The following is a 55,765-nucleotide window of genomic DNA, read 5'->3' as shown; positions in this document are numbered from 1 at the left end:
CTTCAATCTGGCGGGGCAGGCCGGCGGCAGCGTCGAGCGGCAATTGATCGAGATCGCCGCATCGCGCTTCACGCCGACCGACGACACGTCGATTCCGACCGGGCAACTGGCGAGTGTCGCGGGCACGCCGATGGATCTGCGCCAGTTGACGCCGATCGGCGCGCATCTGCGCGATGCGTATCCGCAGCTCGCGCTCGCGCATGGCTACGACCAGAACTGGGTGCTGGACCAGGGTGGCCAGTCGGCGCCGGCGTTTGCCGCGCGCGCTTACGACCCGGCGTCGGGGCGTTTTCTCGAGTTGTACACGACGCAGCCGGGGCTGCAGTTCTACACGGCCAACGGGTTGAACGGCAGCGTCGCGGGCAAGGGCGGAACGGTCTACCGGCAGACCGATGCGTTCGCGCTGGAAGCCGAGCATTTTCCCGATTCGCCGAATCGTCCGGCCTTCCCGTCGACGGTGCTCAAGCCGGGCGAGACGCTGCACGAAGTGACGGTGTGGCGGGTGGGTGCGCGATGAGCGGCAGCATCGGCGAGCGCACGTCGATCACACGTTGATTACGCCGCGCCCGATTTCGATCACGCGGCCGCCGACGCCGATTTCGCCCGCTGCATCGACCGACAAGTGCAGCAGGCAAGGCCGGCCGACGGCTTCGCCTTGCTCGACCCGAAACGCGGCCGGCATATCGTGCCTGGCGGCAAGCAGCCAGCCGCCCAGGTTCGCACAGGCTGAACCGGTACCCGGGTCTTCCGTCACGCCGCCGCCTTGCTTCACGAAGAAGTAGCGGGACACGACCGTCCCCGGGCGCGCGTCGTCGAACGCGAATACGTATGCGGTCCGGCGGCCGAGACTGCTTCGAGGCCAGATGTCGACGCGCGCGCCGTCGGGGCGCGCGCGCCGCACGGCGGCGGGGTCCTTGAGCGCGACCAGCAACTGGTCGGCACCGGTGTCGACCCACAGCGGCGGCGCGAGCAGATCGTCCTCCGCGAGCCCGAGCAGGGCCGCGGCCTGCGCATCGGGCAACGTGCACGGCGCCGTGTTCGGTCTGCCGGTGTGCGGTGCGATGAAGGTCCACACATCGTCGCGCGCGGTGACGTCGACGACGCCGGCCTTGAATTCGAGCGAGAGCGCGTCGCCGGCGTTCATGCGCTCGCGCACGACGTGCGCGGTGCCGAGCGTTGGATGGCCTGCAAAAGCCATCTCGTAGCCGGGCGTGAAGATGCGCACGCGTGCATGCGCGCGATCGGACGGCAGCACGAAGGTCGTCTCCGACAGGTTGAACTGCACGGCCAGCGCCTGCATGGTGGCGTCGTCCATGCCGCGTGCATCGTCGAACACGCAAAGCGGGTTGCCGCCGAACGTCGATTCGGCAAAGACGTTCAACAGGCGAAAGGTGTATTGGGTCATGAGACAGCTCGTATGAATCGCAGCCGTGAAGGGCATGTCGCCCGCCATTGTGCCTGCAGGACTCGACGAAGGGTACGGCACACGTGGCGTTGTTTTCATGCATGATCGTGGTGCGCCGGTTCGTTGACGGCCAGCCGGCCGCAGCAGCGGGTTTTCGTCACCGATGGCGGCTATTTTTGCGCCTGAACGGGCGATCGCGTTCGAGCGGGGGCGACGGGCAATCGCATGCGAACCCGGTTTGCAGGCATGCAGGAGGAAGACATGACATCCGATGAAGGCGTCCTGAATCCTGGCGACGCGCATACCGATTTACCACAGGCCGCGCTGGACACGATCGTACGCGGTGTGGAAAGCCTCCAGATTCCCGCCGACACGGACTGGCCCACGGCGCGGCTGTACCTCGCGGACAACGACGGCAAGTGGAAATTCTCCGCTGTCCTGATCGCGATCGTCGCGCGGTGCGAGCCGGCGATCCTGCTCACCAAACGCGCGTCGGGGCTCAGCGAATACTCGTCGCACGTGAGTTTTCCGGGCGGACGTCCAGCCGAATCCGACGCGAGCATCGGCGCGACCGCCCTGCGCGAGGCATTCGAGGAAATCGGCCTCGATCCCGCTGCGGTGCGCGTGATCGGCAGCCTGCCGATTCACAAGACCCGCAAGCGGAATCACGCGATCTTTCCGGTGGTCGGCATCGTGCCGGAAGCCGCCGCGTGGGCAGCCGCGCCGGCCGAAGTCGAGGAGATTTTCGAATTCCCGTTCTCCGCGCTGCTGAATCCGGATCTGCCGCGGCGATACGCGGACGGCGAACGGGCCGGCGGGTGGTACTGGGCGGACCAGCCGCAGGACATCTGGGGCGTGACTGCATTCATCCTGAAGTCGCTGGCCGGCCTGGCGCTCGACGCCGAGCGATGAACGCGCGTGTCGCGGCCACCTTCGGCGCCGCTCAATGCGACGACACGAACACCGCATCGTCGAACGCTTCGGGAATCGCGAAGCTCGCGCGCATGCGCTGCGTCTCCTTCGCCGGCGTCAAGCCGAACAGGCGCTTGAATTCGCGGCTGAACTGCGACGGGCTCGTGTAGCCGACCGCGTAGCCGGCCGCCTCCGCCGTCAGGTCCTGGCGCACCATCAATAATCGCGCCTGATGCAGGCGCGTCGACTTCAGGTACTGCATCGGCGACACCTGCGTGATCGCCTTGAAATGGCTGTGAAAGCTCGGCACGCTCATGCCGGCCGCGTCGGCCAGTTGCGACACGTCGAGCGGCCGCGCGTAGTCGGTGTGGATTACGCGCAATGCGCGCCCGATCCGGCCGAACTGCCCGCGCATCGCCAGTGCGCTGCGCATCGCATCGCCCTGCGCGCCGGTCAGCACGCGGAAATACAGCTCGCGAAGCAGCGCCGGGCCGAGCACCGCGGCGTCGAGCGGCCGCTGCATCGCCTCGACGAAACGCAGCACCGACGCGTGCATCGCTTCATCCATCGGCGTCGACATCATGCTCTTCGGCGCCTGCACGGGTTGTGCGAGGCCGGCGCGATCGATCTGCGCGGCGAGTTCGGCCGCCAGCGTGAAATCGAGGTGCAGGTACAGCGCGAGCAGCGGGCGCGCGGGCGTGGCGTCGGTTTCCATGCTGAACGGGACGGGTACGGAGACGGCCAGGTAATGGTGCTCGTCGTACAGATAGCGCTCGCCGCCGAAGTAGCCGCGCTTCGATCCCTGGCACACGATCACGATGCCCGGGTCGTACAGCACCGGCGTGCGCGACAGCGCGCGGTTCGAGCGCAGGATGCGCACGCTCGGCAGCGCCGTCAGGTTGTAGCCTTCGTCGGGCGCGAGCGCGTGCAGCAGCGTCACCAGGCGCTTCCGGTCGCGCGGGGACAGCGCCGGAGATCGGGCGGAGATGGGCGAGGTGCTCATATTTTTATGCAAGAAAATCAGCGGAATCGGGCTTATTCGGCGCAGTGCGTCAGACTAGTATGCATGCTTCGATCGACATTCGGGAGAAGCTCACATGGCATCCGGCAACATCATGCTCATTACCGGCGTCAGCAGCGGTTTCGGTCGCGCGCTCGCGCGGGAGGCGCTGGCCGCCGGCCACACGGTGGTCGGTACGGTGCGCAGCGCGCAGGCGGCGCGCGATTTCGAGGCGCTGTCCGCGCAGGCGGCCGTCGCGCGCGTGCTCGATGTGACCGACTTCGACCGCATCGACGGCGTCGTCGCGGACATCGAGGCGAACGTCGGGCCCATCGACGCGCTGGTGAACAACGCGGGTTACGGGCACGAAGGGATCATGGAGGAGGCGCCGCTCGACGAGATGCGCCGGCAGTTCGACGTGAACGTGTTCGGCGCGGTCGCGATGATGAAGGCCGTCGTGCCGTTCATGCGCGAGCGCCGGCGCGGCCGCATCCTGAACATCACGTCGATGGGCGGGCACATCACGATGCCGGGCATCGCGTACTACTGCGGCAGCAAGTTCGCGCTGGAAGGCATTTCCGAAACCCTCGGCAAGGAGCTCGAGCCGTTCGGCATCGCGGTGACGGCCGTGGCGCCGGGTTCGTTCCGCACCGACTGGGCCGGCCGCTCGATGGTGCGCACGCCGCGCTCGATTGCCGACTACGATGCGCTGTTCGATCCGATCCGCCGCGCGCGCGAGGAGAAAAGCGGCAAGCAGCCGGGCGACCCCGCGAAGGCCGCGCGGGCGATGCTCGCCGTGATCGCGGCGGACCGTCCGCCCGCGCATCTGCTGCTCGGCAGCGATGCGCTGCGGCTCGTGCGGAGCAAACTGTCGGCGCTGGACGACGAAATCCGCGCGTGGGAAGCCGTGACGGTGTCGACGGACGGCTGACGCGCGCGGCATCGTTCATTTCCTGCCGGTGGATGATCGGCCGTCGCTGCGCGCGATGGCGTCGAGGTTTCACAATAATGGCCGATAATGGCAACCGGCCCGCTCGCCACGTTCATCCACCTCACCGGAGCATCGCGATGCCATACGTCACCACGAAGGACAACGTCGATATTTTCTACAAGGATTGGGGTCCGAAAGATGCACAGCCCGTCATGTTCCACCACGGCTGGCCGCTGTCCAGCGACGACTGGGATGCGCAGCTGCTGTTCTTCGTCCAGAACGGCTATCGCGTGATCGCGCACGACCGGCGCGGCCATGGCCGCTCGGCGCAGGTCTGGGATGGTCACGACATGGATCATTACGCGGCGGATGCGTTCGCGGTGGTCGAAGCGCTCGACCTGCGCAATGCGGTGCATATCGGGCACTCGACGGGCGGCGGGGAAGTGGCGCGCTACGTCGCGAAGCACGGCGAGCCGGCCGGCCGCGTCGCGAAGGCGGTGCTGGTCAGCGCGGTGCCGCCGCTGATGCTCAAGACCGACTCGAACCCCGAGGGCTTGCCGCTCGACGTGTTCGACGGCTTCCGCAAAGCGCTCGCCGACAATCGCGCGCAGTTCTTCCTCGACGTGCCGAGCGGCCCGTTCTACGGGTTCAACCGCGAGGGCGCGACCGTGCACCAGGGCGTGATCCGCAACTGGTGGCGGCAGGGGATGGCAGGCAGCGCGAAGGCGCATTACGACGGCATCAAGGCGTTTTCGGAAACGGACCAGACCGACGACCTGAAGTCGATCTCCGTCCCGACGCTCGTGCTGCATGGCGAAGACGACCAGATCGTGCCGATCGCGGACTCCGCGCTGAAGTCGGTCAAGCTGCTGAAGAACGGCACGCTGAAGACCTATCCGGGCTATTCGCACGGGATGCTGACGGTCAACGCGGACGTGCTCAACGCCGACCTGCTCGCGTTCGTGCGGGCATGACGGTGTCGGCGCCAGCCCGCTGCGGCGGGCGGCGCCGCGATCGAAGGGAGGCGATCCGGCCGCGTGGGAAAGGGCGGATCGCCCGCCGGGTGCTTCACCCCAAATCGACGAAGCGCACGCCCGGATGCGCGAGGCGCGGCAGCCGGCTGCTCGGCAGCACGATCGCGAGCGCCGCGTAGCGCATCGTCGATCGGCGTGACGCTTCGTTTGCGCCGCGCTGGCGCCCGCTAGCCATTGCGCAGGAACACGACGTAGCCGCGGAACCACGGATTCGACGCGAGATACGGCGGCGCGTCCCACTCGCCGCCCTGGATCACGCCGATGCGAAACGGCAGTTGCAGCCGCGCGACGCGCGGCAGATAGGCCGCATAGTCGGGAATCGTGCTGCGGCCCTGGTAGGTCTGCACGACCACTTCGTCGACGATCCCCTTGAGCTGGTTGACCTGGTCGGTATCGATGCGGCTGCTCCAGTCGAGCAGCCCCGTGATGCTCAGCCGGCAATCGGCGGGCAAGGTCTCGCGCAGCGTGCGCAGGAACGCGAGGTAATCCTGCAGGTGGCGCGTACCGGCATCGAAGTCGATCTGGATGCCGGCGATCGTGCGGCCCGACGCACGCCAGCGTGCGAGCTGCGCGAGCATGATCTGCGTGACGCGCGGCGTCCAGCGCAGCGTATGCGCGCGATAGACGAGCCACACGCGCGCGTCGGGCGCGGGCGGCAGCGCGACGCCCTGCGCGATCACGCGCACCTGCGACTCGTCCCGCGGCGACGCCTCGATCTGACCTTGCAGCACGTAGACGGCGCGCGCGCCGCGCACGACCGCCTGCGGCTTCACGCCCGCCCACAGCCAGAACGCGTCGTACCGTGCGGCGTCGACGGTGCCGGCCAGCGCGCCGCGCGCGGCCAGCAGCAGCGCGATGCACGCGATGCGTTTCATGTGGCGCTTACCAGTAGTAGCGAAGCTTCCGCGCCCACGGGCTGCCCGCATAGGCGGTCTTCAGCGTGTCGAACCAGCGCTTGCGCGTGCTCTTCGACACTTCCTTGCCGCCGCACTCGTTGGAGCCGCTCGGCTCGTAGCACTTGATCGCGCGATAGAACGCGTACGCGCGGTCGTTCGGGTCCGCCTGCGTATCCGCCATCACCGTCACGTAGCTCGACATCCGCTCGTACGGCTTGCCCGCGAACTGCGACGGCGCGTCGCCGAGCGTCGGCGGCACGCGCGTGGTGGCCGTGCTCGACGCATTGCGGACCCACGACGGCACCGGATCGATTTCGAGGCCGGGCACCGGCGGATGAAGCCGCACGAAATCGGCCAGGCAGTTCAGTCCTTTCGGATCGGCGGGATTCTGCTGCAGCGTCGCGGCGATGTCGCGCGCCGAGGGGCACGTGTAGCCGTCTGCGTTTTTCGCACCGGCTGCGACGAACGGCTTCAACGGATCGGCGGGCGTGCCGGACACCAGCGCCGTGTCGGCGATGAAATCCGCGTAGTGCGAACGCGTGAGCTCCTTGTACAGCAGCGTGTACAGCGCGGTGTCGCGCAGCGCGCTGCCGGTCGCGCGATTCCGCGCCTGCGCGCGCAGCAGGTCGGCATTGGCCGCGCGCTGCAGCAGCACCGCGCGGATCGCGGCGTTCTGCACGGGTGAATCGTCGGCGAATGCGTCGTTGACGAGCCCGGCCTGCTCCAGGTTGATCGCGAGCGCGAGTTCCAGCATTTCGCGCTGGAAGCGGAATGCCGCGAGCGGGATCAGGTCGCGCCACAACTGGCGGGCCTTGTCGTTCTGGCCGCTATCCTCCAGCGCGAACCCGCGCAGCGCCTGCTGGCTCAGACCGAAGTAGTCGAGCGGCGCGGCGGGCGTTTGCGGCAGCAGGTCGAGGGCGGCATCCGGCTTGTGCCCGATCTGCACGTACCACGTTGCGAGCAGGTAGTCGTACAGCGCGGGCGCGTTCGCGAAGCGCGGCTTCTGCGCCTGCAACTCGTCGAGCGTCATCGGCTTGCGGCTCGGATCGCTGCTGTCCGACGCACGCATGCGCAGCAGGTCGACGGTGGCGAGCACGGTCGGCGACTGGATCTGGCTCGCGTCGAATGCCGAGCCGAACAGCAGCTTGCTGTCGAATTCGTTCGCCAGCTGCATCAGCGGCACGTTCGACGTCGCCGGCGACCAGCGCGCGAGCGCATGGCCGTACAGGTCGGCCTGCTGCGTGACGTTGCCGTCGAGCCACGCGACACGCCGCAACAGCCCGCTCGCGGACACCGCGTAGCGCCCCTTCGGATACACCTTCAGGTAGGTCCGGAACACCGTGTTCGCCGCGTCGAGCGACACCTTCGACACGCGCGCGCGCGTCGGCGTCGGGCTGTCGTTGTCGAATACGTTGGCCTGCGCCGCGTTCAACTGCGCGCGCCCGGCCATGTAGAGGCCGGTTTCCTTCAGCCACGGGTCCGCGCTGTGCGACGCGTTCGCGAAGGCGCGGGTCGCGGTGAGGAAGTCGGCGCGGTAGAACGCGTTCGTGCCGTCGAGGTACGCGGCGAACTGCTGGCCGAGCGGCGACTTGACCGGCGGCTTCGTCCACGCGGCGCTCGCGCCGCCCGCGGCACAGGTCTTCTGCGCGATGTCGGCGCGTGCCGCGCGCAGGCGCGCTGCTTCGTCGGCGGGCAGGCCGCCGGCGCCGGCCAGTGCGTCGTTGAACGCTTCCGCGCCCGCGCTCATGCTGCGGCAGATGCTGCCTTCGCCGTCCGCGTACCGGTTCGACGACGCACCTGCATCTGCTGCGCCGCCGGTCTGGTCGGGCTCCTTCTGGCCGATATAGATCCATCCGGAGAAATCCATCGGGAACGGCACGACGATCCGGTCGACCCGCTCTTTCGCCGGGATGGTCTTCGGGTCCGGAAACACCTGCGCGACCTTGCCGCTGTCGACCATCATCAGCATCGCGTTGATGCGCGTGTCGTTGGCGGGCGTCAGCATCGGCACGTTGCCGCATGAGTATGAAGTTTGCCGGAGCGTGTTCGGCACGTAGCAGCCATCGTCTCCACTGGCATGGGCGGCCGGCATCCAGAGCAGGCCGGCCGCCAGCGCGGCGAACAGGTTTCGGTGCAGCATCGGGTTTCTTCGCATTTTTCTTGTGTCGGGTAGGGGCCGCGACGGCCGGTTCTCTCAGGGGGCGCGGTCGGCCCCGGCGCGTATCGTACCTGACGAGGCGTGATGGCTCACGCGATGAATGCTGCCGTTCGAGGTGCTCGCCAACTGGGCCGGCCGTGCGTGAGCGTCGTACGGCGACCGCGCTCGCGCATCACGCGTACACGCTGGTGGCGATGCCTCCGTCGTCCATCTCGTCGAGCGCGGCCCGCAAGTCGTCGATGGCCACCATCAGCTCGCGGACCTGCCGCAACGACGGGTATTGATGCAGCACGGCTTGCCACTGCGGCAGGGTCAGCAGCGCGTGCCAGATGACGCCGAGGCCGTCCGGATCGGCATCCGGTTGCCGCGCGAGCGCGCTCGCGTATTCGAGGCTGGCCTGTGCCGACAGCAACTGCATCCGGCTCGTGGCGCCCAGCAGGCGCGGTGTCGCGTCCGCGGACGCGTCGCAGCAATACAGCACCTCGCGTGGCAGCGCCGTTTCGTCGGTCGTCAACGCGTGCAGCGATGCGCCATGCACGCGCACCGTGCCCTGGTGCGTCTCGAATGCATAGACCGTGTCGGGCGCTGCCTGCGCGAGCAGGTTCAGGCCGCGCAGCAGCCGCGGCAGGTCGGTGGTCGCGGCATCCGCGGATGCCTTCGCTTCGACGAGAAAGCGCACGTTCCACGCGAGCGCCGGGTCGCCGCCGCGCGCGCGTTCGAGCAGGATCGCATCCCATTCGGTTTTCGCGCGCTCGTGCCGGCCCGGGATCGACGACGGCACGCGCATCGACGTGACCACGCGGTAGGTGCGCTGCTCGTCCACCGCGTCGAGCCTGCGCGCCAGCGCGTCGAGCGCCTGCGCGGCCAGCGCTTCGACGGCCGCGCCGCGCTGCTGGGACGCCGCGCCTTGCGCGACGGCGGCCGTGCTGCCGACGAGCGGGCCTTGACGGACCCACAGCGCGCGGTAGCGACGCACGTCTTCTTCCGCGGCCAGCGCATCGAGTCGCAGCGTGCGTTCGAGCGCGGGGCTGTCCTTGAGTTTGACGATGTCCTGCTCGAATGCCGCATCGGTCGCCATCTCGGGCAGCGCGAGCAATTGCGCGAGTGCGGCACGCAGCTCGACCCACGCCGCCGAGGTCGCGGCCGCATGCAGGCGCGCGAGGCCGTCGCGTTGCCAGGCCTGCGCGCTGCGCTCGAGCTTGGCCGGGTGCGCGATCGCATTGACGGCCGCGTGGAGCGCGCGCCGGTCCTGCTCGGCGTGCGCGGACAACGACGCGTATTCGCGTACGTTCGGCGCATCGTGGCGCAGCACCGATGCCTGAAACGACGGATCGCCGGATGACGGATCCATCGCATCGCGGATCATCCGTGCGAGCGCATCGATGAAGCGCTGCCGCAGGTCCGCGCCGGGCGCGTGGCCGTCCGCCTGCATCCTGCGCGCTTCCTCGATCACGACCGCCAGCGCGGTGGCCGGGTTCGTCGCGTCGGTCAGCGACGACGCGCGGTCGAGCGGCGGCAGCCGATAACGGCGCGCGACGGTGCGCAGGGTGGCATCGAGCAGGGCGGGCAGCGGTGTCAGCGACATGGCGGATCGGGCGTGAAAGCGACGTGACCCGTCACGCGGTCAACGTCACCGACAGGCTGCCGAGCTCGCCGAAGCGGACCGTCAGCGCATCGCCGAGCGGCACCTCGATCGCACCCGCGTACGAGCCGGTCGTCACGATCTGGCCGGCGCGCACCGCATCGCCGCGCGACGCGAGGAAGTTGACGAGCCACACCAGCGGCTTCAGCGGATCGCCGTCCGGATGGAGGCCGTCGATCGTACGGTTCAGCGCGCCTTCGAACGACAGCGCCAGCGTCGCGAGCGGCGCGTTCAAGCCGTCGGGCACGGCCGGGCCGACGCACAGTCCCTGGTTGAATTGCCCGTCGGCCAGCAGCTCGAACTTCGACGCGCGCGCCGGCTTCGCATAGCGGCAGCCGAGTATCTCGAGCACGACGCGCACTTCCCGGATCGCCGCCCGCACGTCGCCTTCGGCGTACGGTTGCTCGCGCGCGGGCAGGTCGCGGTCGAGCACGAACGCGATTTCCGGTTCGATCCGCACGATCGGCCCGCCGACGACGCGGTACGGTGCATCGGCTTCGCGGATCGTCGACGCGAAGATCGGCGCGAGGATCACGCGATCGGGCGGCGGCAGCGCGCATTTCCATCCGCCGACGGGTTCGCCGAGCAGAACGGCCACGCGCTGCTGGATCGCGAGCGCGGTGTCGATGTCGTCGGGGCGCAGTGCATCGGGCAACAGCGGGCCGGGCGCGCCGGCATGGCGGGCGGCGACGAGATGCTGGGCGGCGCCGTCCACGCGTTCGGTAGTCGTTGTCATGTCGGTTGAGCGAGTCGAAAGTGGGGCCGGAAAAAAGGGCCGGACGAAAGTCGCACATCCGATGATAGCGCCTTCGGCGCGATGGCCGCTCGATAGCGCGTCGGCGCACGCATGGCCGGCCCGGTTCGCGGCCTGGCCGGCAACGCAAGCTTCTCCCTTCCCGTCGCGCCGTTTCGCCGCATGCGCGGTCGCCGCCGGACTTGATCGCCGTCAATATTCGAACCCGCCGTCGGCCGATGATGGAGACATGGCCGGGCGCGACGGCGCGCGCGGCAACTCACCCCAGCGAGGTTCGCATGTACGAGAAGATCATGGTGGCCGTCGACGGCAGCGCTTCGTCGAAGCGGGCGCTGGCCGAGGCCGTGAAGGTGGCGCTGGCGGGCGATACGCACGTCAGCGTCGTATACGTGGTCGACAAGTCGGCGCTGTTCACGTATGCCGGCCGTCTCGATCCGCACGCGCTCGTCGAGGAAATTCGCGACGACGGGCGCAAGGTGCTGCGCGAAGCCGAACGGATCGTCGCGCTGGCCGGCGCGAAAGGCGAAGCCGAACTCGTCGAGACCGAGAGCATCGGCGAGGACGTCGCGGAACGCCTGCAACGTTACGTGAAGGAGCGCGGGATCGATCTCGCGGTGGTCGGCACGCACGGGCGGCGCGGCATCCGGCGCGTGCTGCTCGGCAGCGTCGCCGAGCGTTTCGTGCGCGGCTCGAAGTGCCCGGTGCTGTTGATTCGTGGCGACGACGCCGACGAGCCGGCGGCCGCGGCCGCGGCATGACGCGGCGCGCACGATGATACGCCGCCAGTACCGGATCGTCGTCGCGGCGATCGCCGTGTTCGTGTCGCTCGCCGGCATGATGGCCGTCGTGACGGGCCTGCTGTTCGATGCGACGACGGCGCTGCGCGGCGGCGCCGTTGCGTTGATCGTCGGCGTGGCCGGCTTCGTCGTGATGCTGAACCCGGGGCCGAAAGACGAGGCGTGACCCGCATGGAGGAGGGGCGGCGCATGTCCGGCCTCGGTTTTGCGACGACCGGCGACAGCCGTTGCTCCGCCCCGGGTTCGCCCGATTCGAGGGCTTCACCGCGCTGTCGCCGTGGATTACGCAGTACCTGAAGAGCGAATACGGGATGTCGCTTGTGATGGCGTCCGCGTCCGCGACCGGCCTCTCGCTGCCGGGCTCCGTGTGGCGCACACCCGTCGTCACGGGCTGACGTTTTTCGACCGATCCGATGTGCTGGCGCGCTGCCCGCAGGGTTCGCGGCCGCGCACGCGCATCTTCCCGTTCGGGAGGGGGCGGGCGGCGTATCCGGCCGCGCGCGCTTCTGTCAAACTGGCGCCCATGAAACCGCGCCTCGCTTCACCGCTTTCCCCCGATTCCGCGCCTGCGCCCGCAGGTTTTCCCGACGCCGACGAACTGGCCGCACTGCGCGCGTGGTACGCGGGCATGACCGTGCGCCAGGCCGTCGAGCGCTACCTGCCCGACCGGCTCGGCGACGGACGGTCGGCGCGCGGCGTGATCGGCGCCATTCGCCGGCGCCTCGTGCGCGTCGCGCGGCAGGTGGGCCGTGCCGATCTCGCGGAACGGCTCGGTCATCCGGACGGTGAGCGTTTGCGGGAGGCGAAGGCGGCAACCGACGCGATCGGCCTGCTGCGTCATGCGCGCGCGCCGGTCCCGCAGATCGGCGACGACGTCGGCCTGTGGTTGCCGGCGCGCGCGGTCGCGGCGTTGCGTGCGCACGGGATCGCGACGCTCGCCGACCTGACCGTGCGGATTCCGCGCCGGCGTCAGTGGTGGCGTGCGATCGCGGGGCTCGGCATGGCCAGCGCGCGGCGCATCGAGGCGTTCTTCGCCGCGCATCCGGAGCTGACTGAACGCGCGCGTGCGCTGATCGCCGCGACGCCGCGCGGCAGCATCGTGCCGTGGGAGCAATTGAAGCTGCCGCACGAAGTCGACGGCTCGGCCGGCACGTTCCGCGCGCCGCGCGCGAGCAGCACGCTCGATGCGGACAACGATTACGCGGCCGTGCATGCGTGGCTATCGCTGCACGAATCGGCCGCGACGCGGCGTGCATACCGGAAGGAGGCCGAGCGGCTGATCCTGTGGGCGATCGTCGAGCGCGGCCGCGCGCTGTCGTCGCTGACGACCGAGGATGCGCTCGCGTATCGCGCGTTCATCCGGCGGCCGACGCCGCACGAACGCTGGGTCGGCCCCGTGCGGCCGCGCGGCGCGCCCGACTGGCGACCGTTTTCGGGCGCGTTGTCCGCGCGGTCCGCGGCGTACACGCTGTCGGTGCTCGGCGCGCTGTTCCGCTGGCTGATCGAGCAGCGCTACCTGCTCGCGAATCCGTTCGCCGGCGTGAAGGTGCGCGACACGCGCGGCGCGACCGCACTCGATACGTCGCACGCGTTTACCGAAGGCGAGTGGCTGCTGGTTCGCACGATCGCCGACGGGCTCGAATTCCGCAAGCGCACGGGCGACGCTGCGCCGCAGTCGGGCTGGACGCCGGCCGCCGCGCAACGGCTGCGCTTCATTCTCGATTTCGGCTATGCGACCGGGCTGCGCGCGAGCGAACTGGTCGGCGCGACGCTCGGCGACATCGGGACGGACGCGCATGGCGACGCGTGGCTGAAGGTGATCGGCAAGGGCCGCAAGGCCGCCCGCGTCGCGCTGCCGCCGCTGGCGCGCACGGCGCTCGATCGCTATCTGGTCGCGCGCCGGTTGCCGGTCACGCCGGTGCGCTGGCGGCCCGATACGCCGCTGATTCCGAGCCTCGCGGAAGACGACGCGGCCGCGATCACGAGCGTGCGGCTGTGGAAGGTGATGCAGCGTTTCTTCGTGCAGACGGCCGATAGCATCGAGGCCGACCACCCGGCGCTCGCGCACAAGCTGCGCCAGGCGAGCCCGCATTGGATGCGGCATACGCATGCGACGCACGCGCTGGCGCGCGGCGCGGAGCTGACGACGGTGCGCGACAACCTGCGGCATGCGTCGATCTCGACGACGTCGATCTATCTGCATGGCGACGACGTGAAGCGGGCGCGGCAGATGTCGAGTGCGTTCGGCGTGGACAAGTAGGCGAGTCGGAAGCTGCCGGCCGGCACCGCGCACACGACGGCAGCGGTCGATGCCTGGGCGCGTTTCGCGTCCGCGAATGAATGACGCACCGCAGCGTATCGGCAGACAAGGCGGAACGGTCCGGCGCGCACGACGGTCATAAACTTTTTCATCGGGAGCGGCGGATGGCATCGAGCCAGCGCACGGTCGATTTCATCGTCGAGCAGATCGCGGCGGCCGGTACGGTATCGGCGCGCAAGATGTTCGGCGAATACGGCATCTATTGCGACGGCAGGATGGTCGCGCTCGTCTGCGACGACCGGCTGTTCGTCAAGCCGACGCCCGAAGGCCGCGCGTATCTCGGCGCGTGCGACGAAGCCCCGCCGTATCCGGCCGCGAAGCCGCATCTCGTCATCGCCGGCGATCGCTGGGACGATCGCGAATGGCTGTCGACGCTGATCCGGATCACCGCCGCGCAATTGCCGCTGCCGGTGAAGCGCGGCCGATGACGATCGAGTCGGATGCCGCGCCGCGCAGCCGGCAGGCGTATTCTGTGACACATGCGCGCGACCATCGTGCGCCAGGGAGTACCAACATGGAGACATCCGGACCGTCGCGCGGCACGCGGCTGGCGCGCCGCGCCTGGCGCGCGCTCGTCGTGACCCTGTGCGTAGGCTGGAGCGCGCTGTCGTTCGGCGCGGAGGGCGCGAACGGCGCGGCCGCGCTGCTCGACCGCTACCGCAGCCTCGGCCCGCAACTGAAGGACAATGCGTTTCACCGGCCCCTGGTGCTTGAATCGTCGGAAGCGTCGTCGTCGCTGAAGGGCGACATCTATGCGGTCGTCGATTATCCGTTCGCGGTGGTGAACGGCCAGCTCAACGATCCCGCACGAGGCCCCGAGAACTGGTGCGCGGTGCTGATCCTGCACCTGAACACGAAGTACTGTCACGCATCGAGCGGCGCCAACGGCGCGGTGCTCGACGTGAACCTCGGCCGCAAGATCGAGCAAAAGCTGTCGGACACCTATCGCGTGCAGTTCCGCTACCGCGTGGCGGCCGCGACGCCCGATTATTTCCAGGTCGACCTGACCGCCGACAGCGGCCCGATGGGCACGAAGGATTACCGGATCGCGCTCGAGGCCGTGCCGGTCGGCGCGTCGCGCACGTTTCTGCACCTCACGTATTCGTATGGCTTCGGCACGGTCGGCCGGATGGCGATGAAGACCTATCTCGCGACCGTCGGCAGCGACAAGGTCGGGTTCACGACCGTCGGCGCCGCGTCGGCCGCGCAGCCGCGGTACGTCGGCGGCGTGCGCGGGCTGCTGGAGCGCAACACGATGCGCTACTACCTCGCGATCGACACGTATCTCGCGACGCTCGACAAGCCGCTCGATGCGCGCCTCGCGCGCTGGTTCGACGCGACCGAGCAGTACCCGCAGCAACTGCACGAAGTGGAGCGCGGCGCGTATCTGCAGATGAAAGCGCAGGAGGTGCAGCGGCAGCAGACGGCGAAGTAGGCGCCGCCCGCCGCTCAATCGAGCAACCCCGCGACGACGTCGACGATCCGCTGCAGCAGCGCTTCGTCGTAAGGCAGCCAAGGCACCGCGCGCAGTGGCGACGGCGGCGGGGCGGTCGTCGCATCGACGGGTTCGCCGTCGCGCGTCACGCGGCCCGTCGCGCAATGCACCGACCATGCGCCGACGCGCACATGACGTTCGTCGATCGTCATTCTTCCTTGCGCGAGCGCATCGGCGAACACGAGCGACAGCACGTGCTTGCGATGCCGCGCCATCACGCCCAGCGGTAGATCCGACAATCGGTTCAGGCGGTCCCGGCGTTCCGTCTCGATATCGCGCTGGCGGACCGGGTCCGTCGTGCGTGCGGCGACTGCCGCATGCGTCGCGTCGTCGTCGAGCGCGAACGCGGACACGCTCACGAGCAGGTCGACCGCACGCGCCACTTCGGAGAACACCACACGATCGATTTCGCCGATCGGCACCGGCAGCCACCGTGCGCCGTGTCGGCGTTCGAAGTGCAGCCGGCGCGACGTACCGTGGCTTTCCGAGCCGGGATAAAGCCGCGCATCGACGACGAAGGTCGCGCGCACGTCGCCGAATTCGCGGACGAGCGCGTCGTCGTACGCGCGGATCGACCAGCCTTCGCGGCGCGCGACGCCGAGCAGCGGCCGGCTCGACAGCACGTGGCCTTCGAACATTGCGGAATCGCTGGCCGATGCGTCGCCATCGCTCGCCACGTAGTACTCGCGGAACGCCTGCCTGACCGGTTGTCGCAGCGAACGGCCGACGAACGTACGCTGCCACGCGAGCCGCTCGTCCGCGTCGGCCAGCAACGGGTGCCATAGCCGGATCTCGCAGTCGTCGGCGATCTCGCACGCCTGGCCGGCCGCATCGCGCAGCACGACCTTGCCTTTGGCGATGTCGGGGATGAACGATTGCGTCGAACCGTCGCCGTTGTTTTGTGCCAGCCAGATCATCCGCGCCGAGAACGCGGCGCCGGCCGGCGCGTCGACGAGCCGCTCGCGCCATTCGGCGTGGCCGAGCGTCATCGGCTGCCAGAAGCCGGCCTCCATGCACGTGGCGAGCATCGCGAGCTGCTTCTTGTCGGGCTTCGCGTCGAGCGTCATCCGCAGCGCGGTGCGCGGCCGCTCGCCCAGTGCGCGTTCGGCCGGCTTCAGGTTGCGCGCGAGTTTCTTCTGCACGCCCGCGTGACGGACGACGGCCAGCGCGTCGCGCAGCGCGCGCACGCTCTCGGGTGTCGGGATCGTCTCGATCGCATGGCCGAGCGCGATGGCGAGCGATTGCGACGGCGCGGTTTTCGCGGCCGTCGGCGCGACGCATACGCCCGTCAGCAGCGGCCCGATCAGCGGCCGCAACCATGCCTCGTCGCGATAGGCGGCCACGCGCGCGGCGCGTGACAGAACTTGCGCGTCCTCGGTCGTGAACGCGCGATCGGCTTCGTAAGGCACGGTGCCGGCATGCAGCGCGGCGACCTGTCGCGCGGCTTCGGTCAGCGCGTCGCGCGCGAACGCGACGTACGCGGCCTCTTCCGCGAGCGTCACGGCCGGATCGCTGAGGTCGAGCCACAGCCGCTTCGGCGCGAAATAGCCGTCGTTCGTCGCAGCCAGTGCGAGCAGCGCGGCCGGGCCGAGTTCGGGCAACACGTCGAGTTCGCGCACGCGAAACGGCGAATCGGCCAGCGCCTGCGCATAGGCTTCGTGCCGTGCCGAGAAGTCGCGGCGGCCGGCGAACCGGTCGAGCGCATACGCGGCATAGGCGGATGCCGCGCGCAATCCACCTTCTTCCGGTTCGCCGGCGATCCGCGCGAGTTCGGCCTGCAGCGCGGCCGACGGCAGCGCGTCGAGACTCGGCAGATCCTCCAGCGCGCGTTTCCATCCGCCGGCCGGAATGGCGCGGAACAGTTCGAGCGCCGCGTCGGCATCGATGAGCGGCACGAGGCCGAGCGCGTCGATCTGCCGACGCAGCCAGCACGCGAATACAGCACGCGGATCGTCGAACGCTTGGTCGCGCACGAGGAGCTCGTGCTCGACGCGCCGGAAAGCCGGCCACACGGCGCCGAGCGCAGGCGCGTCGAGCGTCGACAGGTCGATCGGCTCGTCGACGGAGCCCGAGGGGGCGGTCGGGTCGGTCAGGCGCGCGACCAGCAGTGCAACGAGGGCGTGGTCAGTCATGCACGCGCTCCCGGCCGGCTGCGGCGTTCCGGCACGATTTCTTCCATACCGGTCGCGCGACGCGTATCGCGCCGCCGAAGCGGGCTACGTGTTCGATCGTGTACTGCATGGTCTCGCTCTCGCAGTGAAAAACCCGGTGGGGCGCACAGTATCGCACCCTGATTGATCCGATCGCGCGGAGGCCCATGCGCCGGCCCTCCCGGGCCGGTTCGGCCGCTCCGAGCCGGCCGACCGACCGTCCGGCCATTTCATAAGACGTACAGTTTTCCCGCGATACGCGACTCGCGCCGAACTGTACTCTTGTCCGCGCGTTCGATGTGTGTACTCGCCGCCAACTGTTCTTCTCTTAAGATTCGCTAATCAAGTGCACAGTGCCGCGGATCCAGCTGGTTCGGAACCCTGCCGGCGCATCTTCAAGAGAGAGCCAGTGCGATGGAAAAGGCAAAACCGGAGGGAAAGATCAGGAATCACGACGGCCCGGTCGGCGGGCAAAACGCGTGCGTGTCGGATGCACATGGCGTGGCGGCGCGGCTGCGCCCGCCCGCGGGAGACGCACGATGAAACTCTATGAAAAACTCGCGGACGACATCGAGCGCCTGATTCGCCAGGGCGTGTACCGGCACGGCGACCGGATTCCGTCGGTGCGGCAGGCGAGCCAGCAGCACCGGATCAGCATCACGACCGTGCTGCATGCGTATCTGTTGCTGGAAAGCCGCGGGCTGCTCGAAAGCCGGCCGCAGTCGGGCTATTTCGTGAACCTGCGTCGCGACGACGGTCACGCGCCGGTGCGCGAGCTGAGGCCGTCGAAGCCGATCGCGATCTCGTCGTCGGTCGACGTGAGCCGGCTCGTACTGTCGACGCTGCGCTCGATCGGCACGGACGACGCGGTGCCGCTCGGTTCGCCGTATCCGGACCCGAGCCCGTTTCCGTTCGAGAAGCTCAATCGCTACGCATACGCGGCGGGCCGCGACAAATCGCTGTGGGGCGTGACCGACGGGTTGCCGCCGGGCCACCCGCGGCTGATCCGGCAGATCGCGCGCCGCTACCTGGAAAACGGGATGTCGGTGGATCCGAACGAGATCATCGTGACGGTCGGCGCGACGGAGGCGATCAACCTGTGCCTGCAGGCGGTCGCGAAGCCGGGCGACACGATAGCGGTGGAGTCGCCGACGTTCTACGCGATGCTGCATGCGATCGAGCGGATGGGGATGAAGGCGATCGAGGTCGCCACGCATCCGGAATACGGAATCGACATCGCGGCGCTGGCTGCGATCGCGAAGTCGCAGCCGATCGCCGCGTGCATGGTGATGCCGAACTTCCAGAACCCGCTGGGCTTCCAGATGCCGGACGAGCGCAAGCGCGAACTGGTTGAGTTTGCAACGAAAGCCGGGATGCCGATCATCGAGAACGGCGTGTACAACGAACTGTATTTCGGCGACACGCATCCGAGCTCGCTGAAGTCGTACGACCGTAGCGGGATCGTGCTGCATTGTTCGTCGTTCTCGAAGAGCCTGACGGCCGCGTACCGGATCGGCTGGGCGCTGCCGGGCCGCTATCGCGAACAGGTCGAGAAACTGAAGTTCCTGAATACGCTCGCGACGCCGTCGTTGCCGCAACTGGCGATCGCGGAGTTTCTGGAACGGGACGGCTACGAGCATCACCTGCGGCGCTTGCGCAAGGCGTATGCGCAGCAGGCGAACCTGATGCGCGCGATGGTGTCGCGGTTCTTTCCGGAAGGCACGCGCATGTCGAGCCCGGCAGGCGGTTACGTGCTGTGGGTCGAGTTGCCCGCGCAGGTCGACGCGATGCGGTTGTATCAGCTCGCGCTGGAGCAGGGGATCACGATCGGGCCGGGCTACATGTTCTCGATCACCGACAACTACCGGAACTTCATCCGCCTGAACTACAGCAGCCCGTGGTCGCCGGAGATCGAGCAGGCGGTGATTGCGGTCGGGAAGTTGGCTGCGGCGTGCATGCGGTGAACGGGCGGACGACGTGGATCGCGGGCGTCGGGACACGCCGCGTGCGATTCATGTCGTTCAACCCCAACCGGCTGCCGAAAACGACCGTGCGGCCGATCGCAGCCAACTGCAGAAGGCGTCGATTGGCGGCCGCGCGGTGGCCGCACGTGTCGTCAGCAGGTGGTAGCTGTAGGGCCCCCGCACCGGGTTGCCCGGCGCAATGGCCAACAGCCCCTGCCTGACCGCATCGGCGGCGAGGACGTCCGACGCCACGGCCACGCCCTGGCCCGCGATCGCGGCATCGAGCGTCAGATAGGTATGCGAAAAGCTCGGCCCCTGTCGCAAACGCGCCGTGCTCGCGTGCACGTCCTGCATCCGGCACCAGCGCACCCAGTCCACCTGCTCCGGAATGCGGGCCTCGTATTCGTCGTGCAGCAGGGTTGCACGCAGCACGTCGTCCACGGTGCGCAACGGCTTGCATAGCGACGGTTGGCCGACCGCGAGGAACGTCTCCGACATCAGCGTATCCGCGACGAGCCCCGGATAGGGGCCCAGACCCAGGCGGATCGCCACGTCCACGCGCTCGCGGCTGAAGTCGACGGCGGGTACCGAAGCCAGCAGGCGCACCTCGATATCGGGATGCAGTCGCCGGAACTCGCCCAGGCGCGGCATCAGCCAACGCGTGACGAACGACGGCATCGCGGTGACCGTGACCTCCGGCGAATCCGCGGCTTGCCGGATGCCGAGCGACGCGCGCTCGAGCTCGTCCATCAAGCGCTCGATTTCGACGAAGTACCGCCGTCCGATCTCCGTCAACTGGACGGACCGGGCGCCACGCATGAACAGCGGCGTGCCCAGCCACTCCTCCAGCAGCCGCACCTGATGTCCCACTGCACCGGAAGTGACGCATAGCTCGTCACCCGCACGGGCGAAGCCGCCATGGCGCGCAGCGGCCTCGAATGCGCGCACGGAGAGCAGGGGCGGAAGTTGTCGTGGCATGACTCAATCAAATTGCGGCTCAGTGTGGAAACGTTTGATTTGTTGCGCGGGAAATGCGTGCTTAATCTGGAAGCCTTCTGTCACGAGGCTCAGAAATAGTGGGCCATGCCATTTCCGGAGTCAACATGGATCTCAGCATTCACGGCGAGTCGAATCCCGCGCTCGCGTCGTCGTTTCGAAAGGTGCTCGTGCCCTGGGCGGTCCAGGGCGGGCTCAATCCGCCGGTCATCACGCATGCGCACGGATGCTACTTCTACGATACGAACGGCAAGCGTTACCTGGACCTCACCAGCGGCTATGTCGCGGTGTCGTTGGGTCATGGCCATCCGAAGGTGGTGCAGGCGATCCAGGCGCAGGCCGCGCGCATGTGCTCGGTCGCGCCCAGCTACTTCAACGACGTGCGCGCCGAATATGCGGAACTTCTGAACAGCGTTTCGCCGTGGCCGGAGGGGCTGCGCGTGCACTTCACCAGCGGCGGCGCCGAAGCGAACGACGACGCGGTGAAGATCGCGCGGCTGGTGACACGCCGGCCCAAGGTGCTGACCGCCTATCGGTCGTATCACGGCGGCACCCTCGGCGCGAGCGCGATGACAGGCGTGGACCGCTGGCGCGATCCGTTCCCGGCGCTGCCGGGCATGGTGAAATTTTTTGCGCCGTACCCGTACCGCAGCCCGTTCCATACGTCGGAGCCGGCCGAGGAGACCCGCCGCGCCCTCGATCATCTGGCACGCATCCTTTCGCATGAAGGCGCGCAAAACGTGGCCGCGATCCTGATGGAGCCGATGACCGGATCCAGCGGTGTCGTCGTCTACCCGCCGGGCTATCTCGAAGGCGTTCGCGACCTGTGCGACCGGCACGGCATCCTGCTGATCTTCGACGAGATCATGACGGGCTTCGGGCGCACGGGGGCATCGTTCTGCGCCGAGCGCGTCGGCGTATTGCCGGACCTGATTTCGTTCGCCAAGGGGGCCAGCGCTTCGTACACGCCGCTCGGCGGTGTCCTGGTGCGCGAGCGCGTGGCCCGCCACTTCGATACGGAACTCTTCGACGTGGGCCACACGCATGCGGGCCACGTGCTGGCCGTCGCCGGCGGCCTCGCGGCGCTGAAGGTCTATCTTGAGGAGGGCTTGTTCGAGCGGGCGCGCGAGATCGAGGGCTGGCTGCGCGACGGTCTCGGCGAGCTGGCTGAGCGTCATCCGTCGGTCGGCGACGTGCGGGGCATGGGCGCCCAGTTCGGCATCGAGCTGGTGCGCGATCGCGAAACCCGGGAGCCGTTCGTCGAATGGCACCACCCGGCGGGAGCGGCGCCGATGCGCGCGTTCTATGGTGAGTTGCTGAAGCGTGGCGTCCACGCGTACGGGCGCTACAACGTGGTGATCGTGACGCCGCCGTTCGTCATCTCGCGCACGGAACTGGACGAGGGGCTCGACGCGCTCGATGCGGCGCTGACGGTGTTGGAGACTGCGCGATGACCTGCGAGGACATTCCGTATCGCGAAGCGGATGGCGTGGCGACGCGGGGTGCCGCGTGGTGAGGCATGAAGGATCGACATCGAAGCCGGCGTCGCGCGACGTGACTTCATCCCCCCGTCACCGGCGGAAAGAACGCGACCTCGCTGTCCTCCCGTACGACGAATTCCCCGGTCACCATTTCGAGGTTCACGGCCGCGCGCACGGGGCGGTCCATCCGAAGCGCGTCGGCGCTGCGCGCGTCGCGCGCGGCCAGCGTGCCGCGCAGCGCGTCGACGGTGAGTTCGCGCGCATCGATCTCGACGGTTTCCTCGTCGAGATCGAGTCGTTCGCGAATGCTTGCGAAATATTTGATCGTCAGTTTCATTGCGATGTCTCTATCAGGAGCGGCGGAATCGGAAAACGCGAAGCGAACGCGATCAGCCCCAGCGCCGCATCGCCTGGTCGTCGTGCGCCTTCGCCTCGACCCAGCCGGATTCGCCGTCGTGCCGGATCTCCTTCTTCCAGAACGGCGCATGGGTCTTCAGGAAGTCCATCAGGAATTCGCACGCATCGAACGCGGATGCGCGATGCGCGGCGGCGACCACGACGAGCACGACGGGCTGGCCGAGCGGAATGCGGCCGACGCGGTGCACGATCCTGACCGCTTCGAGCCGCCAGCGCGCAGTCGCTTCCTCGACGATGCTCCACAGTGCCTGTTCTGTCATCGTCGGGTAGTGCTCGACTTCCAGTGCGACGACGTCGTCGACGTCGCCTTCCTTGCGCACGACCCCAAGAAAATTCACGACCGCACCGACATTCGGATTGCGAACGATCGGCGCAAGCTCCGCGCCCGCGTCGATCGGCGCATGCTGCACGCGCACTTCGAATCCGGCGGCAATGGCGGGCGCCGATTCGGGATGCGGCGCGGCTGCATCGACGGGCGGCGCGCTGCCGGCACGCAGCGGATCGTCCAGCAGCCCGGCGCGGGATTCGGTGAAGGTCGTCATGACAGGTTCTCCAGTGGGCGGCGCATCCTGTGTCGCGCGGCGGCCCGTCAGCCGCCGACGAGCGACATGCGCACGGTCGGATAGGTCTTGCCCGGCGCGCGGGCCGGCCGTGCGGCCCGGCGCTCGGAATAGCGGTCGTCGCGCTGCGTCCAGCATGTGCGCACGGCGGCGGCGAGATCGCCGGCCGACACCGCATTGCCGAGCCACGGTCGCAGGTCGGTGCCTTGCATTGCGAACAGGCACGTATACAACTGGCCGTCGGCCGACACGCGGGCGCGCGAGCAGGTACCGCAAAACGGATGCGACACGCTCGCGATGAAGCCGACTTCGCCTGCGCCGTCGATGTGCGCGCAACGGATCGCGGTGGCGTCGTGCCCCGGTTCGCCGACCAGCACGAGCGGGTAGTGTGCGTCGATCAGCTCGCGCATCCGCGCGGCCGGCACGACTTTGTCGCCGGACCAGAAGCTTGCGCCGCCGACATCCATGTATTCGATGAAACGCACGGCCACGCCCGTGTGCCGGAAGTGCCGCACGAGCGGCAGGATCTGGTCGTCGTTGACGCCGCGCTCGATCACCGCGTTGACCTTCACAGGCGCGAGCCCGGCTGCATGCGCGGCCTCGATGCCGGCCAGCACGCGCGACACCGGCACGTCGGCGTCGCTCATCCGGCGGAACACCGCATCGTCGAGCGCATCGAGGCTCACGGTCACGCGCGACAGACCCGCATCGCGCAACGCGCGTGCCTTCGCGGCGAGCAGCGAGCCGTTGGTCGTCAGCGCGATTTCGACGGGCTTGCCGTCGACGGTCGTCAGCGCGGCAAGCCGTTCGATCAGCGCTTCGAGATGGCGGCGCAGCAGCGGCTCGCCGCCCGTGATGCGGATCTTCTCGACGCCGAGCGACGTGAAGGCGCGCGCGATCTTTTCCAGTTGCGCGAACGACAATCGTTCGGACGACGGCATGAAAGCGTAGTCCGCGCCGAAACTTTCGCGCGGCATGCAGTAGCCGCAGCGGAAATTGCACTGGTCGATGACGGACAGGCGCAGGTCGCGCAACGGACGGCCGAGCGTGTCGGACGGCCGGGAGAAAGCGCCGGGCGATGCGCCGCCGGACGAAGCGGCGGCGGCCGGCGCGGCGGAAACGATGGCATTCACGATCGGGTCGTCGGCCTGCATGAAGTAAGCGGAGAGGCATCGCCACCCGGCCGTGCGGGTGCCGACGTGTCGGCGCACAGGTCGTGACGAGCCTCATCGTGAGCATAGTCCGGCGGATTTTTCCGGCAGAGACACAATCGTGCCCGAATTGCAGGAATACAGTTCGCCGCGCGGGACGCGCGACAGGCGCGGCGAATGGCGCGAATGCGTTGCGCCGGGCGGGTAGTCGGCGTCGTGCTCATGCGAGCCAGTGCGCGAATTCGTAGTACGGAACCGCGTCGCCGCGCGCGACGGTGCGCCCGGCCGGCAGCCGCGCGAGCCCGCTGGCCAGCACGAGCGACTGCAGCGTGCCGGCGCCTTGCTGGCGCAACGTATCGAGTACGGGCGCGCCATCGGCACCCACCGTACGGCGCACGCGCACGAAGCGCTCGCGCTGCGCATCCGGCTCGAAACCGGTGTCGATCGGCAGCGACGGCACGATCGGCAGGCACGCGTCGCGCCCCTGCAGGCGGCGGATCAGCGGCGCGACGAACAGCGCGAACGTCGTCATCGCGGCGCCCGGATTGCCGGGCAGCAGCACCACCGGCCGCGTATCGAACCGCGCGAGCGCGACCGGCTTGCCGGGCTTCATGCGCACGCCGGCGACGATGAACGACGCGCCGAGCGCGGCCAGCGCGGGGCGCAGCAGGTCCTTGTCGCCGACCGACGCGCCGCCGACGCAGATCACGAGGTCGCAGTGCGCGTGCAGGTCGCGCAGTGCCCGATCGACGGCGGCCGCCGTATCGGCCGAATGCATGCACATCGCGACGTCGGCGCCGGTGCTCGCGACCAGCGCAGCGAGCATTGGTGCGTTGCTGTTGTAGATCTGCTGTGGCGCACGCGACTGGCCGCATGCGACCAGTTCATCGCCGGTCGTCAGGATGCCGACGCGCAGTGCCGCGCGGACGTCGATCCGTGCCAACCCTTGCGCGGCGGCCACGCCGACGTGCATCGCGCCCATCCGCACGCCGGCCGGCACGAGCCGATCGCCGGCGCGCACTTCCTCGCCGCGGCGGCGGATGTGCGACCCGCTGCGTTGGGGCGCGTCGAACGTGACGCCGCCGTCCCGTTCGTGCGCATGCTCCTGCATCACGACGGTGTCGGCGCCGGGCGGAATCAGGCTGCCGGTGAAGATGCGTGCGGCCGTGCGTGGCGCCAGCGGCGCCGGCATGTCGCCGGCATAGCAGCGCTGCGCGACGCGCAGCGGCTCGCCGTGTGCGAGGTCGGCGTACCGCACGGCGTAGCCGTCCATCGCGCTCTGGTCGGCCGGCGGCTGGTCGAGCACCGCGGTCAGCGGCGCGGCCAGCACATGGCCGGCCGCTTGCGCGACGGGCACGGACGCGGCGGCCTCGAGCGGCGCGAATGCGCCGGCGAATTGCTGCTGCGCGGCATCGAAATCGAACAGGTGTTTCAGTTTCATGACGAGTGGGCCGGGTGCGCCGGTGGGTCGAGGTGAACGGCGGCGGGCGACACGTATTCGACGAAGCCATCGTTGCGGCAGAAACCGAGTAATCGCACGCCGGCTTCGCGGGCGACGTCGATCGCGAGCGACGTCGGCGCCGAGATCGTCGCGAGCATCGGAATGCCGACCCGCGCGGCCTTGCGCACCAATTCGTAGCTCGCGCGGCTCGACAGGAACACGAAACCGGCGCACAGGTCGGCGCGGCGGCGCGCGAGCCGCCCGATCAGCTTGTCGAGCGCGTTGTGGCGGCCGACGTCCTCGAACACGTCGAGTACGGCGCCGTCGCGGTCGCACCACGCGGCCGCGTGGATGCCGCCCGTCTCGCGCATCAGCGTCTGCCGGGCCGGCAACGCACGCGCGGCGCGCGCGATCGCGTCGGCGCCGATGCCCGCGGCCGTGCCGGCGGCCGCGATCCGCGGCGGCTGCAGGTCGAGCTGCGCGATGCTTTCGATGCCGCACACGCCGCAGCCCGTGCGGCCGGCCAGCGCGCGGCGGTGCGCCTTCAGCGCCATGAACGCCTGCTGCGACACGGTGAGCCGCACTTCGGCGCTGCCGGGCCGGCATTCGCTTTCGACGTCGAAGACGTCCGACGCGCGCTCGACGATGCCTTCGCTCAACGCGAAGCCGAGGCCGAACGCGTCGAGGTCGATCGGCGTCGCCATCATGACAGTGTGCGCGATGCCGTTGAACACGAGTGCAACCGGGGTTTCGTCGACGACGCGATCGACGGTGTCGCACGCGTCGCCGGCGCGATGGCGCGTCACCTGACACGCGGTGCTGCCGGTCGGATCGTCGCGGTGGGTCATGCAGGTTTCTCCAGGCGGGGCGGCCGGCGGGCCGGCCGGGTACGGCGCATGCGCCGAACGACGGGAATCGATGCCGCCGGGCGGGCGCCGAAGGGCGCGCGACCGCCGTGGGCGGGCGTTGCATGACATGTTAAGCGGGGTGAACAGTGCGTCGCAGGCACAGCGCCGCCACGCGGAAAGCAGTACAGCTGACCGTCCCGTGGGCACGGAATATGTTTTCCGTGCACACATCTTCGGCGGCGCCAGCAGCACAGTTTCAGCGCACGTTCGAGTGATTGCGAGTATCGTTGCAAACGCGATATCGTCATTCACGCTTCGATGCCATGCGAGTGACAGCTTGTGTTCGCATGTGTTGTCGCCAAGTCGTCGCGCGATTTCCTGCTTCGGGCGTACGTCCTCACAACCACGAGCAAATTACGGTCATGGAAATCTTCGATGCGTTCCATCTCGCCCGATTGCAATTCGCATTCACGGTGTCGTTCCACATCGTGTTCCCCGCGATCAGCATCGGCATGGCGAGCTTCCTGGCGGTGCTGGAATGGCGCTATCTCGTCACCGGCGACGCCGCCTACAAATCCATGTTCCAGTTCTGGTCGAAGATCTTCGCGATCGGCTTCGGCATGGGGGTGGTCTCCGGCGTCGTGATGGCGTACGAGTTCGGCACCAACTGGGCCGGCTTCTCGCGCGTCGCGGGCAACATCACGGGGCCGCTGCTCACGTACGAAGTCCTGACGGCGTTCTTCCTCGAAGCCGGCTTCCTCGGTGTGATGCTGTTCGGCTGGCAGCGCGTCAGCCCCCGCGCGCACTTCTTCGCGACGCTGATGGTCGCGGTCGGCACGCTGATCTCGACGTTCTGGATTCTCGCGTCGAACAGCTTCATGCAGACGCCGCAAGGCTACAAGATCGAGAACGGCCTCGTCGTGCCGGTCGACTGGTTCAAGATCATCTTCAACCCGTCGTTCCCTTACCGTCTCGTGCACATGACGATCGCGGCGTTCATCGTGGCGGGCTTCATCGTCGCCGCGTGCGGCGCGTGGCACCTGTTGAAGGGGCGCCGCGACGAGCCGGTGAAGCGCAGTTTCTCGATGGCGCTGTGGATGCTGCTGGTGCTCGCGCCGATCCAGATCGTCGTCGGCGACGCGCACGGGCTGAACACGCGCGAATACCAGCCGGCGAAGATCGCGGCGATCGAGGGGCTGTGGGAAACCGAGAAGGGCGGCACCGCGCTGAACCTCGTCGGGCTGCCCGACATGCAGGCTGAAACCACGCGCTATGCGATCCAGGTGCCGCACCTCGGCAGCCTGATCCTCACGCACAGCTGGGACGGCGAGATTCGCGGGCTGAAGGAATTCCCGCCCCAGGACCGCCCGTATTCGCCGATCGTCTTCTGGACGTTCCGGATCATGGCCGGCCTCGGGATGCTGATGCTGCTGACCGCGCTGCTCGGGCTGCTGCTGAGAAAGGGCGGGCGCCTGTACGAGACACGCTGGTTCCAGTGGTTCGTGGTGGCGATGGGGCCGTCGGGCATCGTCGCGTTGCTCGCCGGCTGGATCACGACCGAGGTCGGGCGCCAGCCGTGGACCGTCTACGGCGTGCTGCGCACCGTCGATTCGGTCGCGCCGCTCAGTGCGCAACAGGTCGGCGTGTCGCTGCTGATCTTCGTGGTCGTGTACTTCCTGGTATTCGGAACGGGGATTTACTACATGATGAAACTGATGAAGCGCGGGCCGGCTGCCCAGGCCGGTTACATCGAGCTGCACCGGCATCCGGGGCTGCGCAAGAGCGCGCTGTCCACGCCGCTGAACGTCACCGAGGCGGAGTAACCATGCACATCGATCTTCCTGTCGTCTGGGCCGCGATCATCGGCCTCGGCGTATTCATCTACGTGATGCTGGACGGCTTCGATCTCGGCATCGGGCTCATGTTTCCGTTCTTCGACGCGAAGGCCGAGCGCCAGGTGATGCTCGACACCGTCGCGCCGGTGTGGGACGGCAACGAGACGTTCCTCGTGCTCGGCGGTGCGGGCCTCTACGGTGCATTCCCGGTCGTGTATTCGACGCTGCTGCCGGCCAACTACCTGCCGCTGGTGCTGATGCTGGTCGGGCTGATCTTCCGGGGCGCCGCGTTCGAACTGCGCGCGAAAGCCACCCGCACGCAGCACATGTGGGACCTTGCGTTCATCGGCGGCTCGGCGCTTGCGGCGTTCTGCCAGGGGATCGTGCTCGGTTCGCTGCTGCAGGGCATCAGGATCGAGAACAACCGGTTCGCGGGCGGGCCGTTCGACTGGCTGTCGCCGTTCAGCATGCTGTGCGGGATCGGCGTGCTCGTCACCTATGCGACGCTCGGCTGCGGCTGGCTGATCCTGAAGGTCGACGGCGAACTGCAGCGCAAGATGCGGTTGCTGATGAAGCCGCTCACGGGCGTGCTGCTCGCGGTGATGGGCGTGGTCAGCCTGTGGACCGTGATCGGGCTGCCGGCCGTCGCGCACCGCTGGTTCGGCAGCGGCAACCTCGGCTGGTTCCTGCCGGTGCCGATCCTCGTCGTCGCATGCGTGTGGGGCATCTTCCACTCGGTGAAGCGTGCGCACGAGGCCACGCCGTTCCTGTTGACGCTCGCGCTCGTGTTCCTCGGCTACACGGGGCTCGTGATCAGCATCTGGCCGAACATCGTGCCGCCGTCGCTGACGATCTGGGACGCGTCGTCGAGCCATTCGAGCCAGTTGTTCGCGCTCGTCGGCACCGTGATCGTGCTGCCGATCATCCTCGTGTACAACGCGATGCAGTACCGCGTGTTCCGCGGCAAGGTGCGCGAGGGCGACATCGGCTATCACTGAGCGGCAAGCGATGTGACGGGTGCGGCGCGGGCTGGCGTATCATCGCGCGCAGCGCGGCGCCCGACCCGGCACCCGACCGAACAGCGGCCCGCCACGCGCGGGCCGTTGCGCATCGGGTGCGGGCGCAACGGGTTGCGTATTCCTTTGGCAGTCGAGAAAACATCATGATCGTCAGACCACGACAGAACTGGCTCCGGATGCTGTTCGTATGGAACGGCTCCGTGCTGCAATCGATCATTCCGCAACTCGTGTTCATGGCGATCGTCAGCACGCTGGCGGTCTTCACGAACGGGCGCATCTTCGGCGAGAAGATTCCACTCAACACCGCGCCTTTCACGCTGTTCGGGCTCGCGCTCGCGATCTTCCTCGGGTTTCGCAACAACGCGAGCTTCGAGCGCTTCAAGGAGGCGCGGCATCTGTGGGGCAACCTGCTGATCGCCGCCCGCGCCGTGACATCGCAACTGCATCGCTACCTGCCCGACAGCGTGAGCGACGCCGAGCGCAACCGGCTCGCCGATCTGCTGATCGCGCTCGCGTATGCGTTGAAACATCAACTGCGTCATACCGATCCGACCGACGACCTGCTGCGCATTCTCGGAGCGGAGCGCACGGCCGCGCTCGGCGGCAAATGCTACAAGCCCGTCGCGATCCTCGACGAACTGCGCGGCGGCATCGTCCATGCGCTGGGGCGCGCGCCCGGCAGCGACGCGACCTGCTGGATGTTCGAGACGCAACTCGACGAGCTCGGCAAGTCGGTCGGTGGTTGCGAGCGCATCCTGTCGACGCCGATCCCGTTTTCGTACAGCGTGCTGCTCCATCGCACCGTGTATGCGTATTGCGTGCTGCTGCCGTTCGGGCTCGTCGATTCGACGGAGTTCTTCACGCCGCTGATCTGCGTGTTCATTTCCTACACGCTGATCGCGCTCGAGGCGATCGCGAACGAAGTGGCCGAGCCGTTCGGCCTCGCGCCGAATGCGCTCGCGCTCGATGCGATGACGCGCACGATCGAGCGGTCGGTGCTCGAACTCGGCGATCGACCGTTGCCCGAGGAGTTCGTGCCGGCGTCGACGTATCAGATCACGTAGGGGGCTGGGTCGGTAGTGCAGTCAGCGGTGAGGTTGATCGGTCGGATCGGTGACGAGTGTGTAGACTCGGGCTCGTTCAATGGAGCCAACACCATGCAACTTCTCGATCACGTGTCGATCAGTGTGCCGGATATCGACCGGGCACGCCCCTTCTACGATGCCGTCATGGCTGCGCTGGGCGCAACCAAGGTCTATGACCGGCCCAATGCGCTCGGCTATGGCGAACGTTGCAGCGCGAATGACCCTGCATCGACTTTTCTGGCGGTGTATCTGGATCCCGCCGAAGTCGGCGCGAGCAAGCGGCACTGGTGTTTCAAGGCCGTATCCCGCGAGCAGGTGCATGCGTTTTTCGAGGCTGGGCTGTCCGCGGGCGGACAGGCCGACGGCGACCCTGGATTGCGGCCGCAGTACCACGGCGACTACTACGCGGCTTTTCTCGTCGATCCGGCCGGCAACCGGGTCGAGGCCGTGTGTCATGTGGCGGGGGCGGTGCGCGAGGGGGCGTGACGGCGCTGCTCAATCGAAATACGTCAGCCCCATCGCCCCCTTCACCTCCGCGAGCGTCGCCCCCGCCACTTCCCGCGCGTGCAGCGTGCCGCGCTTCAGGATCGCCATCACTTCGGCCTTGTCGGCCTCGAACTCGCGGCGGCGCGTGCGGATCGGCTCGATCAGCGCCTGCAGCCGCTCGTTCAGCACGCGCTTGACCACACTATCGCCGAGGCCGCCGCGGCGATAGTGGGCCTTCAGCTCGTCGACCTTCGCGACGTCCGGCTCGAACGCGTCGAGGAACGTGAACACGACGTTGCCTTCGACCTGGCCCGGGTCGCTTACGCGCAGGTGATTCGGATCCGTGTACATGTCCTTCACGGCTTGCGCGATCTCGTCCGGCGTCGAGCCGAGCGTGATCGCGTTGCCGAGCGACTTGCTCATCTTCGCCTTGCCGTCGATGCCCGGCAGCCGCGTGACCGACGACAGCACGGCCTCGCACTCGACCAGCACCGGCTGATCGACGGTCGCGTTGAAGCGGCGTACGAGTTCGTTGGTCTGCTCGATCATCGGCAACTGATCGTCGCCGACCGGCACATGGGTCGCCTTGAACGCGGTGATGTCCGCTGCCTGGCTCACCGGGTAGGTCAGGAAGCCGGCCGGGATGTCGCGCTCGAACCCGCGCAGGCGGATTTCTTCCTTGATGGTCGGATTGCGTTCGAGGCGCGCGACCGTGACGAGGTTGAGCAGGTATTGCGACAGCTCGGCGAGTTCGGGCACCTGCGACTGCACGACGATCGTCGAGATCGCCGGATCGATGCCGACGGCGAGGTAGTCGAGCGCGACCTCGATCACGTTGTCGGTCACGCGCTGGCGGCGCCCCATGTTGTCGGTCAGCGCCTGCGTATCGGCGAGCAGCAGGAATTGCCGCGCTTCGTGCTGCATCTGCACGCGGGCGCGCAGCGAACCGATGTAGTGGCCGAGGTGCAGCGGGCCGGTCGTGCGGTCGCCGGTGAGGATGGTCGGGCGGGTGGGTTGCGTCATGGTCGTCGTGGGCTCCGGGTTGTCGAAGCCGCCAGCGATGACGTCAGCGCAGAAACGCCAATGCCGCCATCGCTGGCGGCATCACGTTTGGGACATGCAAAAGGAAACGGGCCGCCTGGGTCAGGCGCACCACCAGCAATGTGCGATCGGCGGGGTGGGTCGGGTTTCCATCGCGCAAGTATAGCGCAGTGCGTGGGCGGACGCGTACGTCAGCGGATCACCGATTCCATCGCGAGGTAGGCGGTTTCGGCGGACGGCCACAGCAGGTACAGCAGGCCGGCCATCAGCAGCAATGCGCCGGCGCGGACGAACGGCGTGCGGTCTTTCTCGCGTGGGGGACGGGTGGGCTGCTTCGATTTCTTCATGCTTGCAGGCGCGGGGCGCGCCACTCCAACGGTTACTGCAACGGGTCGCGCGGGGCGAGCCGGGGTATGACGGGTTTTACGGGGCAGGGGTGCTGTCCGGGGCCCGGGTCGTCCGGGCCCAGCGCGAAGTTTACCAGCCGCGGCGACGTGAAAAAGGGGACGGTTGAGAGGCCGTGCCGGCTGCCCGCGTCAAGGTGACCGGCATCCTACCAGCTCGATGGGCCGGACACAGTCAAGAATTGTCGGGAGGGCGCGGCCGGCGCGCTGCGACCGTCGACTTCACAGACACGTCGCATGGATCGTCCCTGCAACAGTCCCGCCGAAATTTCCGGCCGGGCCGTCGCACCTTCCTTTCCCGGAGAACCCCATGCGATATCCATTGCAGCACGCCGACCAGCCCGCCGTGGCGCGGCGTCCATCCGAATCCGAACCTCACGTTCCCGTGCCGCGGGCGGCCCCCGAGGAGGTGTGAGCCATGAGCAACGACACACTCGCCCCCCTGCTGCGCCAGTTCGCGGAGAAGCGCCTGGGCCAGCCGCTCGAGCCGGGCGAAGAACAGGCGCTGCTGGCGCGGCTGTCGAGCGGGCAGGGGAACCCATCGGCGCCCGCCGCCCTCCCGGCCACGCAGGCGAGCGCCGCGAAACCGCCCTTGCCGCAGTTGAAAACCCGGCGCGAGGCGCGCGAACAGATCAAGCATTTTCTGCAGCTCAACCAGCAAAAGGCGTACGAGAAGATGCGCGGCATCCTGCAAACGATCGACACGCAGAACGAGACGACGCTCGGCATGCTGGCGTCGGAACAGCAGAAGGTGTCGGGCGTACTCGACGCGCACGCGCCGGGCGACGACGCGGGGGCCTCAGGCGCGGCGGAGATCCAGGACAGCACTCGCGAGGCGCTGACGATGATCGGGGAACAACTGACGGGCCTGATCCGGCAGGAAATCGAAACCTGCTTCCGCCAATACGGCGATGCGCTCGCCGAACGGCTCGCCGTCAGGCTCGACGCGATGGAGGACCGATTGCGAAGCATCGGCGTCGATCCGGTCGAACCGTCCGAACCCACCGCTGCGGTTCACGATACGCCCGGCCCAGCGTCCATGGAGTAGCACGCGGGTCATGCGGCCGAACGCGAAACCGGCCGGCCCCGTGTGCGACCTCTCAACTACGTGAACCAAGGAGCAACAAATGGCTGATACGTGTCAAGTGTGCCAGGTCAATCCCGCGATTACCGACGCGGTCACACAGGTCAACGTCAAGGTGGTCGCGGAAGCGCCGGCAATGGCGATGGGCTCGCTGTACCAGGCCCAGAGCCATTCGCTCAGCATCCTGTTCGAGAACGCGGTGCAGCAGCAGTCGCAGGCCGCGATCCAGTCGCAAACGTCGACGAACGTGGGGACGATGCAGCTCTACACGATCGGGCCGGAAAGCGCGGGCGCGGCCGCCACGGAAATCGGCGCGAACGGGATCATTTCCATTCTGGCCGACGTGATCGCGATCGGGAAGGCAGTGGCCCGGCCGTAAGGCGTCATCGCAGCACCGTGGTTGAAGCGGCGGAGCAAGCGGCACGCGCCGCCGATACCGCCGCCGAGCCGCGGATCCATAGCATGACCGCCAGCGCCTGACCAGGTGCCGTGCGGTTCCGGAGCAAACGACGGAACGGGCAGAGCCGATTCGATGCGGTGCCCGTTCGCGAACCAGGAGAAATACGATGCCGAATGACGCAAACGACTCGAAGGACCCCTGCAAGACTTGTACGGTCAACGCCGCGATCACCGACGCGGTCACGCAGACCAACGTCAAGGTGGTCGGCGAAGCGCCCGCGATGGCAACGGGCTCGCTGTACCAGGCCCAGAGCCATTCGCTCAGCGTGCTGTTCGAGAACGCGGTGCAGCAGCAGTCGCAGTCCGCGGTGCAACTGCCGACCTCGACGAACGTGGGCACGATGCAGCTGTACACGCTCGGGCCGGCGAGCGCCGGCGCCGCCGCGACGGAAATCGGCTCGAACGGCGTGCTGTCCGTACTGGCTGACGTGCTCGCGCTCGGCAAGGCGCTGGCCTGACGCGTAAGCCGGCGTCGGCGCCGGGCGGTGGCCCCGATCGCGGTGGCTGCCGCCCGGCGCACGGCGTCGTGTCGACGCCCGTGGCGGCGGGACGCCCTGCCGCGCATCGACGGCGCCGACCGACCCACTCACGCTTTCGCCATGACTGCGCCGCTGCGGCGCGCACACCAGGAGCAACGACATGCCGGAACAGGTTTCCCCTGCGATGACCGATGCAGTCACGCAAGCCAACGTCAAGGTGGTGGGCGAAGCGCCCGCCGTGGCCTTGGGCACGCTCATGCAGTCGAACAGCCATGCGTCCGCGATCCTGCTTCACAATGCGGTGCAGATGCAGGCGAACCAGGCGGCGTCCAATCTCGCCGCCACGACCGTCGGCATCATGCAACTCTATGCCGGCTCGCCGGTGGCGCTGGCCAGCGCGGCGCGGTCGGCGAACGACAACTTCGTATCGCAACTGGCCGCCGTCGCGCAGTTGATGAACGCCATCGGCCACGGGCGCGGCTGACCCTTACGGCGCGCCGCGCAACCCGGCGCGCGCAAACCTGCCCGTCCGGCCGCGCTGCGTGACGCACGCGCTGCCGGGCAGGGTGTCAATTGGCGTCGGCGATGGTCCGGAGCCGCTCCGGTTTCTCGATCGTCACGCCGTGTTCGTGTAGCCGGATCAGGCCGTCGCGCTGCATCTTCTGCAGGCTGCTGTTCAGCCGCGGCCGGCTGACGTTGAGCATCGCGGCGAGGATGCTCTGGCTCTCCGGCAGCGGCACCTCGAGACCATTCCCTTGCATGCGGTTCAGCAGATGGCGCGCGAGCCGTGCTTCGAGCCGGTACAGGCACGCCGATTCGACGAAGTCGCTCAACTGGTGAATGTGTCGGCACAGCTGGTCGTGGATGCGCGCCATGAATTCCGCGTTGGCCTGCAGCGGCGCGAAGTGCTGGCGATGCAGCAGCAAAACGCGGCAGTCGGGGCTCAACTGGGCGGTGAAGCTGCGCCGGTGCGCGCGAATCAGCGTGTTTTCGCCGATGAGGTCGCCCGGTATGGCGTGGCCGAGAATGATCTCGCGGCCGCCCGGTTCGTGCAGCGTCTTGTAGACACGGCCATGGCGCACGAACGCGACGAAATCCTCCGGATCGCCCTTGAAGAACAACAGGCGATTGCCGTGTTCGGGCCAGGGCGTGACATGCCGCTCGATGTGGGCGAGCAGACTTTCCGGGAGATCGGTCAGTATCGGTATATTGCGCAGCGTTTGAGCGTCAGCAAGGGCAGGCATGTTTTCCGCGCGAGGTTGTTTGACGATGCGGCCACCTAGCGAAAAACGCTGCCTTCGGCATTACGTGAAAAATGAATAACGAAAGAATTGAAATAATCGGCAGGCAGTCCGGACAGGGCGGCACTTCGGCGGCACGCGCGTTTGATCGACCGACATGGAAAGCAGCATGCCGACGCACGGACGCATCGCGGCGGTAGTCGTTCTTTTTCATCGCAATGCCGTTATTCGGTCAGGCCCGGCGGTGCATCTGAAACGACGGATTCGGGCTATGCCGGTGAATTAAAATTTCCGTTCATAATAATCAAGAAAATTTACCGAAACCGATTATCGTTATATCGGTGTTACGCGGGTAACAGCGCCATTCCCGGCATCGAATCGATTCTGTGTTTTCCATAAAAAAGGAAGACACGGGATGACAACCTCGAACCAGCACGCTGCCCCGACGCCCGAGTCTTCGGCGCAGCAGCTCGATCGCACGTGGCGGGAAATGCAGGGAAAATTGCGGCGTCGCGCGCGCCTGTTGTGCAAGGGCGATATTCACCGTGCCGACGAACTGCTTTCCGATACCGCGCTCAAGGTCCACATTTACCTGCAGCGCTCGCCCGAGCGCGTCCGGAACCTCGCGGGCTTTCTCTTTCTGGCGCTGAACCACGCATTCCTCGATGGCGCGCGCCGCCGTCTGCGCGAAAGCGGCATGCTCGAATTCGACCCGGCCTGGGACGACGATCATGCCGTCGAGCTGGCCGGCCACGCGCCGTCGGTGGAGCAGCAACTGCTGCTTCGGCAACAGCTGCTGCGCCTCGAGCAGGCGCTGTCGATGCTCTCCCCGCAGCAGCAAATGCTGTTCACGCTGAAGTTCGAGGAGGACCGGCCCTATCTGCACATCGCCGCGACGCTCGGGATCAACGAGCCGCTTGCCAGAAAGCGCGTCGAGCTGCTGCGCAAGAAATTGCGCGAGGAGCTCGCGTGAGCGCGTTCACGAATGCAGGCAGCCAGCGTTCCTAACGGCATGCACGGCGTCGATGGCCTGCCGGCCCGCCCGTCCCTTCAATCGCATGCCGGAGCCGAGATCCGAGGAGGCCTCGTGGCAGACAAAGTCAATGAGCAGATTACCGACGCGCTGACGCAGACCAACGTGAACGTCGTCGCGGGGTCGCCGGCCCAGGCGCTGGGCATGCTTTACCAGATGTTCAGCCAGGCCGTCGGCATCTCGGCGCAGAACATGACGCAGCAGCAGGCGGCGCTGAACCAGATTTCGAACGCCGTCGTGTCGAAGGCGGTGGCCATGATCCTGTCCGTCGAGGCGTCGCCGAAGCCGCCATCGGGCGGCGCGACGCTGCCCGCGGCGGGCGGGCCGCAGACGGGTTCCACGCATTAGGACGCGACGACTATCGGGACACCTAAGTCATGAACATGAAAGGTCTTTTGGACGGACGCGGAGCAGGCGCGACGCAAGCGCCGGACGACGTCGCTAACGCCGCAGCCGAAGCAACGACGCAGGCCGATGCCGCGCCGCAAGCCGCTGCTTCGGCAGCCGGCAAGCGCGCGTGGCCGATCAACCGGCTGCGCAGGTTCACCGACGCGCTGAAGGCGCCGGACCAGATCGCGGGTGCGAGAGGATCCGCCAACTCGGCGTTGCAGACGGTGCAGGCGATCAACGCGGAGGCGGCGTCCTACGCGACGACCCAGATATCCGTCGGCCCGAACATGATGATCACGCAGGCGGGCGGCATGGTCGCGCAGGCGGCGGCCAACTACTTCGAGGCGTCGACGTCGCTGGCGATCGCGGGCAAGAGCGTGCTGATGAAGGATCTCGCGCAGAAGACCATCGACGAGGACGTGAAAGGCATGGCGATGGATGCGGTGGGCCTGCTGTTGACGGACCTGTTCGTCGCGACCGCGGCGGTCGTTGCGGGCGCCGCGGAAGCGATCGAAGGGGAGGCCGCGAGCGTCGCGCTCGACCGGATCGACGAGAGCCTGCAGAAGTATCAGGCGCTGCTGGACAAGAAGGGCACGTAGCGCACCTGGCGCACGCAGGGCGCGGCGCCGATGACGAACGTCGCGGGCAATCGCGTCGTGCGAACCGCGGGGCGATCGCCTGCCGCGCGTGCAGAGACACAGTATCGATCGACACGACCCGCCGGGCCGTCAGGCCCGATGCGGGATGTGAGCGGCGGGCGTGACGCACGTTCCGGGTCGAACGCGTCGCGGCCCGCTACCGGCAGTCATGTCCAGTCATGAGAGGAACCTATGTCCTACATCATTCAGCACGTAAACGGTCCCGCGCCGCTGGCGGTTGGCGAGCGCAAATGGGGCGATGCGACGGAAATCGATTTCGGCGCGATGACGAGCTGCATCGCGCTCGTCGAGCAGACGCCGGGTCAGCCGACGCTGGTGCGCGGGATCCATCTGTCTATCGTCGGCGACGGCGGCACGAAGGTCTACGACACGGCCGCGGATGTCGCCGGACAGGTCGAGACGATCATGCAGCAAAGCGGCGACATGCGTGCGTGCCTCGGGCGTATCGACCTCTGGCAGGCCAGCACGTCGCAAGAGGTGCAGGATTTCTTCGTCGCGTTGATGATGAGCCTCGACATGACCGACTGGGTGCAGGTGCCGGACGGCAACCTGCGGGTGCGGATCGACGGCGGCGTGATGCAATATCGGCAGGGCACCGGCGCCTGGACCAACGTGTAGCCGGCACCGTCCGCGCAAACCGGCGCCCGCGATGCGCGCGGGCGACGGCGACATACCGCTCGATGGCATCGACTGTCGGGTCGATCGCGCCGACGCATCCGTTTTTTTCGGCGCCGATACGCAGGTGTCGGACCGTCCCCGGCCAGCATGCCGCTTCGGACTGCGTGCAGGCACGTCGCTCGCCGCCGGCCCCCGCCCCAGCTTTTTGCTCGTCAACACCAACAAAAAACCTCGTTTCGCCTCACGCAGCCTGTCAGCAGAATGTCTCCATTCCCGCTCACGCGACCACGCGCGTCGCATGAGCCGCACTTCAGAAGGAGACAGCCGTGGCAGTCGAAACAACCGCAATCGATACGCTCGTCGTCGGCGCTGGGCAGGCCGGCGTGGCCATGAGCGAGCATCTGGGCAAGCTGGGCGTGCCCCACCTCGTGCTGGAGCGCGACCGTATCGCCGAACGCTGGCGCACCGGGCGCTGGGATTCGCTGGTCGCGAACGGCCCCGCATGGCACGACCGGTTCCCGGGCCTCGAATTCGACGGTCTCGATCCCGACGCGTTCGCATCGAAGGACCAGGTCGCGGACTACTTCGAAGCGTATGCGCGCAAGTTCGACGCGCCGATCCGCACCGGCGTCGAAGTGAAGAACGTGGTGCGCAACACGGGCAAGCCGGGCTTCGTCGTCGAGACGTCCGACGGCACGATCGAGGCGAACCGCGTGGTGGTCGCGACGGGGCCGTTCCAGCGCCCGGTGATTCCGCCGATCGCGCCGGACGACGCGCGCGTCGTGCAGATTCACTCCGCCGACTATCGCAACCCGGGCCAGCTTCCGGCCGGCGCGGTGCTGGTGGTCGGCGCGGGTTCGTCGGGCGTGCAGATCGCCGACGAGCTGCAGCGTGCGGGCCGGCAGGTTTACCTGTCGGTCGGGCCGCACGATCGTCCGCCGCGTGCGTATCGCGGCCGCGACTTCTGCTGGTGGCTCGGCGTGCTCGGCGAATGGGACAAGGAAGTCGCGACGCCCGGCCGCGAACACGTGACGATCGCGGTGAGCGGCGCGCGCGGCGGCCATACGGTCGATTTCCGTGCGCTCGCGAACCAGGGCGTGATGCTGGTCGGGCTGACGAAGTCGTTCGACGGCGGCGTGGCCGTGTTCGAACGGGATCTCGCGACCAATCTCGCGCGCGGCGACGAGAACTACCTGTCGCTGCTCGACGCGGCCGACGCGTATGCGGCCCGCAACGGCCTCGACTTGCCGGAAGAGCCGGACGCACGGCGCATCCTGCCGAACCCCGACTGCGTTACGCATCCGATCCTCACGCTCGATCTCGCCGTCGCAGGCATCACGTCGATCGTCTGGGCCACGGGCTATGCGATCGACTACGGCTGGCTGAACGTCGACGCGTTCGGGCCGAACGGCAAGCCGCAGCACCAGCGCGGCGTGTCGAAGGAGCCGGGCATCTATTTCCTCGGGCTGCCTTGGCTGTCGCGACGCGGCTCCAGCTTCATCTGGGGCGTGTGGCACGACGCGAAGCACATCGCCGATCACATCGTCACGCAGCGCAAGTACCTCGCGTATCACGACGCGTCGCAGCGCCGCGCGGCCGCGCAAGCGGCGCGGCCCGACACACGACTGCTCGCCGAAGCGGCGAACTGATTACCTGACGAACAGACCCATCCCGCCGCGTCGCGACGGCTTCCGGCGCGGCGGGCGACCCCACCGACACTCGAAGGATCTCGATGAGCCAGCCTACCCATACGCGTATCCGGATGTTCAACACGAAGGATACCTATCCGAACCAGACGCTCGACAACGACCTGTGCCAGGCCGTGCGGGCCGGCAATACCGTCTACGTGCGCGGCCAGGTCGGCACCGATTTCGACGGCAACCTGATCGGCCTCGGCGACGCGCGCGCGCAGGCCGAGCAGGCGATGAAGAACGTCAAGCAGTTGCTCGAGGAAGCCGGCAGCGACATCACGCATGTCGTGAAGACGACGACCTACCTGATCGACCCGCGTTATCGCGAACCCGTGTACCGGGAAGTCGGCAAGTGGCTGAAAGGCGTCTACCCGATCTCGACGGGGCTCGTCGTCTCCGCGCTCGGCCAGCCGCAGTGGTTGATGGAGATCGACGTGATCGCGGTGATTCCCGACAACTGGCAGCCGAGCCACGCATAGGGGGCGACATGACTTTCTCTATCGTCGGGCGCTGCCCGGAGACGGGCCAGCTCGGGATCGCGATCAGTTCGTCGAGCATCGCGGTGGGCGCGCGCTGCCCGTGGGTGCGCGCGGGCGTCGGCGCCGTCGCGACGCAGAACATCACGCTGCCGGCGCTCGGGCCTCAGATTCTCGACCTGATCGAACACGACCTGCTCGCGCCTGCCGCGGCGCTCGACCGCGCGTTGAGTGCGAACGGCTGGAGCCAGTACAGGCAGGTCACGGCGATCGACGGGCAGGGGCAGACGGCATGCTTCACCGGCAAGGAGGCGCTCGGCACGCATCACGCGGTGCAGGGCGAACAATGCGTGGCGGCCGGCAACCTGCTGGCGGCGCCCGCCGTGATCGACGCGATGGTGCGGGCCTTCGAGCAGGCGTCCGGCTTGCTCGCCGACAGGTTGCTGGCCGCGATGCACGCGGCCATGGCGGCCGGCGGCGAGGCCGGCCCGGTGCATTCGGCCGTGTTGAAGGTGGCCGGCGACGTGACCTGGCCGATCGTCGACCTGCGCGTCGACTGGGCCGACGCCGATCCGATCGGGCAGCTCGATGCGCTATGGCGCGCGTATCGACCGCAGATGCAGGACTATCAGACACGCGCGCTGAACCCGACCGCCGCGCCGAGCTACGGAGTGCCGGGCGATGAGTGATCCGTCGAGCCGCGCGTTGCTCGAACGGCTGATCGGCTTCGCGACGGTCAGCCGCGATTCGAATCTCGAGATGATCGGCTTCATCCACGACTATCTCGCCGGGTGGGGTGTGCAGAGCGAACTGTTCTACAACGCGGAACGCACGAAGGCGAGCCTGTATGCGACGATCGGCCCGCGCGATCGCGGCGGCGTCGCGCTGTCGGGGCACACCGACGTGGTGCCGGTCGACGGGCAGGCGTGGACGGTCGAGCCGTTCCGGCTGACTGAGCGCGACGGCCGGCTGTACGGCCGCGGCACGGCCGACATGAAGGGCTTCATCGCGTCGGTGCTCGCGGCCGTTCCGGCGTTCGTCGCGCGGCCGCTGAGCCTGCCGGTGCATCTCGCGTTCTCGTATGACGAGGAAGTCGGCTGTCTCGGTGTGCGGCCGATGCTTGAACGACTCGCCGCGCGCGAACATCGTCCGCGGATGTGCCTGATCGGCGAGCCGACCGAACTGAAGCCGGTGCTCGGTCACAAGGGCAAGCTCGCGATGCGCTGCCACGTGAAGGGCGCCGCGTGCCACTCGGCCTACGCGCCGTCGGGCGTCAACGCGATCGACTATGCGGCGAAGCTGATCGGCCGGCTCGGCGAGATCGGTGCGGCGCTCGCGCGGCCGGAACGGCACGACGGCCGCTTCGATCCGCCGTTCTCGACCGTGCAGACGGGGCTGATCAAGGGCGGCCGCGCGCTGAACATCGTGCCGGCCGAATGCGAATTCGATTTCGAGGTGCGTGCGCTGCCGGATTTCGATGCGCACGACGTGCCGAGAACGCTGCAGGACTATGCGGAATCCGAACTGTTGCCGAGGATGCGCGCGGTGCAGCCCGATACCGACATCCGGCTGCAGCCGCTCGGCGCGTATCCGGGGCTGGCGACCGCGCCGGACAGCGAGGCCGCGCGCCTGCTCGCGCTGCTGAGCGGGTCCGACGCGTTCGGCACGGTGGCGTTCGGCACCGAGGGCGGGCTGTTCGGGCAGGCCGGCATTCCGACCGTCGTGTGCGGGCCGGGCAGCATGGATCAGGGGCACAAGCCCGACGAGTTCGTCACGCTCGAGCAACTGCATGGTTGCGACGCGATGCTGGGCCGTCTGGTCGCGTATCTCTCGTCCGCCGCCTGAACGGGCGGCCGGCACGCATGCGCCGCGCCCGACGGCGCGCGTGTCTTCCACATCCCGTTCCCGATCGTCGACCTTGCCGCCGCTATCGAGCCGATGGCGGCGATTGCGCCGGTTGCGCGACGATCTGCGCGAGCCGCTCGCGGCAGAAATCGACGAACGACTGCGCCTGTTTCGTGAGCTGACCGCGCTTCAGCCGTGCGCTCACGAGCCCGGACGGGCTGACCGTTTCGCTGAGGCCGATCGTCACGACACGCTGGCCGTCGTACGTATATTCGGAATACGGGCGCGTGACGAGCAGCGAGAAACCGAAGCCGCGACCGACCATCCCGCGCACCATCTCGATCGACGGCGAGCCGAACACGATGTTCGGCGTGAGCCCGAGCTCGTGAAACAGGCTGACGAAATACGTGCGGCTCGGCTGCACGTCGAGCAGGATCATCGGCTCGACGCACAGGTCGCGCAGCGACACGTGCGTCTGGCCCGCGAACCGGTGGTGCTCCGGCAGCAGCACGTACGGCTGCTGCGGCGGCATCAGCGGCTCGGTTTCGATCGTGCCGTCGAGATCGTGGTCGTACATCAGCGCGAGATCGAACGTGCCGGACGTCAGCCCCTGCACGAGTTCCTGCTGGTCGCCGTCGCGCAGCCGGATGTTCACGCCCGGGTAGCGCTCGCGAAAACCCGCGATCAGTTGCGGCAGATAGAGCGGCGCGACCGTCTCGAAGCAGCCGATGTCGATCTGCCCGGTGATCACGTCGTTGTCGGCGAGCGCGTTCTGTTCGAACTCGTGCGCGATGCGCAGCAGTTCCTGCGCTTTCCGGTAGAAGCGCGTGCCGCTCGGCGTCAGCGACACGCCCTGCGCGTGGTGGCGAATGAACAGCTTCACGCCGAAGCTCTCTTCCAGCCCCTTGATCGCGCTGGAAATCGACGGTTGCGCGATGAAGAGCTGACGCGATGCCTCGGCGACGCTGCCGGATTCGACCGTCGTGACGAAGTATTTCAGTTGCCGCAAAGTGTAGTGAGCCACAAGCACCCCTGATGCCCGCCCCGGCGTGCCGCCGTGGGCGCATGCTGTTGGATTCGCGTAGCACCTTACCTGAAGTCTTTCGGCGCCGAAATTTCCGCTGCAGAGCTTTTTCGTATGTCGCGGAAATATTTTTAGTATTTTCCGGTCCCGATGCGCATGGCGCACCATCGTCTCCAGCCTGGATCGCGACGAGGCCGCGTGGGCGCCGGCGGGACACGTCATCCGTCCCCGCCTGGCGGCGCACGCGACGCTTCGTTCGGCGCCGCCGCGTGCACGCAGCGCGGCGGCGCTCGCGTATCCGGACCGATTGCCGGCGCGCCCCCCGACGCGCGCCGGCGCACACGGCACGCGCGCATCGCCGCGCAGGACTGGAGACATCACCATGACGAACGCGGAACGCAATGCGTCCCCGATGATAGAGAAGCACACGATCGGCTATGTGCCGCCCTCGGAACGCCACGGCAAGGTGCGCGACCTGTTCACGCTCTGGTTCGGCGGCAACATCGCGCCGCTGCCGATCGTGACCGGCGCGCTCGGCGTGCAGATGTTCCACCTGAACCTGATGTGGGGCATCGTCGCGATCGTCGTCGGCCAGGCGGTCGGCGGCGTGCTGATGGCGCTGCATTCGGCGCAGGGGCCGCAGATGGGGATCCCGCAGATGATCCAGAGCCGCGCGCAGTTCGGCTCGTGGGGCGCGCTGCTCGTCACGGTGATCGCGGCCGTGATGTACGTCGGTTTTTTCGCGTCGAACATCGTGCTCGCGGGCAAGTCGGTGCACGGCATCGCGTCGTCGGTGCCAGTCCCCGTCGGCATCGTGATCGGCGCGGTGGGCTCCGGGCTGATCGGGATCGTCGGCTACCGGTTCATCCACATCCTGAACCGGATCGGCACATGGGTGCTCGGCATCGGCATCGCCGTCGGCTTCTGGATGATCCTGTCGCACGTGAGCACCGACGATTTCCTGACGCGCGGCGGCTTCGACTTCGCGGGCTGGCTCGCGACGGTATCGCTGTCGGCGCTGTGGCAGATCGCGTTCGCGCCGTACGTGTCGGACTATTCGCGCTATCTGCCGGAAAACGTCGGCGTCGCGTCGACGTTCTGGGCAACCTATCTCGGCTGCACGATCGGCTCGACGCTCGCGTTCGTCTTCGGCGCGGTCGCGGTGCTCGCGGTGCCGGCCGGCGCGGACACGATGGATGCGGTCAAGCAGGCGACCGGCCCGCTCGGCCCGTTGATGCTGGTGCTGTTCCTGCTGAGCGTGATCAGCCACAACGCGCTGAACCTGTACGGCGCGGTGCTCGCGGTGATCACGTCGGTACAGACGTTCGCATACAAGTGGATTCCGACCGCGAAGACGCGCGCGGTGGTGTCGGTCGCGATCTTCGTCGCATGCTGCTATGCGGCGATCGGCGCGTCGACGAACTTCGTCGGCAACCTCGTCGATCTCGTGCTCGCCCTGCTGGTCGTGCTGGTGCCGTGGACGGCGATCAACCTGATCGACTTCTACGTGATCCACAAGGGCAAGTACGACATCCAGTCGATCTTCATGGCGGACGGCGGGATCTACGGCCGCTTCAATCCGCAGGCGCTGCTCGCGTATGCGATCGGCATCGTCGTGCAGATTCCGTTCATGAACACGCCGATGTACGCGGGCCCGATTCCCGCCCATCTGGGCGGCGCGGACCTGTCGTGGCTCGTGGGCCTGCTGCTGACGTCGCCGCTGTACTACTGGCTCGCGACGCGCGACAGCGCGTATCGGCGCCGGCAGACGGGCGCGACGATGCCGCCGACGGCGGCACGATGAAGAAGGGGCCGCCGCGTCGCTCGCGCCGCGGCGGCGAGCGGTGGCGGGAATCGGGCAGGCACGCGGCGGGCGACGTGGCGCGCGCCTGCCGCGGCATCACACGACCGCCGAGCGCACGACGCGCACCGGCACCGACTTGTACGACGGCGTGCCGCTTTCCTTGTCGATGTAGTCGAGCGGCACGAGCACGTTCGCTTCCGGGTAGTACGCCCCGACCGAGCCCGGCGCGATGTCGTACTCGATCGCGGTGATCTTCTCGAGGCGCAGCGTACGGCCCGACGCGGTGACCGTCTCGATGTCGACGAGGTCACCGTGTTCGAGCCCGTACTTCTCGAGATCGGCCGCGTTCATGAACAGCACGTCGCGCCGGCCGAACACGCCGCGATAGCGATCGTCGAGCCCGTAGATCGTCGTGTTGTACTGGTCGTGGCTGCGCAGCGTGATCAGGCGCAGCACCTGTTCGGCGCCGAGCACGTCCGCATCCTCCTTCACGCCCTTGTAGACCGAGAACATCGCCTTGCCGGTCGGCGTCGGCCACACGCGCTCGGTGGGCGGCAGCGGCAGGCGGAAGCCGCCCGGCGTGCGAATGCGCTCGTTGAACGCCTCGAAGCCGGATACCGTCTTGTCGATCAGGTCGCGGATGCGATCGTAGTCGGCGATCAGGTCGAGCCATGCGACCTTGCTGTTCGGCAGCGTCGCGTGTGCGATGCCGGCGACGATCGCGGGCTCGGAGCGCAACTGGTCCGATGCGGGCTTGAGCTTGCCGGCCGACGCATGGACCATCGACATCGAATCCTCGACGGTGATCGACTGCCGGCCGGTGGCTTGCATGTCGAGCTCGGTGCGGCCGAGCACCGGCAGGATGAAGGTTTCCTTGCCGACCAGCAGGTGCGAACGGTTCAGCTTCGTGCCGAGATGCACGCTCAGGTCGAGCTTCGCCATCGCCGGGAACGACAGCTCGGGATCGGGCAGCGCGACCGCGAAGTTGCCGCCGAGGCACAGCAGCGCCTTCGCGGTGCCGTCGATCATCGCCTGCATCGCCTGCACCGCGTCGTGCCCGTGCTGCGTGGGTGGCGTGAAGCCGCACACGTCCTCGATCTTCTTCAGGAATTCGGCCGACGGCTTCTCGGTGATGCCGACCGTGCGGTTGCCCTGCACGTTCGAATGGCCGCGCAGCGGGCACACGCCGGCGCCGGGCTTGCCGATGTTGCCGCGCATCAGCAGGAGGTCGGCGATCAGGCGCACGGTGGCCGTGCCCTTGTTGTGCTGCGTGACGCCCATCCCGTACGTGACGATCGTCGCGTTCGACTTCGCATACGCGAGCGCGACCTGTTCGAGCTGCGCCTGGCTGAGGCCGCTCGCGCGTTCGATGTCGTCCCACGACGTGGCTTCGAGATCGGCCGAGAACGCCTCGAAGCCGTTGGTGTGCTGTGCGATGAAGTCGCGGTCGAGCACGTTGCCTTGCTCGGCCTCGAGCCGCAGCAGCGCCTTCATGATGCCCTTCAGCGCGGCCGCGTCGCCGCCCGCGTCGACCTGGTAGTACGTCGACGCAATTCGCGTCGAGCCGAACGACGCCATCTCGATCATGTCCTGCGGATCGGCGAAGCGTTCGAGCGCGCGCTCGCGCAGCGGGTTGAACACGATGATCGGCACGTTGCGGCGCGCGCATTCGTGCAGCGTGCCCATCATCCGCGGATGGTTCGTGCCGGGGTTGTGGCCGATCGAGATGATCAGCTCGCAGTGGTCGAAATCCTCCAGCGACACGGTGCCCTTGCCGATGCCGATCGACTGCGGCAGGCCGACGCTGGTCGGCTCGTGGCACATGTTCGAGCAGTCGGGGAAGTTGTTGGTGCCGAGCTCGCGCGCGAACAGCTGGTACAGGTACGCGGCTTCGTTCGACGCGCGGCCCGACGTGTAGAACTCGACCTGCTCGGGCGGCAGCGCGCGCAGCACTTCGCCGATGCGCGCGAACGCGTCGTCCCATTCGATCGCGCGGAACGTGTCGGTCGCGCGGTCGTAGGCGAGCGGATGGGTGAGCCGGCCCATGTTCTCCAGTTCGTAGTCCGACATGCGCAGCAGCGACGACACGGTGTTCGCCGCGAAGAACTCGGGCGTCACGCGCTTGGTCGTCGCTTCCCACGTGACGGCCTTCGCGCCGTTCTCGCAGAACTGGAACGTCGACTTGTGCTCCTTGTCGGGCCACGCGCAGCCGGGACAGTCGAAGCCGTCGGGCTGGTTGGTCCGCATCAGCACGATCGGCGCCTCGATGGTTTCCATCTGCGTGCGCACCGCATCGGCTGTCGCGCGAAGCGCGCCCCAACCGCCGGCGGGCCCGTCGTATTTCCTGATGCCTGGCACTTCGCGTCGATTTGTCATGTGAATCTCCAATAGCCGGGCCCGGTGCGGGTGGCTCGGTTGCGCCGTGTCGCGGCGTGGGGCGGCTCCGTCCGGCGGACGGAGCCGGTCATGCGTGCCCCGGGCGGCGGGGCATGCGTTTTTCTAGCGGGCGTCCTTCTTCGCCCCGGACGACTTCTTGCCGGGCTTCGCCGTGGGCGGCGGGGCGTCGGCAGGCGTGTCGTCCGGCTTCCCGTCGCCGGCTGCCCTGGCAGCCTTGCCGGCTTTGCCGTTCGCTTCTGGCTTGCCGTCGGCGTCCTGCTTCGCGTCCTTCGTGCCTTTCGCTACCTTGGCGTCCATCGCTTCAGGCGCGGCGAGCTTGTTGAACTTCACTTCGTCGCTGTCCTTGTCGTAGTCGACTTCGCACCGGTCGCCCGACTTCAGCCGGTCGGCGAGGATCTCCTTCGCGAGTCGCGTCTCGATGGTCTGCCGGATCTGGCGCTTCAGTTCGCGCGCGCCGAATTCCGGCTGGTAGCCGGCTTCGGTCAGGTGCGCGACGAGCGAGTCGCCCATCACGAGCGTGATGTCCTGCGCGGCGGCCGTGCGCACCACGCGGTCGAGCTGGATCCGCACGATCGCGCGGATGTCGTCCTTCGACAGCGCATGGAAGACGATCACCTCGTCGATCCGGTTCAGGAACTCGGGCCGGAAATGCCCCTTCAGCACCTGCATCAGTTCCTCGCGGATCGCCTTGTCGGTCTTGCGCGCGGCTTCCGGCTGCGTGAGGTTGTCCATGATGATCGCCGCGCCGAGGTTGCTGGTCGCGATGATGATCGTGTTGCTGAAATCGACCACGCGCCCCTTGCCGTCGGTGAGACGCCCGTCGTCGAACACCTGCAGCAGCACGTTGTAGACGTCCGGATGCGCCTTCTCGATCTCGTCGAGCAGGATCACGCTGTACGGGCGGCGTCGCACGCGCTCGGTGAGCTGGCCGCCTTCGTCGTAGCCGACGTAGCCGGGCGGGGCGCCGATCAGCCGCGCGACCGCGTGGCGCTCCATGTATTCGGACATGTCGATGCGGATGATCGCCTGCTCGTCGCCGAACACGGTCTCGGCCAGCGCCTTCGCGAGCTCGGTCTTGCCGACGCCCGTCGGCCCGAGGAACAGGAACGTCGCGATCGGCCGGTGCGTCTGGCCGAGCCCCGCGCGCGACAACCGCACGGCATCGCTGACGGCGACCACCGCATCGCTCTGGCCGACCACGCGCTCGCGCAGCTGCTCTTCCATCTTCAGCAGCTTCTGGCGTTCCTCCTGCGTGAGTTCGGACACGGGGATGCCGGTCAGCCGCGACACGACCTCGGCTACCGATTCGACGGTCACTTCGAGCGTCTCCGAGCCGGTCTTGCGCTGCCACGCCTCCATCATCTCGTCGACGGCCTTCTGCTTCGCGTTGATCTGCTCTTCGAACTGCTTGGCTTCGTCGAAGCGCTTGCGCGAGGTCGCATAGTCCTGCTCGCGCTTCAGTTGCGCGATCTGCGCTTCGCCTTCCTGAATGTCGATCGGGCGCGACGTCGCGCCGATCCGCACGCGTGCGGCGGCCTGGTCGATCAGGTCGATCGCCTTGTCGGGCAGGAAGCGCGACGTGATGTAGCGGTCGGCGAATTCGGCGGCCGCAACGAACGCGTCGTCGGCGAACGTCACCTGGTGATGCGCCTCGAGGCTGTCGCGCAGCCCGCGCAGGATCACGATCGTCTGCTCGACGCTCGGCTCCGGCACGAACACGGGCTGGAACCGGCGCTCGAGCGCGGCGTCCTTCTCGATGTACTTCTGGTATTCGTTGAGCGTCGTCGCGCCGATCAGGCTCAACTCGCCGCGCGCGAGCGCGGGCTTCAGCACGTTCGCGATGTCGAGGCCGCCTTCGCCGCCACCCTGGCCCGCGCCGACGATCGTGTGCAGCTCGTCGATGAACAGGATCAGTTCGTCCTGCTTCGCCGTCACTTCGTCGATCAGCTGCTTCGCGCGTTCCTCGAATTCGCCGCGATACTTCGCGCCGGCCACCATCGAGTTGATGTTGACTTCGACGAGCCGCTTGTCGCGCAGCACTTCGGGCACGTCGCCGTTGACGATCCGTTGCGCGAGCCCTTCGACGATCGCCGTCTTGCCGACGCCCGGTTCGCCGATCAGCACCGGATTGTTCTTCTTGCGGCGCGCGAGCACCTCGATCGTGCTTTCGATTTCCTGCGCGCGGCCGAGCACCGGATCGAGCTTGCCCTGGCGCGCGATCGCGGTGAGGTCGCGGCCGAACTTGTCGAGGTTCGGCGTGCCGGTCGGCGCGTCGACCCGGCCATCCTCGGCGCCCTTGCCGACCACCTTCACGACTTTCTGGCGCAGCGCCTCGGGCGTCACGCCGTATTTCTTCAACAGCGTGCCGGCGACGCTGTCCGGCACCGATGCGAGCCCGATCAGCAGGTGCTCGGGGCCGATGTACGAGTGGCCGAGATCGCGCGACGCCTGGAACGCGTATTGGACGGCCTTCTTCACGCGCGGCGAGATCGACAGCTTGTCGAGCGGCGCATCGGGCGCGGCCGTGCCGGTGTGCGCGTGCTCGTCGATGTACGACCGGATGTCCTGCGGCGACAGCTTCAATTCCTTCAGCAGCGCGGCGCAGACGTCGGTGTCGGCGAGCGCGTACAGCAGGTGTTCGGAATCGAGCTCGCTGCGGCGCAGCTCGTGCGCCTTCTCGGCCGCGCGCTGCAGCAGTTCGAGCGTCTGTTCGCTGAATGCGTCGGTCGGGTCGACCGATTCGCGCGGAATCTCGGCGGCGAGCGGCGATTCGTCGCCGAGGCCGCCGAACAACGACGACGGCCCGCCGCCGCCCAACAGCGAATCGAACGGATTCAGCATGCTCTGATGCCGCATCAGCTGGCGGAAGTGGTAATCGCAGATCGAGATCGTCTTGCGCTCGCCGTCCTGCATCACGGTTGCGCGCGCGACGGCCGGCCGGGCGTGACAGATATCGCAAAGTGCGGGCATGGTGGTCTGGCTCCTGTCGGTGAAGGTGGGGCGAAGGGTGAAGCCCGATGCGGTGCGGCGCTCACGCGCTCCGACCGCGCAGGCACGGCACGCACCGCGGCGGCGCGCGTGCCGCACCCGCGCGATCGCGCAGCGCGCGCCGGCGTGGCGCACGGTCGCGGTCGGGGCGGAAAGCGCGCGTGCCGAGAGGAGCCCACGGCATCGCTTCGACTGCGTTCAAAATAGCGAATCGGCGCGGGCCATCCAAGACACAGTTCCATGCCGGACCGGCCGTGAATTGCACCCTCACACGGGTGCGCGATTCGGCGGCAAGGAGTACAGACGGGCGCGCGCACGGCGGCGCGGGCAGCCGGCGGTGGAGGGGGGTGGGAAAGAGGTAAAGGACGGCGGGCGAACGGCGCGGTGCGACATGGGCGCGCAGGGCGCCGGCAGCCGGCAAACGGGGAGCGAAAGGAGGAGAAAAGCGGGGAGAAAAGCAGGGAGTGAAGCGGCGAGCGAACCGGAGTGCGACGCGCAGCGCGGGCGCGAGGCGGTTACGCGCGGCCCCGCGCGCACCGCAGCCGGTGCGCGCCATGGGGCCGGCGCAGGCGAGCGCGGGGTGCACGGTACGCGCCGGACATCGCGCAACCGCGGTGAACCGCGATCAGTCCGACAGTGTCATCGCGAGCCGTTGCCGTGCGATCCGCTTCACGTCGGCCGACAGCGCCGCATTCGGCAGACCATTGGCCCAGACGGAAAACGAATCCTCGATCAGGTTGCGCGTGTCGGGCGGCAGCTCGGCCAGCATCAGCGACACGACGGTAAACAGCACGGCAGTATCGCCGGCCTGGCCGCCCGCGTTGGCATCGACCTTCTGCTGCAGGGTAGCGACGGACGCTTGCAGCGCCTGTAATGCGTCATTCGATTCGCTCATGACATCCTCCGTGCAAGATGGGCTGGATCGGCGACGAACCTGCGGCCGGCAGCGCGGCCGTCGCGCGCGGCGCCCGGGCGGGCATCGCGCGCCGGCAACCGCGCTCAGGCGGCCGCGCCGTCCTGCGGCGCCACGGCTACCGATGCCTCGCTCGTCAGCATCAGGAACGTGAACGTTTCGCGCAGGTACAGGCGGACGCCCTTGTCGGTATGGCTCGTGTAGCCGATCGACACGTCTTCCCCGAGGTGCAGCTCGTAATCGCCGCCGCGCGTGGACAGCACGCAGCCGCCGCTGATCGCCGGCGCCCAGATGATCTCGCCGCTGACGATGCGTTTGATATGGCCGAGGACCGGATAGCCCTGGTCGCGCGCTTCGCTGAGCGCGGTGTACGCGTCCGACCCGAGCACGACCGAGTACGGGCCGTCGACGCCGGCGAGGCGCAGCGCCTCCAGCGCGTCGCTGATCGCGTCCGGGTAGGCGCTCACGTCCGCCGGCAGCGTGAGCCGGCGGTTCGACGTGCCTTCGCGGATGCCGACGATGCCGGCCGCGCGGTAGCCGTCGAAAATCGCGTTGTCTTCGGCGAACGCGAGCCGCTGCGCGGCTTCCTTCGCCGGCTGCCAGTCGGCGTCGCGCGCGCCGCGCTCGACGCTGTCGATCGCGTCGCGGCTCAGCTCGAACGGCACCGTCAGCTCGACGATCGTGCGCACCTCGCGCAGCCGCGCGTTCACCTGCTCGCGCGGCGCGGCGACGTCGAGCAGGTGCCCGGTGCCGACGGCCGACAGCTCGGGCCCTGCGGGGCCGTCGACGTCGACGACGCGGCGGCCGGCCACCGAGCGTTTGAAGGTGCGCGCCACTTCCTCCTCGATTTGCTCCCAGGCGGCGGACGAGATCGGGGCGAGTTCGCGGTGCAGGTTATTCATAGGTCGGGGTTCCTTTCAGCGAGCCGATGTTCAGCGAGCCGTCGCGCGGCGGGGCGGACGGCGCGGATTCCGGTTGGGCGGCGCCGGCGGCCGGCGCCGCACGATCGGCGAGCGCTTCGAGCAGATCGGCCGACGGCACGAAGAACAGCGAGCCGGTGACCGCGCGGCTGTAGTCGAGCAGGCGGTCGTAGTTGCCGGGCGGGCGGCCGACGAACATGTTCTCGAGCATCTGCTCGATCGGCGCCGGCGAGCGCGCATAGCCGATGAAATAGGTGCCGAATTCGCCGGCGCCCGGGCGCCCGAACGGCATGTTGTCGCGCAGGATCTTCACTTCCCGGCCGCCCTCGTCGAGCGTGGTGAGCGAGCTGTGCGAGCACGACGGCTTCACGTCCGGCGCGAGCTCGATGTCGGACAGCTTGGTGCGGCCGATGATGCGCTCCTGCGTCTCGACCGCGAGTGCGTTCCAGCCGGCCATGTCGTGCAGGTACTTCTGCACGAGCACGTAGCTGCCGCCCGCGAATTCGGCATCCTCGTCGCCGATCACCGTGAAGTCGACCGCTGCGCGGCCTTCCGGATTCTCGGTGCCGTCGACGAAGCCGATCATCGCGCGCTGGTCGAAATTGCGGAAGCCGTGCACTTCGTCGACGACCGTGACCGCGCTGCCGAGCGCGCCGAGCAGTTGCGTCGCGAGTTCGAAGCACAGGTCCATCGCTTCGGCGCGGATGTGCAGCAGGATGTCGCTGGGCGTGGCGATCGCGACGCGCTGGCCGGCACCGAATTCGCGGAACGGATGCAGCGACGCCGGGCGCGGCTCGCCGAACAGCGCATCCCATGCATCGGAGCCGAAGCCGCATACGCACGTGAGGTTGCCGCCCGGTACGCGCTTGCCGACCGAGCGCACGAGCGCGGCGATGTCGCCGCACCACGAACGGATCGTGTCGGCGTGATCGGCGCCGGGATTGATCGTCGCCACGAGAAAGATCGCGCTGCGCGTGATCGTGCTGTGAACGGCCTGGGAGATCGGGGGAGGGGGCGTCTGCATCGCGGGCTGCCGGTCAGTCGGGTCGGGACGGACGGGCCGCGGCAGCCGCGGCGCGCGAAGGCGAACGGTTGAACTGTGTCATGCGACGGTTCTCTGTGCTCTGTGTGACATGCGGATGAAGGACGTTGCGCGGGCATCGCGCAACGGGCCGCAGCGGCGGCGGCCGCCCCCGGGGCGCGAAGGGAAGGCAGACGGTGGCGCCGCGCGTTCGCCCGGCGCGTGGACCATCCGCACCGCGTAACGTCGTCGAGCATGCAATCTAGCAGCTTCGGCGGGTCTTTGGAACACGTATCGACGATCTGTCATTCGAATGGATCAAACAGGGCCGGGTTTTGTGCGGCGGCGGCGCAGCTGTACTCCTGGCGCCCGCGGCGCTGTGCTCTTGAGCGTGCGTGTCGCGTGCAGTAGATTAGATTCCGCTCCGCCCGACGACGGCCATCATGATGAACCTTTTGGAAGCGATGCGTATTTTCGGTGCAATCGTCGAGCATGGCGGGCTGCGCGGCGCGGCGTCCGATCTGAAGCTCGACGTCGCGCAGGTCGATGCGCGGCTCGATGGCCTCGAACGCTATCTCGGCTGCCGGCTGTTGCTGGACCGCGCGGGCGACGATGTCGTGTGCACCGATGCCGGCGTCGCGTTTTACGCGTGTTGCCGGCGGACGCTGTCCGCGGTCGCGCAGGCGACCGGCGCGAGCGGAGCCGATGCGTGCGCAACGGTTTCCGGCCCGCCCGTCGCGGGCTTTCCGTTACCCGAGACCCCTCGCCGCGGCGACGCGGCATCGATCGCACCCTCTACGACACTGCACCGGTTAACGCGTTGAATACGTCCACTGCATCCGCCGATACGACCGCCGAGCGCATTCGTCGCCGCTTCGGTCATTTCCTGCACGCGGCCGAGCTGGCCGGGCTGGTCGTGATCGGGCTGGCGACCGCGTTCGCGATGGCGCAGGAAGCGTGGAAGGTCGTGCTCGCGGGCGAAGTGTCGCTGACCGACCTGCTGCTGATGTTCCTGTATCTGGAAGTGCTCGCGATGGACCTGCGCTATCTGCGGCTCGGCCGGCTGCCGGTGCGGTTTCCGCTGTTCATCGCGATGACGTCGCTCGCGCGCGACCTGATCCTGCGCGGCGCGACCGACAGCCCCGAGCGGATGCTGATGACGACCTTCGGGATCGTGCTGCTCGCGGTGGGCGTGCTGATCCTGAGTTTCGGGCAGCACCGCTTTCCGGCGGACGTCGACGATGTCGAAGACGACTTGCATGCCCGCAAGTAACGCGCGGACGGCGTTCGGAGCGAACCGCGGCGCGCCGAGCGAGGCGCGGCAGCCCCACCCTCATCCCACCACACGAGGTGTCGCATGACCAGGCAATTGATCGTCGCCGTGTTCGGCGGCGTCGACACGGCTCGGCAGGCCGCGAACGATTTCGACGCGCTGTCGGAGAAGAATGAAGGATTCCACATCGAGAACGGCGTCATCGTCGAGAAGGATGCGAACGGCAAGCTCGCGGTGCTCGACGCCGAATCGCGGCCGTTCAAGGGCGGCGTGATCGGCGCGATCGCGGGCGGGTTGCTCGGCCTGCTCGCCGGGCCGCTCGGCGTGGTGACCGGCATGGCGACCGGCGCGGGCGCAGGCATTCTCGCGCACGCGGCCGGCAATGCGCTGCTCGACGGTGCGTTCGTCGAGACGGTCGCGGCGCGGCTCGTGCCCGGCAGCGTCGCGGTCATTCTCGAAGCGAAGGAGGACACGCCGTTCTCGGTCGACAACGTCGTGACGGGATTCGGCGGCAAGGTCTTTCGCCAGGCGCTCGATTGAGCGCGCCCCTTTCGAACCGATTCGGGAGCATTGCATGCGCATCGATCAATCGTACCGGCGCTTCGACATCGCGGCGACGCTGTCGCCGCTGCCCGGCAACCGCGCGATCGCGGTCGTCGACGTGACGACCGACGATCCGGACCGCATCGCCGATCTCGGCACCGGCCAGTTCCTGCAGATCCGCAAGTGGATCGAGTCGAACGACGTCGCGCTGCTGACGGCAGTGTTCGACGAGTGCAAGGTCGCGATCGACCACTACGCGGACAACGTCGACGACGCTTGAGCGCGAGCGAGCCCGCGCATGGCCGGGCCTCGCGCCACCGCTGGCGCCTCCTCCACCCGCGGTACTTGATGACGTGCGCGCGGCGACCGGCCACGGTGCGGCCGCGCCGTCGTGTACGCATCTGTTCACCACGCCGGCCGGATTTGAGTTTTCCTCGCCAAACTGTCACTTACATTCGCCGAAATGACGCAGTAGGATGCCGAACCTTGTCTTGATGAGATTCGCATTGCTATTCGCCTTCAATTTCGGTAACGGACGAGGTCCGAACCGGGACACCCGCGCCCGGCGACGGCTATCCGGCTTCATGCGTCGGCGTGGCCGTACCGCTCGTGCGGGGCAGGCCGGTTCATCGCTGGCGGGGCGAGGCGGATGAAGCTCTACGAGAAATTTGCAAACGACGTAGAG

General features: G+C 67.9%; 55 protein-coding genes and 1 pseudogene (2 of these 56 cut by a window edge). 34 read left to right on the top strand and 22 right to left on the bottom strand.

All coding sequences use genetic code 11. The annotated features are described in order from the left end of the window. A protein-coding gene (locus WS61_RS20775) for an aldose epimerase family protein (protein WP_059503047.1) crosses the window boundary here: on the top strand, positions 1–517 show its 3' portion. Its footprint begins 647 nt before the window's first position; the window shows 517 of its 1,164 coding nt (coding positions 648–1,164); its start codon lies off the left edge, out of view; the stop codon is at positions 515–517. Positions 518–544: 27 nt separating this feature from the next. On the opposite strand, the gene WS61_RS20770 is transcribed toward WS61_RS20775, so the two are convergent. Continuing rightward, a complete protein-coding gene (locus WS61_RS20770) occupies positions 545–1,405 on the bottom strand; it encodes a PhzF family phenazine biosynthesis protein (RefSeq protein WP_059503045.1) in 861 nt (286 codons plus the stop codon). Positions 1,406–1,666: 261 nt separating this feature from the next. On the opposite strand from WS61_RS20770, the gene WS61_RS20765 reads away from it, so the two are divergent. After that, the gene (locus WS61_RS20765; RefSeq protein ID WP_257127310.1) at positions 1,667–2,317 is read left to right on the top strand and encodes a CoA pyrophosphatase; all 651 of its coding nucleotides are present in this window, start codon (positions 1,667–1,669) and stop codon (positions 2,315–2,317) included. 31 nt (positions 2,318–2,348) lie between these two features. Here WS61_RS20765 and WS61_RS20760 read toward each other — a convergent pair whose 3' ends face one another. Then, positions 2,349–3,320 carry an AraC family transcriptional regulator gene (locus WS61_RS20760; protein ID WP_059502984.1) on the bottom strand — a complete coding sequence of 324 codons (972 nt, stop codon included), beginning with the start codon at positions 3,318–3,320 and terminating at the stop codon, positions 2,349–2,351. A 94-nt stretch (positions 3,321–3,414) separates the two neighbouring features. On the opposite strand from WS61_RS20760, the gene WS61_RS20755 reads away from it, so the two are divergent. Together WS61_RS20755 and WS61_RS20750 are read left to right on the top strand one after the other, a co-directional pair. Further along, positions 3,415–4,248, top strand: a complete 834-nt coding sequence (locus tag WS61_RS20755; RefSeq protein ID WP_059502982.1) for an oxidoreductase — start codon at positions 3,415–3,417, stop codon at positions 4,246–4,248. 137 nt (positions 4,249–4,385) lie between these two features. Further along, the gene (locus WS61_RS20750) at positions 4,386–5,222 is read left to right on the top strand and encodes an alpha/beta fold hydrolase (RefSeq protein WP_059502980.1); all 837 of its coding nucleotides are present in this window, start codon (positions 4,386–4,388) and stop codon (positions 5,220–5,222) included. A gap of 227 nt (positions 5,223–5,449) precedes the next feature. On the opposite strand, the gene WS61_RS20745 is transcribed toward WS61_RS20750, so the two are convergent. From WS61_RS20745 to WS61_RS20730, 4 genes are all read right to left on the bottom strand, one after another. Next, positions 5,450–6,157, bottom strand: coding sequence for a DUF3142 domain-containing protein (locus WS61_RS20745; RefSeq protein ID WP_059502978.1), 708 nt, complete (start codon positions 6,155–6,157; stop codon positions 5,450–5,452). 7 nt (positions 6,158–6,164) lie between these two features. Continuing rightward, positions 6,165–8,333 carry a hypothetical protein gene (locus tag WS61_RS20740; protein WP_059502977.1) on the bottom strand — a complete coding sequence of 723 codons (2,169 nt, stop codon included), beginning with the start codon at positions 8,331–8,333 and terminating at the stop codon, positions 6,165–6,167. Between the two features lie 175 nt (positions 8,334–8,508). Next, positions 8,509–9,921 carry a hypothetical protein gene (locus WS61_RS20735; RefSeq protein WP_059502974.1) on the bottom strand — a complete coding sequence of 471 codons (1,413 nt, stop codon included), beginning with the start codon at positions 9,919–9,921 and terminating at the stop codon, positions 8,509–8,511. A 31-nt stretch (positions 9,922–9,952) separates the two neighbouring features. Beyond that, the gene (locus tag WS61_RS20730; RefSeq protein ID WP_059502972.1) at positions 9,953–10,714 is read right to left on the bottom strand and encodes a 2-keto-4-pentenoate hydratase; all 762 of its coding nucleotides are present in this window, start codon (positions 10,712–10,714) and stop codon (positions 9,953–9,955) included. Between the two features lie 296 nt (positions 10,715–11,010). On the opposite strand from WS61_RS20730, the gene WS61_RS20725 reads away from it, so the two are divergent. From WS61_RS20725 to WS61_RS20705, 6 genes and pseudogenes are all read left to right on the top strand, one after another. Next, entirely contained in the window at positions 11,011–11,490 is a 480-nt protein-coding gene (locus tag WS61_RS20725; RefSeq protein ID WP_059502970.1) for a universal stress protein, read from the top strand. Between the two features lie 13 nt (positions 11,491–11,503). Further along, on the top strand, positions 11,504–11,695 hold the full coding sequence (locus tag WS61_RS20720; RefSeq protein WP_059503043.1) for a DUF2964 family protein: 192 nt from the start codon (positions 11,504–11,506) through the stop codon (positions 11,693–11,695). 85 nt (positions 11,696–11,780) lie between these two features. Next, positions 11,781–11,903 (top strand): annotated as a pseudogene (locus tag WS61_RS33900) (MFS transporter); the annotation flags it as partial. Positions 11,904–12,052: 149 nt separating this feature from the next. Beyond that, on the top strand, positions 12,053–13,789 hold the full coding sequence (locus tag WS61_RS20715) for a site-specific integrase (protein ID WP_059502968.1): 1,737 nt from the start codon (positions 12,053–12,055) through the stop codon (positions 13,787–13,789). 164 nt (positions 13,790–13,953) lie between these two features. Continuing rightward, positions 13,954–14,277 (top strand): TfoX/Sxy family protein, encoded by a 324-nt coding sequence (locus tag WS61_RS20710; RefSeq protein ID WP_059502966.1) that lies wholly within the window; start codon positions 13,954–13,956, stop codon positions 14,275–14,277. An 86-nt stretch (positions 14,278–14,363) separates the two neighbouring features. After that, on the top strand, positions 14,364–15,284 hold the full coding sequence (locus WS61_RS20705; RefSeq protein WP_059503041.1) for a hypothetical protein: 921 nt from the start codon (positions 14,364–14,366) through the stop codon (positions 15,282–15,284). Between the two features lie 14 nt (positions 15,285–15,298). Here WS61_RS20705 and WS61_RS20700 read toward each other — a convergent pair whose 3' ends face one another. Next, positions 15,299–17,476 (bottom strand): DUF4132 domain-containing protein, encoded by a 2,178-nt coding sequence (locus WS61_RS20700; RefSeq protein WP_059502964.1) that lies wholly within the window; start codon positions 17,474–17,476, stop codon positions 15,299–15,301. A 557-nt stretch (positions 17,477–18,033) separates the two neighbouring features. On the opposite strand from WS61_RS20700, the gene WS61_RS20690 reads away from it, so the two are divergent. Continuing rightward, a complete protein-coding gene (locus WS61_RS20690; protein WP_059502962.1) occupies positions 18,034–19,458 on the top strand; it encodes a PLP-dependent aminotransferase family protein in 1,425 nt (474 codons plus the stop codon). A 57-nt stretch (positions 19,459–19,515) separates the two neighbouring features. Here WS61_RS20690 and gcvA read toward each other — a convergent pair whose 3' ends face one another. Further along, a complete protein-coding gene (gcvA, locus tag WS61_RS20685; RefSeq protein ID WP_059502961.1) occupies positions 19,516–20,436 on the bottom strand; it encodes a transcriptional regulator GcvA in 921 nt (306 codons plus the stop codon). 125 nt (positions 20,437–20,561) lie between these two features. Here gcvA and WS61_RS20680 point away from each other — a divergent pair, with 125 nt between their 5' ends. After that, positions 20,562–21,908: an aminotransferase class III-fold pyridoxal phosphate-dependent enzyme gene (locus tag WS61_RS20680; RefSeq protein ID WP_059502960.1), complete on the top strand. Its 1,347-nt coding sequence runs from the start codon at positions 20,562–20,564 to the stop codon at positions 21,906–21,908. 106 nt (positions 21,909–22,014) lie between these two features. Here WS61_RS20680 and moaD read toward each other — a convergent pair whose 3' ends face one another. The 5 genes from moaD to fdhD all read right to left on the bottom strand — a co-directional run bounded on the left by moaD (position 22,015) and on the right by fdhD (position 26,352). Further along, entirely contained in the window at positions 22,015–22,272 is a 258-nt protein-coding gene (gene moaD, locus WS61_RS20675) for a molybdopterin converting factor subunit 1 (protein WP_059502959.1), read from the bottom strand. 52 nt (positions 22,273–22,324) lie between these two features. Then, complete coding sequence (locus WS61_RS20670) at positions 22,325–22,894, bottom strand: molybdenum cofactor biosynthesis protein MoaE (RefSeq protein ID WP_059502958.1); 570 nt, start codon at positions 22,892–22,894, stop codon at positions 22,325–22,327. A 47-nt stretch (positions 22,895–22,941) separates the two neighbouring features. Further along, positions 22,942–24,066 carry a GTP 3',8-cyclase MoaA gene (moaA, locus tag WS61_RS20665; RefSeq protein ID WP_059502957.1) on the bottom strand — a complete coding sequence of 375 codons (1,125 nt, stop codon included), beginning with the start codon at positions 24,064–24,066 and terminating at the stop codon, positions 22,942–22,944. Positions 24,067–24,283: 217 nt separating this feature from the next. Beyond that, entirely contained in the window at positions 24,284–25,498 is a 1,215-nt protein-coding gene (glp, locus tag WS61_RS20660; protein WP_095211791.1) for a gephyrin-like molybdotransferase Glp, read from the bottom strand. Positions 25,499–25,500: 2 nt separating this feature from the next. Then, on the bottom strand, positions 25,501–26,352 hold the full coding sequence (gene fdhD, locus WS61_RS20655; RefSeq protein WP_059502955.1) for a formate dehydrogenase accessory sulfurtransferase FdhD: 852 nt from the start codon (positions 26,350–26,352) through the stop codon (positions 25,501–25,503). A 422-nt stretch (positions 26,353–26,774) separates the two neighbouring features. Here fdhD and WS61_RS20650 point away from each other — a divergent pair, with 422 nt between their 5' ends. The 4 genes from WS61_RS20650 to WS61_RS20635 all read left to right on the top strand — a co-directional run bounded on the left by WS61_RS20650 (position 26,775) and on the right by WS61_RS20635 (position 30,777). Continuing rightward, positions 26,775–28,175: a cytochrome ubiquinol oxidase subunit I gene (locus WS61_RS20650; RefSeq protein WP_059502953.1), complete on the top strand. Its 1,401-nt coding sequence runs from the start codon at positions 26,775–26,777 to the stop codon at positions 28,173–28,175. A gap of 2 nt (positions 28,176–28,177) precedes the next feature. Then, a complete protein-coding gene (gene cydB, locus WS61_RS20645) occupies positions 28,178–29,185 on the top strand; it encodes a cytochrome d ubiquinol oxidase subunit II (protein WP_059502951.1) in 1,008 nt (335 codons plus the stop codon). A gap of 164 nt (positions 29,186–29,349) precedes the next feature. Next, complete coding sequence (locus WS61_RS20640; RefSeq protein WP_059502948.1) at positions 29,350–30,270, top strand: bestrophin family protein; 921 nt, start codon at positions 29,350–29,352, stop codon at positions 30,268–30,270. Between the two features lie 93 nt (positions 30,271–30,363). Then, positions 30,364–30,777 carry a VOC family protein gene (locus WS61_RS20635; protein ID WP_059502946.1) on the top strand — a complete coding sequence of 138 codons (414 nt, stop codon included), beginning with the start codon at positions 30,364–30,366 and terminating at the stop codon, positions 30,775–30,777. A 9-nt stretch (positions 30,778–30,786) separates the two neighbouring features. Here WS61_RS20635 and trpS read toward each other — a convergent pair whose 3' ends face one another. Both trpS and WS61_RS35275 read right to left on the bottom strand, forming a co-directional pair. After that, complete coding sequence (trpS, locus tag WS61_RS20630; RefSeq protein WP_059502944.1) at positions 30,787–31,800, bottom strand: tryptophan--tRNA ligase; 1,014 nt, start codon at positions 31,798–31,800, stop codon at positions 30,787–30,789. A gap of 209 nt (positions 31,801–32,009) precedes the next feature. Next, the gene (locus tag WS61_RS35275; protein ID WP_179949362.1) at positions 32,010–32,165 is read right to left on the bottom strand and encodes a hypothetical protein; all 156 of its coding nucleotides are present in this window, start codon (positions 32,163–32,165) and stop codon (positions 32,010–32,012) included. 475 nt (positions 32,166–32,640) lie between these two features. On the opposite strand from WS61_RS35275, the gene WS61_RS20625 reads away from it, so the two are divergent. From WS61_RS20625 to WS61_RS20610, 4 genes are all read left to right on the top strand, one after another. Further along, positions 32,641–33,270, top strand: coding sequence for a hypothetical protein (locus WS61_RS20625; protein WP_059502943.1), 630 nt, complete (start codon positions 32,641–32,643; stop codon positions 33,268–33,270). Positions 33,271–33,349: 79 nt separating this feature from the next. Continuing rightward, complete coding sequence (locus tag WS61_RS20620; RefSeq protein ID WP_006498417.1) at positions 33,350–33,685, top strand: RebB family R body protein; 336 nt, start codon at positions 33,350–33,352, stop codon at positions 33,683–33,685. 187 nt (positions 33,686–33,872) lie between these two features. Beyond that, on the top strand, positions 33,873–34,223 hold the full coding sequence (locus WS61_RS20615) for a RebB family R body protein (protein WP_059502941.1): 351 nt from the start codon (positions 33,873–33,875) through the stop codon (positions 34,221–34,223). 181 nt (positions 34,224–34,404) lie between these two features. After that, positions 34,405–34,728, top strand: a complete 324-nt coding sequence (locus tag WS61_RS20610) for a RebB family R body protein (RefSeq protein ID WP_034209304.1) — start codon at positions 34,405–34,407, stop codon at positions 34,726–34,728. An 85-nt stretch (positions 34,729–34,813) separates the two neighbouring features. Here the strand turns inward: WS61_RS20610 and WS61_RS20605 are convergent, their stop codons facing one another. Continuing rightward, positions 34,814–35,488, bottom strand: coding sequence for a Crp/Fnr family transcriptional regulator (locus WS61_RS20605; RefSeq protein WP_059502939.1), 675 nt, complete (start codon positions 35,486–35,488; stop codon positions 34,814–34,816). A 412-nt stretch (positions 35,489–35,900) separates the two neighbouring features. Between WS61_RS20605 and WS61_RS20600 the strand changes: the two genes are divergently transcribed. From WS61_RS20600 to argE, 8 genes are all read left to right on the top strand, one after another. Beyond that, positions 35,901–36,458 (top strand): RNA polymerase sigma factor, encoded by a 558-nt coding sequence (locus WS61_RS20600; protein WP_059502937.1) that lies wholly within the window; start codon positions 35,901–35,903, stop codon positions 36,456–36,458. A 114-nt stretch (positions 36,459–36,572) separates the two neighbouring features. Beyond that, a complete protein-coding gene (locus tag WS61_RS20595; RefSeq protein WP_059502935.1) occupies positions 36,573–36,866 on the top strand; it encodes a RebB family R body protein in 294 nt (97 codons plus the stop codon). A gap of 35 nt (positions 36,867–36,901) precedes the next feature. Beyond that, the gene (locus WS61_RS20590) at positions 36,902–37,507 is read left to right on the top strand and encodes a hypothetical protein (RefSeq protein ID WP_257127308.1); all 606 of its coding nucleotides are present in this window, start codon (positions 36,902–36,904) and stop codon (positions 37,505–37,507) included. Between the two features lie 231 nt (positions 37,508–37,738). After that, positions 37,739–38,185, top strand: coding sequence for a hypothetical protein (locus WS61_RS20585; protein ID WP_059502931.1), 447 nt, complete (start codon positions 37,739–37,741; stop codon positions 38,183–38,185). A gap of 326 nt (positions 38,186–38,511) precedes the next feature. Beyond that, positions 38,512–39,834, top strand: coding sequence for an NAD(P)/FAD-dependent oxidoreductase (locus tag WS61_RS20580; RefSeq protein ID WP_059502930.1), 1,323 nt, complete (start codon positions 38,512–38,514; stop codon positions 39,832–39,834). 83 nt (positions 39,835–39,917) lie between these two features. Continuing rightward, a complete protein-coding gene (locus tag WS61_RS20575; protein ID WP_034209298.1) occupies positions 39,918–40,355 on the top strand; it encodes a RidA family protein in 438 nt (145 codons plus the stop codon). 8 nt (positions 40,356–40,363) lie between these two features. Then, the gene (locus WS61_RS20570; protein WP_059502928.1) at positions 40,364–41,041 is read left to right on the top strand and encodes a DUF1028 domain-containing protein; all 678 of its coding nucleotides are present in this window, start codon (positions 40,364–40,366) and stop codon (positions 41,039–41,041) included. Continuing rightward, on the top strand, positions 41,034–42,197 hold the full coding sequence (gene argE / locus WS61_RS20565; RefSeq protein WP_059502927.1) for an acetylornithine deacetylase: 1,164 nt from the start codon (positions 41,034–41,036) through the stop codon (positions 42,195–42,197). Before WS61_RS20570 ends, argE begins: the two co-directional genes overlap by 8 nt. 82 nt (positions 42,198–42,279) lie before the next feature. Here the strand turns inward: argE and WS61_RS20560 are convergent, their stop codons facing one another. Continuing rightward, positions 42,280–43,221, bottom strand: a complete 942-nt coding sequence (locus tag WS61_RS20560) for a LysR substrate-binding domain-containing protein (protein ID WP_059502925.1) — start codon at positions 43,219–43,221, stop codon at positions 42,280–42,282. Between the two features lie 382 nt (positions 43,222–43,603). On the opposite strand from WS61_RS20560, the gene WS61_RS20555 reads away from it, so the two are divergent. Then, positions 43,604–45,025, top strand: coding sequence for a cytosine permease (locus tag WS61_RS20555; RefSeq protein ID WP_059502924.1), 1,422 nt, complete (start codon positions 43,604–43,606; stop codon positions 45,023–45,025). A gap of 96 nt (positions 45,026–45,121) precedes the next feature. Here the strand turns inward: WS61_RS20555 and WS61_RS20550 are convergent, their stop codons facing one another. From WS61_RS20550 to WS61_RS20530, 5 genes are all read right to left on the bottom strand, one after another. Then, positions 45,122–47,401, bottom strand: coding sequence for an FdhF/YdeP family oxidoreductase (locus WS61_RS20550; RefSeq protein WP_059502922.1), 2,280 nt, complete (start codon positions 47,399–47,401; stop codon positions 45,122–45,124). 123 nt (positions 47,402–47,524) lie between these two features. Next, positions 47,525–50,392 carry an ATP-dependent Clp protease ATP-binding subunit gene (locus WS61_RS20545; protein ID WP_059502920.1) on the bottom strand — a complete coding sequence of 956 codons (2,868 nt, stop codon included), beginning with the start codon at positions 50,390–50,392 and terminating at the stop codon, positions 47,525–47,527. A gap of 643 nt (positions 50,393–51,035) precedes the next feature. Continuing rightward, positions 51,036–51,305 carry a hypothetical protein gene (locus WS61_RS20540; protein ID WP_059502918.1) on the bottom strand — a complete coding sequence of 90 codons (270 nt, stop codon included), beginning with the start codon at positions 51,303–51,305 and terminating at the stop codon, positions 51,036–51,038. A gap of 104 nt (positions 51,306–51,409) precedes the next feature. Beyond that, positions 51,410–52,225, bottom strand: coding sequence for a family 1 encapsulin nanocompartment shell protein (locus WS61_RS20535; RefSeq protein WP_059502916.1), 816 nt, complete (start codon positions 52,223–52,225; stop codon positions 51,410–51,412). Beyond that, positions 52,218–53,267, bottom strand: a complete 1,050-nt coding sequence (locus tag WS61_RS20530; RefSeq protein WP_059502914.1) for a Dyp-type peroxidase — start codon at positions 53,265–53,267, stop codon at positions 52,218–52,220. The genes WS61_RS20535 and WS61_RS20530 overlap by 8 nt, the downstream gene beginning before the upstream one ends. Before the next feature lie 443 nt (positions 53,268–53,710). On the opposite strand from WS61_RS20530, the gene WS61_RS20525 reads away from it, so the two are divergent. The 5 genes from WS61_RS20525 to WS61_RS20505 all read left to right on the top strand — a co-directional run. Further along, the gene (locus WS61_RS20525; protein ID WP_059503037.1) at positions 53,711–54,088 is read left to right on the top strand and encodes a LysR family transcriptional regulator; all 378 of its coding nucleotides are present in this window, start codon (positions 53,711–53,713) and stop codon (positions 54,086–54,088) included. Further along, positions 54,085–54,537 carry a phosphate-starvation-inducible protein PsiE gene (locus tag WS61_RS20520; RefSeq protein WP_059502912.1) on the top strand — a complete coding sequence of 151 codons (453 nt, stop codon included), beginning with the start codon at positions 54,085–54,087 and terminating at the stop codon, positions 54,535–54,537. Before WS61_RS20525 ends, WS61_RS20520 begins: the two co-directional genes overlap by 4 nt. An 84-nt stretch (positions 54,538–54,621) precedes the next feature. Beyond that, positions 54,622–55,077: a DUF1269 domain-containing protein gene (locus WS61_RS20515; protein WP_059502910.1), complete on the top strand. Its 456-nt coding sequence runs from the start codon at positions 54,622–54,624 to the stop codon at positions 55,075–55,077. A 34-nt stretch (positions 55,078–55,111) separates the two neighbouring features. Beyond that, on the top strand, positions 55,112–55,360 hold the full coding sequence (locus tag WS61_RS20510) for a hypothetical protein (protein WP_059502908.1): 249 nt from the start codon (positions 55,112–55,114) through the stop codon (positions 55,358–55,360). A gap of 369 nt (positions 55,361–55,729) precedes the next feature. Further along, positions 55,730–55,765, top strand: the beginning of a protein-coding gene (locus WS61_RS20505) for a PLP-dependent aminotransferase family protein (RefSeq protein WP_059502906.1). It continues 1,389 nt past the right edge of the window; the window shows 36 of its 1,425 coding nt (coding positions 1–36); the start codon lies at positions 55,730–55,732; its stop codon lies beyond the right edge, outside the window.

Origin of the sequence: Burkholderia sp. ABCPW 11 (assembly GCF_001523445.1) — a bacterium.
Taxonomy (GTDB): Bacteria; Pseudomonadota; Gammaproteobacteria; order Burkholderiales; family Burkholderiaceae; genus Burkholderia.
This window is presented reverse-complemented; position numbering and strand designations above follow the sequence as displayed.

Coding starts and splice junctions, on each gene's coding strand:
- WS61_RS20515 (WP_059502910.1), top strand. CDS start 54,622: ATGACCAGGCAATTGATCGTCGCCGTGTTCGGCGGCGTCGACACGGCT.
- WS61_RS20750 (WP_059502980.1), top strand. CDS start 4,386: ATGCCATACGTCACCACGAAGGACAACGTCGATATTTTCTACAAGGAT.
- WS61_RS20745 (WP_059502978.1), bottom strand. CDS start 6,157: ATGAAACGCATCGCGTGCATCGCGCTGCTGCTGGCCGCGCGCGGCGCG.
- WS61_RS20680 (WP_059502960.1), top strand. CDS start 20,562: ATGGATCTCAGCATTCACGGCGAGTCGAATCCCGCGCTCGCGTCGTCG.
- WS61_RS20755 (WP_059502982.1), top strand. CDS start 3,415: ATGGCATCCGGCAACATCATGCTCATTACCGGCGTCAGCAGCGGTTTC.
- WS61_RS20590 (WP_257127308.1), top strand. CDS start 36,902: ATGAAAGGTCTTTTGGACGGACGCGGAGCAGGCGCGACGCAAGCGCCG.
- WS61_RS20550 (WP_059502922.1), bottom strand. CDS start 47,401: ATGACAAATCGACGCGAAGTGCCAGGCATCAGGAAATACGACGGGCCC.
- WS61_RS20705 (WP_059503041.1), top strand. CDS start 14,364: ATGGAGACATCCGGACCGTCGCGCGGCACGCGGCTGGCGCGCCGCGCC.
- WS61_RS20765 (WP_257127310.1), top strand. CDS start 1,667: ATGACATCCGATGAAGGCGTCCTGAATCCTGGCGACGCGCATACCGAT.
- cydB (WP_059502951.1), top strand. CDS start 28,178: ATGCACATCGATCTTCCTGTCGTCTGGGCCGCGATCATCGGCCTCGGC.
- WS61_RS20640 (WP_059502948.1), top strand. CDS start 29,350: ATGATCGTCAGACCACGACAGAACTGGCTCCGGATGCTGTTCGTATGG.
- moaA (WP_059502957.1), bottom strand. CDS start 24,066: ATGCAGGCCGACGACCCGATCGTGAATGCCATCGTTTCCGCCGCGCCG.
- WS61_RS20740 (WP_059502977.1), bottom strand. CDS start 8,333: ATGCGAAGAAACCCGATGCTGCACCGAAACCTGTTCGCCGCGCTGGCG.
- WS61_RS20585 (WP_059502931.1), top strand. CDS start 37,739: ATGTCCTACATCATTCAGCACGTAAACGGTCCCGCGCCGCTGGCGGTT.
- WS61_RS20530 (WP_059502914.1), bottom strand. CDS start 53,267: ATGCAGACGCCCCCTCCCCCGATCTCCCAGGCCGTTCACAGCACGATC.
- WS61_RS20575 (WP_034209298.1), top strand. CDS start 39,918: ATGAGCCAGCCTACCCATACGCGTATCCGGATGTTCAACACGAAGGAT.
- WS61_RS20700 (WP_059502964.1), bottom strand. CDS start 17,476: ATGACTGACCACGCCCTCGTTGCACTGCTGGTCGCGCGCCTGACCGAC.
- trpS (WP_059502944.1), bottom strand. CDS start 31,800: ATGACGCAACCCACCCGCCCGACCATCCTCACCGGCGACCGCACGACC.
- WS61_RS20650 (WP_059502953.1), top strand. CDS start 26,775: ATGGAAATCTTCGATGCGTTCCATCTCGCCCGATTGCAATTCGCATTC.
- WS61_RS20625 (WP_059502943.1), top strand. CDS start 32,641: ATGAGCAACGACACACTCGCCCCCCTGCTGCGCCAGTTCGCGGAGAAG.
- WS61_RS20710 (WP_059502966.1), top strand. CDS start 13,954: ATGGCATCGAGCCAGCGCACGGTCGATTTCATCGTCGAGCAGATCGCG.
- WS61_RS20605 (WP_059502939.1), bottom strand. CDS start 35,488: ATGCCTGCCCTTGCTGACGCTCAAACGCTGCGCAATATACCGATACTG.
- WS61_RS20635 (WP_059502946.1), top strand. CDS start 30,364: ATGCAACTTCTCGATCACGTGTCGATCAGTGTGCCGGATATCGACCGG.
- moaD (WP_059502959.1), bottom strand. CDS start 22,272: ATGAAACTGACGATCAAATATTTCGCAAGCATTCGCGAACGACTCGAT.
- WS61_RS20770 (WP_059503045.1), bottom strand. CDS start 1,405: ATGACCCAATACACCTTTCGCCTGTTGAACGTCTTTGCCGAATCGACG.
- WS61_RS35275 (WP_179949362.1), bottom strand. CDS start 32,165: ATGAAGAAATCGAAGCAGCCCACCCGTCCCCCACGCGAGAAAGACCGC.
- WS61_RS20760 (WP_059502984.1), bottom strand. CDS start 3,320: ATGAGCACCTCGCCCATCTCCGCCCGATCTCCGGCGCTGTCCCCGCGC.
- WS61_RS20540 (WP_059502918.1), bottom strand. CDS start 51,305: ATGAGCGAATCGAATGACGCATTACAGGCGCTGCAAGCGTCCGTCGCT.
- argE (WP_059502927.1), top strand. CDS start 41,034: ATGAGTGATCCGTCGAGCCGCGCGTTGCTCGAACGGCTGATCGGCTTC.
- WS61_RS20720 (WP_059503043.1), top strand. CDS start 11,504: ATGATACGCCGCCAGTACCGGATCGTCGTCGCGGCGATCGCCGTGTTC.
- WS61_RS20670 (WP_059502958.1), bottom strand. CDS start 22,894: ATGACGACCTTCACCGAATCCCGCGCCGGGCTGCTGGACGATCCGCTG.
- WS61_RS20715 (WP_059502968.1), top strand. CDS start 12,053: ATGAAACCGCGCCTCGCTTCACCGCTTTCCCCCGATTCCGCGCCTGCG.
- WS61_RS20725 (WP_059502970.1), top strand. CDS start 11,011: ATGTACGAGAAGATCATGGTGGCCGTCGACGGCAGCGCTTCGTCGAAG.
- WS61_RS20620 (WP_006498417.1), top strand. CDS start 33,350: ATGGCTGATACGTGTCAAGTGTGCCAGGTCAATCCCGCGATTACCGAC.
- WS61_RS20510 (WP_059502908.1), top strand. CDS start 55,112: ATGCGCATCGATCAATCGTACCGGCGCTTCGACATCGCGGCGACGCTG.
- fdhD (WP_059502955.1), bottom strand. CDS start 26,352: ATGACCCACCGCGACGATCCGACCGGCAGCACCGCGTGTCAGGTGACG.
- WS61_RS20555 (WP_059502924.1), top strand. CDS start 43,604: ATGACGAACGCGGAACGCAATGCGTCCCCGATGATAGAGAAGCACACG.
- WS61_RS20525 (WP_059503037.1), top strand. CDS start 53,711: ATGAACCTTTTGGAAGCGATGCGTATTTTCGGTGCAATCGTCGAGCAT.
- WS61_RS20535 (WP_059502916.1), bottom strand. CDS start 52,225: ATGAATAACCTGCACCGCGAACTCGCCCCGATCTCGTCCGCCGCCTGG.
- WS61_RS20600 (WP_059502937.1), top strand. CDS start 35,901: ATGACAACCTCGAACCAGCACGCTGCCCCGACGCCCGAGTCTTCGGCG.
- WS61_RS20545 (WP_059502920.1), bottom strand. CDS start 50,392: ATGCCCGCACTTTGCGATATCTGTCACGCCCGGCCGGCCGTCGCGCGC.
- gcvA (WP_059502961.1), bottom strand. CDS start 20,436: ATGCCACGACAACTTCCGCCCCTGCTCTCCGTGCGCGCATTCGAGGCC.
- WS61_RS20735 (WP_059502974.1), bottom strand. CDS start 9,921: ATGTCGCTGACACCGCTGCCCGCCCTGCTCGATGCCACCCTGCGCACC.
- WS61_RS20690 (WP_059502962.1), top strand. CDS start 18,034: ATGAAACTCTATGAAAAACTCGCGGACGACATCGAGCGCCTGATTCGC.
- WS61_RS20730 (WP_059502972.1), bottom strand. CDS start 10,714: ATGACAACGACTACCGAACGCGTGGACGGCGCCGCCCAGCATCTCGTC.
- WS61_RS20570 (WP_059502928.1), top strand. CDS start 40,364: ATGACTTTCTCTATCGTCGGGCGCTGCCCGGAGACGGGCCAGCTCGGG.
- WS61_RS20615 (WP_059502941.1), top strand. CDS start 33,873: ATGCCGAATGACGCAAACGACTCGAAGGACCCCTGCAAGACTTGTACG.
- WS61_RS20610 (WP_034209304.1), top strand. CDS start 34,405: ATGCCGGAACAGGTTTCCCCTGCGATGACCGATGCAGTCACGCAAGCC.